The organism is Atlanticothrix silvestris CENA357 (assembly GCF_016056295.1).
Lineage (GTDB): Bacteria > Cyanobacteriota > Cyanobacteriia > Cyanobacteriales > Nostocaceae > Atlanticothrix > Atlanticothrix silvestris.
This window is the reverse complement of record NZ_JAECZB010000094.1, coordinates 57672-115342: the sequence shown is the minus strand read 5'-3', so window position 1 is coordinate 115342 and position 57671 is coordinate 57672. Positions and strand designations below refer to the sequence as shown.

The window sequence follows — 57671 nt, the reverse complement described above, 5'->3', positions numbered from 1 at the left end:
TGCGGCTTGAAATGTTTGACCAGTAGAAGGCAATCCTAATACCAATAACGGCTTGACTCCCCATACCATCTGTAGCTGTCGTGCCACATTTACATGGGGTGTGATTGCCAAAATCGGTGTTTTAGGACGAAACTTAGAAACATTGCGAGCTGTTGCCCCGGTTTGGGTTAGGGTCATAATTGCTGCTGCTCCCAGTTGTTCGGCAATTTGACTTACAGCTTGGCTAATAGCATTGGGAATAGAACGCCTAGCATCTCTTAGTTGACGTACTGTTGAGCGTGCCTCTTCCTGTTCAATGCGCTCGGCAATCCGCGCCATTGTCGCTACAGCTTCTACTGGGTAATCACCGACGGCAGTTTCATTGGAGAGCATTACCGCATCCGTGCCGTCTAAAATCGCGTTAGCCACATCCGACACTTCGGCGCGGGTGGGACGGGGATTGCTCACCATGCTATCTAACATCTGGGTAGCTGTAATGATGGGAATCCCTAAGCGATTTGCTGTTATAATCAATTGCTTTTGGAGTACAGGAACATCTTCCGCTGGTAGTTCTACCCCTAAGTCGCCTCTGGCAACCATCACGCCATCACATAAAGCTAAAATTGCCTCCATTTGTTCAATGGCTTCATGCTTTTCAATTTTGGCAACAACTGGCACTTGTTTGCCTGTACTGAAAATTAGCTCTTTAATTTCGATAATATCTTGAGGATTGCGGACAAAGGAAAGTGCTACCCAATCTACGCCTTGGTCTAAACCAAACATGAGATCTTCACGATCTTTGTCGGTCATGGCTTTAACCGATAGGTAAACCCCTGGGAAGTTCACGCCTTTATTGTTAGACAACTTGCCAGGCACAGTGATGCGACAATGCAAATCACCTTTGTCTCGGTTAATCTCCTCTACGAGCATTTCTACTCGTCCATCATCGAGGAGAATTTTTGCACCTACGGGAACTTCTTCTGCCAAATAATCGTAGGTGACGCAGCTAATATCTTGTGAGCCGATAACTGGGCGATTTGTTAAGGTGAAGTGATCACCTTTTGCTACAACTATAGAACCATTTTCAAACCGTCCCAAACGAATTTTTGGCCCTTGCAAGTCTTGGAGAATTGCCACTGGCTGATTTAGTTCAAAGGCAGTTTGCCGAATTAAGCGAATATTACGCTGATGGTCGGCATGAGTACCGTGGGAAAAGTTTAGCCGCAGTGTCGTTGCACCTGCCTCAATGATCGCTTTGAGCATTTCGGGGCTGCTGGTGGCGGGACCAATCGTAGCGACAATTTTTGTCCGGCGTAGAGAATCTCTTAATTGCATAAGGGCTGATTCGAGGGAGCTATCTGGGAAGTCTACTAAATTAAAGATTTAGTATTCAGTCAATGCTATGTCAATGCTTAAGCAGTTACAAAGTAATTAATAAAGGAATGGGGTTTTTAGAAGTATTTTGGATTGGGAATTATTTATTTTTCCTCCTTATTTTCCTTAGAATCTGTGGGATAGAGTAGTTATCGTACACCAATCTTGGCTCCATCCTCCCTAAGAGAGATTCAGTCACATCAGCTCTTTAGTACTTGATTGACACATCCTAATAAGCAACAAAAACTTGGGTTTCGTCTGGAATCATAGCGTTATTCGTCAGCTTATAAGTAAAGATATAGATAAATATTGCTATACAAAAGTTAATTAAAATTTATTATTCTCTCATATTCGTTGTATATTTGTAATATTTGATCAAAGGAGTTACGAATGCTCACGTTGGAGGCACAGAAGTCACTCAAAGTCCCACCCAAGGAATTCTTAGCGCCTCCTGGTGATTTAAATCCAACATTGCTGCTGTTTTTAGCAGCGGTGTCAATGCTGGTGCTATCTAACTTTGGTTACTGGCTATGGCTATGGCCACATTGGCTATGCTTTAGTATTAACACTCTAGCTTTGCATTGCGCTGGGACGGTAATTCACGATGCATGTCATCAATCTGCCCATCGCAACCGGGTGATTAATGCGATGTTAGGTCACGGTAGCGCTCTTATATTAGCCTTTGCCTTTCCAGTTTTTACGCGGGTGCATTTACAGCATCATGCCCATGTTAACCATCCTGAAGATGACCCAGATCATTACGTCTCTACAGGCGGGCCATTATGGTTGATTGCAGTCCGGTTTTTGTACCACGAAGTGTTTTTCTTTCAGCGGCAACTATGGCGTAAATATGAGCTATTGGAATGGTTCCTTAGCCGCTTAATTGTCGGTGTAATTGTTTATATCTCGGTTCAATATCATTTTTTAGGATATTTGCTCAACTTTTGGTTTATCCCAGCATTTTTGGTGGGCATAGCACTGGGATTATTCTTTGATTATCTACCACATCGTCCCTTTGTAGAGCGCGATCGCTGGAAAAATGCTCGCGTTTACCCTAACCCAATCCTAAATATCCTGATTATGGGGCAAAACTACCACTTAATTCATCATTTGTGGCCTTCTATCCCCTGGTATAACTACCAGCCTGCATATTATGTCATGAAGCCACTTTTAGATGAAAAAGGATGTTATCAAACTTCAGGATTATTGCAAAGAAAGGACTTTTTTGAATTTGTTTATGACATTTTTTTAGGAATTAGATTTCACCACAATCACCCATCTAAAAACTAGCAAAATGTATGTGGCAATAAATTTGCCGCTAGTGAAAAAAGCGGCAAATTTATTATCATTATTACGGTAATTATATTAATTGTGATACATAATACTTCCCTGTACAACTAATAAATATTGCTCAGCATTGTTTTGTAAAAAAATCAAACTTTTTATGGAACCATCAGAATCTAAACTAAACCAACCTAAATCAAAATTAGAAAGTGCTAGCACATTGATTAAACGCTTTAGTGCTGGGGCAGTAATTGGACTGATAATTGCTGTAATACAATGGGGCAGTTATACTTATTTTTTTGATTCGATACCGTTAAATAAAGGCGTTATCTTCTGTTTAGGACTGACAATCATCTGCGGATTGATGACACTCAAATGGGGTTACAAAATATTGGAGTCCTTGTTGCAGTTATTGGAGTAATTTCCTTTTCAGGGCTATACTAACCGTTTGTGCGAGTACACTATCATTTATTTGAGAATAGCTTAACGGGATTTTTTGAATAGTTGAATTTGCCAACTTTCTACTTTAGGAGTAGGAGAAATTACCTGCATAGACCAATAACTCAAAACCATTAGAAATAGTCCAGATACAGCGCCTACCATTAAACCAATTAGTAAAGCAGATTTGCGCGGAAAAATAGTAATAGTAGTATTGTTAGTTTGTTGAACTGCAAGTGATGATGCTTTTTCTTTAAAAACTTTATTAGTATCGTGTTTCAATAAAGGAGTTTGAGGGACTGTCATCACACTTACTGCTGGAGAATTAGAAGATAATTCTTGTTTTGGTGGGTAGAGATTGTTGGGTGGTAACGATTCCTCTGGTAGGGTAATATCACTGTTTTGATTGTCTAGCAGTGGTGCTGATGTCTTACTTCCTAAAATTTCGTTAGTGTCTTGCCCAGGTGAAAGGAGCTGAGACCATAAGATGGTAGGGTCATTAGGGTCTAACTCCTGTACTGGTGGGTAAAGATTAGTAAGTGGCAATAACGCTTCTGAAGCTTCTTTTGCTGAGTGATATCGGTCTTGAAAATGGTATCGCACCATTTTGTTGAGTACCGCAGCTAGCTCAGCACTTACTTGTGCGCGGTCTTGCCAGATAATCTCACCTGTATTAGCATCTTCTGGTAGTTGTGTCGGATGTACTCCTGTTAGAGCTTGAATGCCAATCATGCCTAGAGCATAAATATCACTATTAGGGCGTGGTTTGCCTCGTTGTTGCTCATTAGGCATATAGCCTGGTGTACCAATAGCGATCGTAGTATGTTGCTCTATAGGTAGAAAAATTGAAGTCTCTCCTTGACCTCTGACCAATTCATCCCAAATTGGCTTGACAGCACCAAAGTCAATAAGTATTAACCGATTATCCTGTTTTCGTCTAATAATATTATTTGGTTTGACATCTCTATGGATCAGCCCTTGAGCGTGAACAAAATTCAAGATGCCCAAAATTTCTTGCAGTAGTTGAAAAACTTTACGTTCAGACCAGCAGTAGCCAGGCGAGAGTTCAACACTGAGGGGATGCCCTTCAATAAACTCTTGCACTAAATAAAACTCAAGATTGTCTTCAAAGGAAGCTAAAACATGGGGAACCAAGTCATAATTGGTCAATTTTTTGAGCGCTTCTACTTCTCGCGTGAATAATCGCCTACGTATTTCTACTGGTATACAATATCTACTGCTAGGTAAGAAATGTTTTACTACACGAGTCGGATGAGAGGGAAGATCAGTGTCTTGAACCATGTAGGTTTGACAAAATGCGCCTTGACCCAAGACTTGAACAACCTGATAACGCTCCCCTAGTAACTTGCTGCTTAACATGTTACACCGTCCCTGACGACTGTGTTAAGTAATTTTACTTAAAAAATATTTATTTATAAGAATTAATATATATTTCTTACTAAGGAAACTAACCGTAAATTCCCAGAGGCCTGAATTTGAACTTCATAGAAACTTCATAAAGTCTTTATTTTAGCACTTTGAAAAGTTTGGACATGAGGAGAAATAATCAGTAAATCAGGAATTTACGCTAAGTAATTTTTTTATCTTAATTCAAGACAAAATAAATCACTGGAAGAAATAACAATGACTAATGATACCAGAAGAAGCATACCACTAAGTCATGATGCTAAACAACTGATTAGAGGGCTAATTATTGGTAAAGTACTTACATTGGCAGTCGTAGGCGGGCTGTGGTGGTTATGGCTGAAACCTCGCTTCCAAGTAGCTCAAGACACTTCCTCTGGTCAAAGTGCAACAAACACTTCTACAAACACCTCTTCTGATCTTGCAATCTCAACCTTTCAAACTGTAACAGATGTGCCTAGTGGCTCATTCAATTATGGTGGAAGTACAGCCTGGGCACCCATTAGACAACTCGTAGATTCTCAAATTCAGCTGACTCGTCCAGAGTTTCAGTTGCGCTACGTAAATCCCGTTAATAGTAGCCCTGGTAACGGCTCAGGTATTCGCATGTTGCTCGACGGCAAATTAGACTTTGCTCAGTCTTCCCGTCCCCTAACAGCCGCAGAAAAAGATATAGCTCGGCAGCGAGGTTTTACCCTGGAGCAACGTCAAGTTGGCATTGATGCCATAGCAGTAGTAGTCAACCCAGCACTAAAAGTTCCTGGTTTAACTGTTGAACAGTTACAGCAGATTTATTTAGGGCAAATAACTAACTGGAAACAGGTGGGCGGCCCAGACCTCGCTATTACCGCCTTTTCTCAGCATCCAGAAAATGCAGACGCGCTATTAATTTCTGGCAAAGAGGTTTTAGAGAAGCAAGCCCTTGGCTCTAAGGTGCAATATGTCTACTCGACAACTGAGGCTCTGCGCCGCGTGAACCAAACTCCTGGCGGTCTGTATTACGCTTCTGCTCGTGGAGTAGTGCATCAATGTATGGTCAAGCCTATACCATTGGGTATTACTTCCACACAGCTAATTCCCCCGTATCAAGAGCCTTTCGTACCATCAAATCAGTGTCCGCAAAATCGCAATCAGCTCAACACAGAAGTGATCAAGAATGGTAGTTATCCCATTACTACAAGACTGTTTGTGATTATTAAGCAAAATCAAGGACAGGAGCAGCAAGCTGGAGAAGCTTATGCCAGACTTTTAGAGACTTACCAGGGTCAAAGGGTAATTAAGCAAGTTGGGTTTGTCCCAGAAAGAAGTGAGAAGTCGCTAGCTTCAAGTCAACAGAAATGAACGGGAACTATTAAGAGTTCCCCATTCCTTGTTCTATTAGACGCGATTTATCGCGTCTCTACATGAGCGATAAATTGCATCTCTACATGAGGCTTTTTAGCTTAACTAAACGGAATTGCACTACGTCCTTGTACAAATCCCCTGATTTTAATTATGGGGATTTCCTTGTTGCCTGTTACCTTTTAAATTACTAATATTTTTAGTCAGCACTCTTTACTCTTTCAAACAAAGCGCGATAAACTAATTCACCCTTTTTTTGAGTATTTATCTCACGTTCTGTAGGAACTGGTAAAGGATTTTTATCTAGCCATTCTTGTGTACCAATTTTTTGAAAAGCTGGATTATCAGCAAAGCGATCGCGCATTTCTACTGCGATAAACTCCATATCTGACTGCAAAAGTACAATACCTCCAACTGCCAGATAATTGGCTAATTCTTCTACTAATTCTGGTTGCACTACACGGCGTTTAGCATGGCGGTTTTTAAACCAAGGATCTGGAAATTGAATGGTGACACGCTGTAAAGTTCCTTTAGGAAGTGAAGATAGAAGTGATAGCAATGAGTTATTGACATTGCAAAATAAATAGTGGAGGTTTGTTAAACTTGACTCACCACGTAACTTATTTGCTTCAATTACAAGTGGTTCTCGGATTTCTAAACCAAGAAAATTCCAATTGGTTTCTATCTTAGCCATATTCAACAAAAACTGTCCCTTAGCGCAGCCAATATCTAGATGTAGGGGTTGGTTTGGCTTCGCATAAATTTTTCCCCACTCCAGAGGACTCGCTGGTGTTTGATACTTTTGGGCAAGTGGATTAACATGTTGACGGACTCGGACAGGTGCCAAAGGTGATACTCCTTATAAGTGACAAAAATTAATGGTAATTTTAAGATAATCAGCAAATGATATATCGATAGAAGAACGAATTATATAATAATTTAATATATAATTTAAAGTAGGCTTGCGTATAATAACTACATTCAATAATTAATTATTAACTAATAGTGAGTAACTTCTGATAAGAAAATTACCAATAAATTTGCTTAATCATCTTTTTTAGAGTATTGAAATATAGAGATTCTACTTCATATTTAGAATCAGTATTGAAGTTAATTATCATTGTGCTAGATATATTTATCTTAAATGTATATAAATATTAAGTATAAACATTCCGAGGCAGCTTGACAAAGTAAGGGTTATACTTTGTGGAAAAGAGCTTTTTTAAAATCTGTTTTTAGATTTATCTTGAAAATCAATGTCACTAAATTTCCGTTTTGCTGTAGTCAGCGATTTACACCTCACCCTTCCCCACACAATCTGGGATCATCCCAGTCGTTTTCATTTGGTAGAAGTTAGTATTTCTGCTTTTGAAAGTGTAATAGAGCATTTAACACAACTCGATTTAGATTTTCTCTTAATTCCAGGAGACTTAACTCAGCACGGTGAACCAGATAATCATACTTGGTTACAAAAACGATTAGCACAGCTACCTTTCCCAGTCTATGTTGTTCCTGGAAATCATGATGTTCCTGTTTTGATAGCAAATCAGCAATCAATTGCTTTTGCAGATTTTCCCTACTATTACAGTAAGTTTGGCTATGACGATCCACAGCAAATTTACTATACTCATCAGTTACTGCCGGGAGTCAGACTAATTGGTTTGAATTCTAACTTTTTTAATGAGCAGGGCGAGCAAGTAGGGCGCTTAGATGTCAAACAGCTAAATTGGTTAGAAGAGGTGCTAGCAGAGGCTACTGATGAATTAGTACTAGTAATGGTGCATCACAATGTTGTTGAGCATATACCTCAGCAATCGCGCCATCCTATAGGAAATCGCTATATGTTGGAAAATGCGCCTGAACTTTTGCAATTGCTACAGCATTATGGAGTCAGACTAGTTTTTACAGGACATTTGCACGTTCAGGATGTGGCTTGTTCACAAGGAGTATATGATATTACCACTGGTTCTTTAGTCAGCTATCCTCATCCTTACCGTGTTTTAGAGTTTCATCAAGATAACCACGGTAGAGAATGGTTGCAAATTTTATCTCATCGCGTGGAATCAGTACCTAATTTTCCTAATTTGCAACAGTTATCGCGTCAGTGGATGGGCGATCGCTCTTTCCCTTTTTTAGTCAAGCTATTAACTCAGCACCCTTTAAATCTACCATTGTCCCAGGCAGAAGAATTAGCTCCTAGTTTGCGCGACTTTTGGGCAACTATTGCTGATGGAGATGCTTTAGTTGACTACCCCGAATTTCCCCAAAAAGTGCGCCGTTATATGCAGACTTATGGTGCGATCGCAAATAGTGGCACACCTACTTTGATTGATAACAATAGCACTCTGCTGTTAAACAGGAGTTAGGAGTTATTTCCTAATTCAGCATTAATTTGGCGGCAAATCCCAAATACTGAAGTGTAGCCATGTATAAACGTACTGCCACCCACAGGGCCAATTTCTCCACCACAAAAAAAGCCACCTATGGGGATATCTTGGACATATCGGCTAAATAGCTCAGAATCAAAATTGGGTTTGCCGTACAGTCCTTCACCACGTCCTACACAAGAAAACATTAAAGCAGCGGCGGCAGAAGGTTCAGTGGTTTGTTGATCTTGATACTGTTCTAAAAGTAATTCCAAATCTTCGGCGGAAGCTTGGGCATCGCGCAAGTGGAATTGCAGGCGTTGACCAGGACGAACAACATCGCCAATAGCGATCGCCCCTGCTGTAGGATCTACCCCCAGGATGCTACGAATTAAGAAGTCTCCCTGCTGTAAAGCACGTTTAAATTCATCCATTGCTACACCTACAAACAGAGAATGCTGTGCTAAAACTCGCTCTTGTTCACTCAGGCTAGAGATCAAATCTCGCAACACCATTAGCGGTACTTTCTCATCTAGTTCCAAGATGATATTGCGTTCAGCTTTGGTGATTTGCATGGGTTGACCGATTGGTCGGCATCCTTGAGCCACAATTGTTTCTAAAACAATATTGCCAGTCAAAGCCAAGCCTACTGTTCCCTCACGATGCAAGCGATCGTTACAAAATAAAGCAGTCCGACCACCAAAGCCCCCAGCACTAGCCTGTCCCCCCACAATCACCGAGCCAGGATAAGCAAAATCTAACCCTTGTAATAGTTCATTGATTCCTGAAGAAAAGGCACTAGAAAGCAAAATGAACTGGGGTATCGGTGAGGGTGGTACACCGATTAAATCGATCCAAGCATCTGGCGAACTATCTAAATCAGGTAATTCTTCGGCAACAACATGAAAAACTTGCACATTTACCCCTGGTAGGTGAGCTAAGGTTAGGCTGATGGCCGCTTCTGCTTCCAGTTCTTGAGTTTCTCCTTTAGCTGTAGTACCAATCACACCACCACCACTACATCCAATGATTACAGGTACCGAAAGCTGTTCAGCCAACAAGGGTAAAAGCCGGGAATACTCACTTGCAAAAGCAGACGAAATGAATAGCAGTCCTAGATCCGCAGGTGCTGTTAACGACGAGACAGCCCTTTGTACTACATCTGCTATAGCTGCTTCCAAAGAAGGACGGGTTGACAGGGCATTTGCCCACTGCATTTGGTCTGCCATGAGTTTTGGGCTTTTTTCTATTATTGGCTAGTAGTTTTCGATTTTTTATTTGGGGAAGAGTCAAATCCTCGCAATAGATTGGTGCCAGCCTTATTGTATCTTTCCTCAGTAACTGCTCTATCTTAGGAAGCTAGGGTTGTCATTTGTTACTACATGCACTAAATATAATGTATAGTTACGCTTTCGTAGTATTTACTCTATAAAATCTTAAAAGATCAACAAAAATTACAGTATAGATGCAGCAAGTTGCTGTAATAGTAATCGATACATCAGTCTACGACATTAACTGAATCAGCTAATTGGGTAGAATGGTGAATGACAAAACAAAAAACAGCAATTTTTGTAACTTTTCTATACTGGTATTGACACCACACAACGAGATTTAATCTATGAGCGACATCCAAGAAAAAATCCAAGAAGAAGTTGAACAAGCTCGTACTGTCTGTGATACATCAGGTAGCAATTCACCTGAGTGTGCTGCGGCTTGGGATGCAGTTGAAGAAATGCAAGCTGAAGCCTCCCACCAGCGCCAAAACAAGCCCAAAAACTCCTTAGAACAGTACTGTGATGAAAATCCCGAAGCAGCTGAGTGCCGGGTTTACGATGATTAGAAATTAAATTGGTGAATTTTCTTTTCGCCTGACACGCAAGCAACCAGAATCTAATTACTGATATCTTGTACTTTCACGCTACTCATGTAGCAAATCTCAATTCGCCCCTCCTTTAGATCATCTTTGTTCCTACTCAGAAAAACAAGATGACTAAAATATAGACTGGGTAAGGTCTAGGATGCAGTTTTTGAGGATTTACCCTCCTCAAAAGCAACCCCTAACTCTTAAAAAATTGAGGTTTGTCTAGGCGTGCTAGCTCATAGCTTTTGGGCAAGTTCCGTAACTCTCCCACTTCTGCTATAAGTTTGTGCAAGATTTTTAGCTTAAGGATCTGTGAGTTGCTTGTTTTTTTTTCAATTTAAAGATGAGGTTAACTTTAAAACAAAGGATGAAGTATTACAATTTTCATCCTTGATACTAAATCCTAGACAAGAGCTGTGAATTAGGTATATTGGTGTTAATTTCAGCCAAAACCCTTTTAAAACCACATTGACAGATTCAATCTGAAAATGTAGGCAAAAGCTAGCAGTGCATAATGGGTATTTCCAGTTGAATACTGGGAAAAAGGCAATCTGAATGCAAATTTTGTATTTATTCTTTAGACAAAAGTTATGGAAGTTTGGTTTCGCCCTTATGTTTGGATTGACTACCGACTGGCGGTGTTATTTATGGTGGTTATTCCCCTCATTCTCTTGATTTGGGCATTTGTGCAAAAAGTAGAAAGCATACAACGCTTGTTAACAATTTACTGGCGAGTATCCAGTCTGCTGGCCATTACGATTTACTTGATGATTGCTCAGTATCCAGTTAGCTTTATCTCTGGGTTAATGGCAAATATCTTGATTCCGATTTCACTATGGTTTTGGGTGGATCTCAACGATGAAATTGATTATCAGCCTAGTGGACTTTTGAAGCTGATTTTCACCTCTTGGCGCTGGGCTATGACAGTTTATTGTATTTTGGGGGCGATCGCCTTCGTGCCTTTTGTGGTTTGTGCCTTGTCTGAAACTGCCATAAAAACCCCCTATTGTCGCGTCTGGTTTGAGGCTCCCTTACTCTTTAAAGAGTATTTCCACTACAATAGCAAGCCTGCTTTTCTCGGCTTTCTGGGCATAATTAGTTTAATCATTTATGTTGCTTACTTAAGCTACTTTATCTTAATTAAGCTCGGCAAGCAGGGACGCTCAGCTACACAACAGTAGATGGTAGAGTTCTTCATAATGAACAATTCCATTGGCAAGCGACTGGAACAATACACTACTAAACGCCCACAAGAAGTTTTACTTGTAACGGTAGAAATTGCTGATAAGCAAGACCAAGTTGTAATTTTCAAAGGCTTTTCTAGTTCTTTGATGCACCCAACTGCATTTGACCCAGATGTGCCGGTCATACCAGACGAGGCAATAATTATCAGTGTTGACCGCGTTGCGAGTCCTTACAATCCTGAAGCACCACATTATATTCAACAAGGACTAACTTGGGAAAATATGCAAGCTTTATTGTTAGAAGTGGGAATCTAGTTAATAGACATATCCAGAAATTAGGTATCAGCCCAAACTGTATAAAGGTTTTAGGTTCAACAATGATCCAGCTTTTATTCTCCGTGAAAGGCTAAATCATATAAATTTAGAAAGCATTACTACTTTGGGTTCTCCTTTATTATTTCTCAAGCAAATGTTAGATATTGACTTCTCTGTAGTAAACCATACCTTTGAAAAAAACTATAGAAAAGATTCTGCTATATCATATAGATTAAGGTGGGTAAATGTAATTCATTCATCTGATTTGATAGCTTATCCTCTTAAATTCGCTATAGAAGATGAAATTAGTCCTAAATTACTGTTTTTTGATCAATATGTTTGGCAATATGCCAATGGAACTGAGAAGACATTAAGAAATTTTGGGCAATCAGATTTGGCAATGGTTGTTGCAGCCGAAGATGCTCACTCTTCGTACTTTTGTGACAACCTTGATGGTGCTATTACAGCAAGGATCATTGGATATAATTTATTAGGGGAAATAAAAAAACTTTCAACAAAGATGTGTAAGTCGAACATAAATTGCTACAGTTTACGGCTCACATATCTCGCTATAATTCTTCTTAAACTTTAACTTGCCGTATATTCCTATGACCTCCCAGCAACTTGAAGAACAATCTCAACAATTAGAAGCGCGAGTCGCAACTTTGGAGACAGAACTAGTACAAATGAAAAAAATGTTGTCTGGGTTTCTCCAAAACCAAAACCCTTGGTGGTTGAAAGTTGCGGGTAGCTTTGAAAACGATCCTACCTTTGATGAAGCGGTTCGCCTTGGACAAGAGTGGCGTAAGTCTGCTGAGTAGGTTGCTACTACTTTAAAATGTATATTCTGGACACCGATCATCTCAGCTTTATCCAGCGTAATTCAGAAGAAGGAAAGCGAGTTTTGACAAAGCTGGCAACCGTTGAAGAGCTTGAAGTTGCAGTGACTGTGATTACCTACGAAGAGCAAATCAGAGGTCGGCTCAATGTTCTATCTAGGGCGAAAATGCTAGATGAACAAGTCTTTGCATATCAAGGACTACAACAACTTGCATTGGACTACCAATCAATCAGAATTATCCCGTTTAGCCGTATAGCTGCTCTGGAGCATCAACGCTTACGAAAAGCCTATTCCCGTCTGGGAAATATGGATCTGAAAATTGCTGCAATCTCGTTAACCAACAACACAATCTTACTCACCCGTAATGAATCAGATTTTGGAAAAATCGTAGAATTGCGGACAGAAGACTGGTCGATAGTATAAATAAATTAAATTTATAAAATGTCCCGTTCTGGATACACTCTCCCCGTTTTTGCCTGTGCTTCTGCTGTTGCAGCATTACACTGGTTGCGCCATAGCCAACCCCTAGAAGTTGTATCTGTAGATTTGATTGAACCAGCACAAATAGTAGAAATCCCAATCGAACAGGTAGCGGGACTATCTAAAAATTCAGCTTTGGCAATTACCCGTAGTGATCCAGGTGATAATCTCGACCTGACTAAAAATACACCAATTTGGGCATTGGTGGAATGGAGAAAAGAACCAGGGGAAGCAGTAATTATTCAAGGAGGAGAAGGAATTGGTAAGCAATTAAATGCTGAGGGAAAAGCAGCGATTTATGCTTATGCTCAGAGGTTGCTAAAAGAAAACTTGTGCCTGATGCTAGCAGCAGGAGAAAAAATCACTGTTACGATTATTTTACCAGAAGGGCGATCGCTTGCTGTTCGTACTTCTAATTCTGCCTTTGGCGTTGTGGAAGGACTTTCTTTGTTGGGGACAACGGGTATTTCTCAACCGTTGAGTACACCAGATCAGTTAGACGCTTTTCGTAGCGAATTGCAACACAAAGCCAGCCGTTTTGAGAGTTTAGTCTTCTGTATTGGGGAAAATGGCTTAGATTTAGCGCGGAAACTCGGTATTAATTCTGAGCAATTGGTAAAAACTGCTAACTGGTTAGGGCCAATGTTAGTAGAAGCTGATGCTCTCGACGTTAAGGAAATCTTATTGTTTGGCTATCACGGCAAATTGTTAAAATTAGCTGGAGGAATTTTTCACACCCATCATCACCTGGCTGATGGTCGTCGAGAGATTCTGGCTGCACATTGCGCCTTAGTTAATTTAAATTCAGCAGATATTCAAGCAGTCTTTCATAGTGCCACAGCTGAAGCTGCATTAACATACTTACGATCGCTAGATGCAAAAACTGGCAGTAATTGGGTAAATCAAGTTTATAACGCGATCGCCCAAGCCATCGATACTCGCTCCCAAGAATACATTCAAAGCCATAACACCAGAGGCACAGCAGCGACAATCTGCGGTTCTATTCTCTTTGATCGCGATCGCAAAATTATCGTGAAGAGCAAAACTGCCTGCATCCTGATCGAAAAATTATGTTAACTTATTATGAATAATCATAAATAATCCCAATACATATCTTTTTCGGTAGCCACTTTAATATTAAGTTATTCTTTCTAATACCATGTCAGATTAATTGGCTAAGCAAACGCCCTCTATCCCGCGTTTGTAGGGGATTTCCTTACCATTTACTAGCACAACCAGGCAGCTAAGTGGTATTTATTTAGACCATAGAGCAACTATCTACCTTACATCCAAACTCCCCCGATCATGAATACAGCGGTGACTCTACTAACCGAACAAGCTCCTCAAACACTTGAACCTTTGGGGCGGCTTGATCGTCAAATGATTGTGATTCTAGACTTCGGCTCTCAGTATTCTGAATTGATTGCCCGCCGCATTCGCGAAACTCAAGTATACTCTGAAGTTCTGTCTTATCGCACTACATCTGAGCATTTACGGCAACTAAATCCTAAAGGCATCATCTTCTCCGGTGGGCCAAACTCGGTTTATAGTGATCACGCTCCCCATTGTGACCCAGAAATCTGGAATTTGGGAATACCTATTTTGGGTGTATGCTACGGGATGCAGCTCATGGTCAGCCAACTCGGCGGGGAAGTAGCCAAAGCTGACCGAGGTGAATACGGTAAGGCATCATTGTATATTGATGATCCCACAGACTTGCTGACTAACGTCGAAGATGGCACCACCATGTGGATGAGTCATGGAGACTCTGTAACTCAAATGCCGCCAGGATTTGAATTGCTAGCTCATACAGAGAATACTCCTTGCGCTGCCGTTGCTGACCATGAAAGGAAACTTTACGGCGTGCAGTTTCATCCAGAAGTGGTGCATTCTGTTGGCGGTCTAGCTTTAATCCGCAACTTTGTTTATCATATCTGCGACTGTGAGCCAACTTGGACAACAGCGGCTTTTGTCGAAGAAGCAATTCGGGAAATTCGCGCCAGAGTTGGGGAAAAGCGGGTACTTTTGGCTCTTTCTGGGGGTGTTGATTCTTCTACCCTAGCCTTTTTACTGTATAAAGCGATCGGGGATCAACTGACTTGTGTATTTATCGATCAAGGCTTTATGCGGAAATTAGAGCCAGAAAGATTATTGAAACTTTTCCAAGAACAGTTTCACATTCCGGTAGAGTATGTCAATGCTCGCGATCGCTTCTTAGCTCAGGTTGATGGTATTACAGATCCTGAAGAAAAACGCCGTCGCATTGGTCACGAATTCATTCGCGTCTTTGAAGAAACATCTAAACGCCTTGGCCACTTTGACTATCTCGCTCAAGGTACTCTTTATCCAGATGTGATTGAATCTGCTGACACCAACGTTGATCCCCAAACTGGTGAACGGGTAGCAGTGAAAATCAAGAGTCATCACAATGTTGGTGGATTGCCTAAAGACCTACGTTTTAAATTAGTGGAACCTCTGCGGAAACTTTTTAAAGATGAAGTCCGCAAAGTTGGGCGATCAATTGGTTTGCCAGAAGAAATTGTCCAACGGCAACCTTTCCCTGGCCCTGGTTTGGCGATTCGCATTTTGGGCGAAGTTACAGCTGAACGGTTGAACATTTTACGCGATGCCGATTTGATTGTGCGGCAAGAAATTAATCAACGGGGCTTGTACCACGATTTTTGGCAAGCATTTGCTGTATTACTACCAATTCGCAGTGTCGGCGTTATGGGCGATCAACGTACCTACGCCTATCCAATCGTCTTGCGGATTGTCAAGAGCGAAGATGGTATGACTGCTGATTGGGCGCGAGTTCCCTACGATGTTCTAGAAGCAATTTCTACTCGAATAGTCAATGAAGTCAAAGGTGTTAACCGTGTGGTTTATGACATTACCTCTAAGCCGCCTGGAACCATTGAGTGGGAATAATTAAGTTAGGAGTTATGAGTTAACTTAAAGCTCATAACTCCTTTCTTTGCTTCTTGTAGAATTTGAATTGATGTATCTTGTTTAGCAACGTGCAAAATTTAAGTACTGCTTTCAAGAATTTTCCGCAACTCACGACCGAAAATTTAATTTTGCGGGAAACAAAATTAGCTGATGCACCAGCAGTTTTTCAGGTCTTTGCAGACGATGAAGTAACTAAATATCACGATTTAGAAACCGCTACCCATATAGAGCAAGCTCAGTTTCTGATCGAACGCCGTGCAGAGCGATTTAAGAATCAACAAGGTATCCGTTGGGGAATAGCTACGAAAGAAAATAATGTGATCATCGGTTCCTGTGGCTACAGCATTAAAAGCATTAAAAATTGCTTTCAAGCAGAAATTGGATACGAACTGGCAAGGGAGTATTGGAGAAAGGGCTTAATGACAGAAGCCTTAAGAGCGATTATTCAATGGGGTTTTCAGCAATTGGATTTAAACCGAATTGAAGCATTTGTCATGCTAGAAAATACCGCCTCGATTAAATTATTAGGAAATTTGGGATTTGTAGAGGAAGGACTTTTGAGAGAATATGGATTTTGGAAAGGAAAATTCCATGATTTGAAGATATTTTCTTTATTAAGAAGAGATTATGAGAATTATTTTTAACTGAATTGCTGAGACACTAATAGTAGGGTGGAGATATTACTAAGCTGATGCGCGCCTAAATTGTGTAAACACTCTTTACGGTCGTTAACTGTTAACTGTTGACGGTTAACGGTTAACGGTTATCAGTCATCAGCCTTCATGTAAATGTTCAAGTTAAATGCGTAAGAGTTTACAACGGTATTTTGATAATAAAAGTAGCTCCTTGTCCTTCACCGGGGCTAGTAGCTTGAATAATACCACCATGTAATTCGACTAAATGAAAGGCGATCGCTAAACCTAATCCTAAACCACCTTGTTTGTGAGTACTATTTCCCTGACGATAGCGTTCAAAAACGTATGGCAGAAACTCTGATTTGATGCCTATACCTGTGTCACTCACTGTAATTTGGGCATCAGCACCACTTTGAAATAATCTGACTTCTACTCGTCCCTCTGGTGGGGTAAATTTAATAGCGTTAGAGATTAAATTATCTAAAACTTGCAGTAGGCGATTGATATCGCCAGTAATAGGTGGTATTGACTCGTCAAGGATGGATTCTAAACAAATATTTTTGGCCTTTGCAGATGGATAAGCAGTTTCAATAGCCACCCTCACAATATTAACTAGATTGATTTGGCTGAGTTCTAGCTGTAATTTGCCCTGCAGCATCCGGGAAATATTTAGCAAGTCTTCGAGGAGTTTTCCTTGAGACTTGGCACTGCGTTCAATGGTTTCTAGGGCGCGGGCAGTAGTGGCTGCATCTAATTGCCGAGTCCGCAGCAGCTCTGTCCAGCCGAGAATAGCATGTAGTGGCGATCGCAAATCATGAGATACCATAGCCACAAACTCATCTTTAGTCTGGTTAGCGGCTTCAGCTTCCGCGCGGGCGGCTTGCTCTAACTCCAACAGCCGATTGCGTTCATGCAGTGCAGCTTGCTGTTCGCTAATATCTGTTGTACTGCCAACTACCCTAACCACCCGCCCGTTGATATCGCGCGTCATCACTCCTTGATCTAGTATATACAAATAATGATTATCTTTGTGACGTACTCGATACTCAGCGGCGTAGTGATTTTGATGAGCAGAAAGATTATGGAAGTGATTACCTAAACGCTCTCTATCGTCAGGATGAACTAAATCTTTCCACCATTCATGAGTCGTTTCTGCTTCTTGGAGGGAGTAGCCCAAAATTCTAGTTAGTCCCTCAGTTCTATCAACGATATTTTTTTCTAGATCCCAGTCATAGATAAGACAATTAACCGCCGCTGCTGCTAGTTGAAAACGTTCGTTGCTTAAGCGTAGTTGTTCCTCTATCTGTTTGCGTTGGGTAATATCAAAGGTTGTACCAACAATCTGGTGCGGCGAACCGTCAGCCTTCCTGGTGAATACAGTATCTCGACTACAAAACCAGCGCCACTCACCATTAGCATGTCGCATCCTATACTCATTTTCAAGAATTTCACCATCTCGAAATGAGTCAAATCGTTTGTACATCTCCAAAAATTCTGTTAAGTCGTCAGGATGCATTACATTAAACAGGAACTCTGTTCCCATTTCCTGAATTTGTTGGGGAGTATAGCCAAGCAGTTCAGTAACTTGACTATTAATATAAACATTGCGCTGTTCAACCAAATCGTGAACATATAAAATCCCTGGAGTTGTTTCGGCTATGCGTTCGATAAATTGCTGACTCTCCCGCAATCGCTCCTCGGCTTGCTTTTTTTCAGTCACATCTCGCCAGGAAGCGACTAGGCCATCTCCCATTTTGGTAACGCGAATATCAAAAGCTTTGCTTAACTGCTGCTTGCCACACATACATGTGTAAATGAGGGATTCTTTGATTAATGGTTTGCCTGTTTCTATAACTTGGCAATACTCATCAAACAAACCACTTTCTTGATAAGCAGGTAAAATTTGGCATAATCCTTGACCTAAATGCTTTTCTTTGGTCAATTGATGACATTCGCAAGCAGCAGCATTCACATAATCAATGCGAAAGTCTACTATTTCCCCCGTGTGATTTCGCATAGCTGAGTAAATGCCAAAACAGTCCAGCATATTCTCAATTGAGGTACGGAAACGTTCTTCACTCTTTTGCAGTTCTTGACGTAGCTGAGTATTTTTGATAGCTGAGTGAATAGTAGAAAGCAAACGCTCGGCTGTTGTTTGTCCTTTAACTAAATAGTCTTGGACACCAATTTTCATGGCTTGGACAGCTACGGCTTCGTTGCCATATCCTGTTAACATGATCACCGCTGGCATAGCTACTTGAGACTGCTGTTTTAAGTCTGTCAAAAATTCCAGCCCATCCATATCTGGCAATAAAAAATCTAATAAAATGCCATCAGGCTGAAACTGTCTACATAATGCCAACGCTCCTTCTCCCGATTCTTCTTCGAGAATTGTGTAGCTGTATTCTTGATCTTGCAGCAGATAACGACGATAAACCTGGCGGTCTTCGGGAGAATCATCGATGATTAAAATGGTTAGCGGTTGTGCCATGACTACTTGCTAACAGCATCAGGGAGAATCGCAATATCTAGCCAATAAGTAATGAAGGTTTGAATAGTTTGTATTAATCTATTTATGTCGATTGGTTTTAGGATATAACTAACAGCACAGTGTCGGTAACATATTTCAATATCTTTAGGGTTAGAAGAAGTAGTAAATACAATTACAGGAATGCTTTTCAAGTTTTTATCCTGTTTGATTTGCTCTAAAACTTCCCGTCCATCGGTTCCTGGTAAATTGAGGTCGAGCAAAATAATTGAGGGACGAGGTGCTGTTTGGGGATCTTGATAAGAGCCAGTGCGGTAGAGGAAGTCTAATGCTTCATCGCCATCGGTGCAGCGAAAGACAGCACTGGCAACGTCTTGTCGGTGCATAACTCGACATAAAGCTTCAAAATCTTCATCGCTGTCTTCAATTACCAGCAAAGTTTGGGCGATATTACCAATCATCGGTTTAGTAGACATTGCGGCTACTATTTAACAACTGTAAGAGCATTGAGCATCAGAAAACAAAGTTGAGTTTAATTGTGCCCAATTATTTATCTTTTGTTTATTGGCGGTTAATCATGGTTTTTTTGATATTTTCAATGGAGTCTAGTCTACTTCCTGCAACGTGAAATAGAAGGTACTACCTTCACCGTAGATTGATTCCACCCAAATTTTACCTCCATGTCGCTCCACAATTTTTTTGGTGATGGTCAATCCTGCCCCAGTTCCGCCGCCATATTTGCTTGGCCCATGCAGTCGCTTGAAAATGCGGAAAATCGCCTCAAAGTGCTTTTCCCGAATGCCAATACCATTATCTCGCACGTAGAATATCACTGGTGGATGTGGCTGGTCAAGATAACCAATTTCAATCCATTTTATGGCTTTATCGTTGTATTTAATAGCGTTGGCAATTAGATTGTTGAAGACTTCGCCTACTTGGATGCGATCGCAATAAACTGTTGGTAACGGTCTAGGAATGCGAATTTCTACCTGCATCTCTTCAATTCGGGCGCTCAACAAATCTAAATTGCGATGAACAACACTATTAAGATCAGTATGCTGCATTGAAAGATCCACTCTGCCCAAGCGCGAAAAATACAGCAACGAATCAATTAAATCTTCCATGCGCTGGGTGAGACGAATTAGAGTTTTGAGCTTTTCCTTCCCTTCATTGTTCAAGGTTTGACCATAGTCTTCAATGAGAAAATTGGAATAATTGTGAATACCACGTAGTGGTTCCTTCAAATCGTGAGAAGCAATGTAGGCAAAAGCATCTAATTCGTGATTACTACGTTCGAGTTCAAAATTTAACTGCGCTAGTTCATCTGCTTTCCGCAGTACCACGCCAATAATCGCACTTCTTAATTCCAGTGCTGCATTTACCTCACAGGATTTCCAAGGTCGTGACTTTAGCTGCACCGTTTCTTTCCACAACTCAAACGATTTACGGGGTGATAGGCGCAATCCCCCATTTGCTGTTAGTTCTACAGGTTTATGGGGGTTTCCGCCCCAATTAACAGTTCGCACCACCTCTGGACGAAACCACATAACATAGTTTTTTTGAGTTTTGGAAAAGGGAAACGTCATCAAACCGCTAGCTACATCTCGAAAATTTTCTGCCTGGGGATAAGCTTGTGAGAGTGCATCGGTGTAAAAAATATCTTCATGCTGGTTTTGATGAAGCCAGTCCACTAAATCTTGCATGTCCTGTTTTTCTGGAGTGTTACCAACGGTAAAATATTCTCCTGATAAACAGACTGCTGCTCCTTGAGCGTTCACAAGATTCAGGAGATTAGGTTTGTAGTTAATTAAACCCTCAATAAAGTTTTTTTCTGCCGACATAAATTCAACTAATTTACTATGGGCAGATTTCAATGTAATTTTATATTCGATGTCTTCACTATCTTCTTTAGTACCCAGTTCTAAAGATGTCATTTGTCCCAAAAATTCACAAGCATTGCGAATTTCATAAGGAACATATTTAGGTGATTGATGATGGCAAGCGATAAGCCCCCACAATTTTTTATTTTTAATAATAGAAATTGACATTGATGCCTTTACCCCCATATTATGCATGTACTCAACATGCAAAGGTGAGACACTCCGCAATACCGACATGCTTAAATCTAAAGGCTGCTCGGTCTCAGGGTTATTTGCAGGCACAACTGCCGCTGGTTGGTAACTAGCATCGGGTATTAGCCTCAGCCAATTACGGCTGTAGAGTTGTCGGGCTTGATTAGGAATATCAGAAGCAGGGTAGTGTAAACCTAAATAAGCAGTGAGATATTCTGGCTTTTCTTCAGCAATAACGATGCCATCCCAATTATCATCAAGTCGATAGATCATCACTCGATCAAAGCCAGTTATTTTTTTAACTTCTTTAGCCAGAATCTGACTAAGTTCTATGACAGTAGCCGCACCCTGCAACTTAGACATGGCCTGCTTGACTAGGTGATAAAATCTAAAATATGCGTTATCTTTTTCTGAAAATGCAGGTTCTAATTCTAAAATCAAAATTTGATGGGAGCGATGCACAATTCCATCAAAATGTATAGCTTGATCACCATATTTTATAGTAAACTCAATTGGATTAACAAATGAAAAATTTTCTTGAGATAAACAATCTTGCAAGAAATTAATTTGTTCAGGTTCAATCAACTTGTTTAAAGGTTGATTTAGCAAATTTTCGGGATGAATACCAAGGAGATTAAAGATATTATTACTAATTTGCAGAATAGTTAAATCTGTTTCTTTTAATGCTAAAAGGATACCATGTGGCTGAATTGAGCCAGGAATATGAATCGGCTCTCGATCGCAGTTTGTGAGGTCAACTTGGAAGGGAATGGTAATATCATTGTTACTGTTCACTTTTTAGTACCAATAATTACAAGTATGCCTGAGCTTCAGACAGCCTTTGAATTTATATAATCGTCAGGTTAATATACGTCTACAAGCATGTAACTCTTAGGTAATAAAGATGGACGCAAATAAAATTTTCGCATTAAATTACTATTTTTTGAAGTGAAATTGATAAATGTAATAAAACATAAACATATATAAAATTTACTTCAGACAATAATTAAAATGCGAGGGAATAATTAGCCAAAAAATGAAGTTCGGCTAGACAAACTGAGTTATTTTCTGATGAAAATTGGTGCGATCGCAGTAAAATTACCTTTGGTATAGTTACTGAGGATAAATCAACAGCTTCTTAGTTGTAATTCTCTATTTCCCAATATCAATGGAGACTCTATGCAACCTCATCTCCCTCTGGCAGGCTTAAACATTCTCGTAGTTGATGATGATGATGATAGCCGTTTTTACATCACTACCGTATTAGAAGCAGATGGAGCTACTGTTGTAGCGGTTGCATCAGCAGTAGATGCACTGGAAATATTACCAAAGTTGCAACCTGATGTCTTTATCTGTGATATTGCTATGCCTGGGGAAGATGGCTACACTTTGATTCGCAAAGTACGTTCACTCAAAAACGATAAAATTGGACAAGTCCCCGCAGTTGCTTTAACTGCTTATGGCGATAGTGAAGATCGTATCCGTGCCCTAGAAGCTGGTTTTCACACTCATGTTGCGAAACCAGTTGATCCAGGAGAATTAGTAGTGATTGTAGCAAATTTAGTTTCTTCTTGTGGGGTCTAAACCTTCCCAGAAACAACTACGGCAAGTATTGCCTCAAGTTTGCTGCTCAACTTTTGCTATTTCCAGCATGGTCTTTAAAACTGAATCTGGATTCAGACTAATAGAGTCGATTTCTTGTTCAACCAAAAACTGAGCAAATTCTGGGTAATCACTAGGTGCTTGTCCACAAATGCCAATTTTGCGATTACGCTTTTTCGCAGTTTTGATGACCATTTTCACCATTTGTTTGACTGCTGGACTGCGTTCATCAAATAACCGTGCCACTAATGCCGAATCTCTGTCTACCCCCAGTGTCAATTGAGTTAAGTCGTTGGAACCAATAGAGAATCCATCAAATACATCAGCAAACTCTTCAGCCATAATCACATTGCTGGGCAATTCACACATTACATAAACTTGTAAGTTATTGACACCTTGCTGTAAACCATTTTTTGTCATCTCTGCTAATACCAAACGCCCCTCATCAGGAGTCCGACAAAAGGGAATCATCGGGATAACATTAGTTAAACCCATTTCTTGCCTTACTCGTTTGATAGCCTCGCATTCGAGGGCAAAAGCTTCTCTATAGCCTTCGTCATAATAACGCGCCGCCCCCCGCCAGCCCAGCATCGGGTTTTCTTCGTCGGGTTCAAACTGTCGGCCACCTAGTAAATTCGCATATTCATTACTTTTAAAATCTGACATTCTCACAATCACTGATTTGGGATAAAAGGCCGCAGCAATTCTGCCTATGCCTTGGGCTAATTTATCCACAAAATATTGGGGTTTTTTCTCATAAAGTGCAGTAATATTAGCAACTTTAGCTTTGACAAATTCATCTTTTAATTCATCAAAATGAATCAATGCCATTGGATGAATTTGAATTTGGTTAGCGATAATAAACTCTGTCCGCGCCAAACCTACTCCATCGTTAGGAATGGCAGATAAGCTCAAAGCTTCTTGGGGATTACCAACATTCATTAAAATTTGAGTGCGGGTGCGGGGTAAGTCTTCTAAAGGAACTTCTTGAACTTCAAAGGGCAATAAACCTGCATAAGCCTTGCCTTCTTCCCCTTCAGCACAAGAAATCGTCACCTCTTGACCAGTTTTCAAGACATCCGTCGCATTACCGCATCCCACGATCGCAGGCACACCTAATTCTCGTGCAATAATTGCTGCATGGCAGGTGCGCCCACCAGCATTAGTCACAATTGCACTGGCACGTTTCATAATCGGTTCCCAGTCAGGGTCGGTTCTTTCTGTTACCAACACATCCCCAGGTTGGAACTGTTCAATTTTGCGTATATCTAAAATCAGGTGGACTTTGCCTTGACTAATTGCTTCCCCAATTGCACGTCCCGTCACCAAAGGTTTGGGAGTAGAGAGTGAATGAGATTTTTCCCCATTGCCGATTCCCCATTCCTTATTCCCCAACAACAGGCGATAACTACGCAGTATGTTTCCTGTTTTCTGCGACTGGACGGTTTCAGGACGTGCTTGCACTATAAATAGTTCATTGGTAATGCCATCTTTTGCCCATTCGATATCCATTGGGGTGTAAATACCGTGGGTTTGGGAATAATGGTCTTCAATTAAACATGCCCAATGTGCAAGTTGTAAAATCTCGTCATCATTGAGGGCAAATTTACGTTTATCTGCGGTTGATACAGAGACATTTTTGGTAAATTTCGAGCCATCATCATAGATCATTTTGAGTTCTTTGCTGCCCAATTTTTTATCGATAATTGGGCGAAAACCTGTTTTTAAAGTTGGTTTAAAAACACAGTATTCATCTGGGTTGACGGAACCTTGGACAACGTTTTCTCCTAAACCATAGGCGGCTGTAATCAGTGCAGCATCCTTAAAACCGGTTTCTGTATCGATGGAGAACATCACCCCAGAGGTTGCTAAATCTGAGCGCACCATTTTTTGCACACCTACAGTTAGGGCAATGCTAAAATGATCAAATCCCTTGGTTTGGCGATAAGAAATAGCGCGATCGGTAAATAGGGAAGCAAAACATTTATGACAAGCTGCTAAAACTCCTTCGACACCGACAACGTTGAGATAGGTTTCCTGTTGTCCGGCAAAACTAGCGTCGGGGAGGTCTTCGGCGGTAGCACTGGAGCGCACTGCTACATCTGTGTCTGTGTTGTATTTTTCACATAAACTTTCGTAAGCTGTGGCGATCGCATCTCGCAATTCTACAGGAAATGGCGTATGTATCAACAGCGATCGCGCTTTTTTCCCCCTGAGTCGTAAATTTTTAATATCCTCAACATCCAAATCTCGAAACAGTTCTCGTAACTTTGCTTCTAATCCCGCTGACTTAATGAAATAACGATAAGCATAAGCAGTAGTAGCAAATCCTGTGGGGACTTTCACGCCTTGGGGTGTTAGTTGTTGAATCATTTCCCCTAATGATGCATTTTTACCACCAACTAGGGGTATGTCAGCAATCCCCACTTCATCAAACCAGAGAATGAGCGATCGCTCTTTGGAAGATTGAGCTAAAGTGTTTTGAGATACCGTAACCATCTGTATTACCTCTCAAGTATATGCTCTGGTTATAAATGTGTAATTGCCAGTGAGGATATTGTTTTCCCTGTTCAATTTTAGATTTCAATTTTTGGATTGTGCCATTAAATGCCACGTTTTCGTTAACAACAGTTAACATTTTCCGGGATAATAGCTATATTAAAACCTTGGATGCAATGCAAAATGGCGCAGCTAGAAAGACTACTAAAAATGGCAGAAGATGAGCTAACACAGTACAGCACTGATGCTCGTAAAATCGAAAAACTGCGCCGTAAAATTGGTTTATCAGTATCAGCAGCAGAACAGCGGCAAGCAAAGGAAGAACTATTAGCTACTATGCAATCTAGCACAATTACTCAAATTGTTGAAGAACAAAGGCAAGTAGTAGCCTTACCATTTTGGGGAATTGCTGGATTGGGTTTGTTATTCGGAATTTCGCTAAATCAACCCCTAGCCTTATTAACAGCTATAGGTGGGACTATAGCTGCTTTCAAAATTCAACAATGGGGTTGGCGATTGCAAGCAAAACGTTTATTGTTAAAAACATTTGAAGATATTGAAGCACGTATTGCCCAACCTCATCAATAATATAGCGTTGCTGATTGATGAGGTGATTTTTGTTTCGCACATTCGTCGTTAGACGTTCCCATAGGGTAGGCGCTAAGAATCTACATTTAGCTTTAATCAAAAAGCTCAATTCATCCCACAAATATGCAATACCAGAAACTCTTACTCTCTGCGCCTCTGCGTCTCTGCGTGAGGTAAATTCATAATATCGTGTTCGGGTGAATCGAGAATGCCACTTTGGATGACTAATCGAGGCCAAACTAATAAGAAAAAACCCATCCATACCAATAGAGGAATCGCAATCAGTACTGTTAGCCAAATTGTCTTAAATAGTAACCAACTGCCACTAATCAGAGTCACGCCTGTAAGTAAAATTGACCAAGGCTGACACCACCAAGGTTTGTAGTTCCAAGGACTTAGAGGCTTTTGTTCAGACATCGATTTGATTGGGTAAATTTGTAAATTGTTTTTTCATAAATCTTTTTGATTGTGGCTCAGTGTATAACTAACTCAGCCAAATAATGTCAGGTAATTCTAGCGTTTTAATTGTTCTCTCCACGCTTCCAAGGTAATGTATTTATTCTCTATCACATCTAGGACATCAATAGTACCATTTGTACTCAAGACACGAAACCAATAAACTGTTGAATTATGGTCTGGCTCATCCTCAAAGATTCTAATTTTGTAGTAAGGATCATCAGCAGTAGGAGAACCATAAACGATCGCCGCAACTTTTATACTACCCTTAGAGAGTCGTTCAATTTCTTTTGCTTTGCGTTGCACTTGCGGCAGCTTCCAAACTAAGTTAAGGGCAGTTTTCTCATCAATCTGTTTAATAGCCTGAGAAATTGCCTCATTGGTATATTTTTCTAACTTAGGGAACAGTTGGGAAGAATTTAGCTCCATCTGCTCATGATCTCTAGGAATTTGAGTAAGGTCTGAGTGACCTGTTACTCCTATTAGCAAAGAAGCCATAAGAGGATACCAAATTAATCTTGTCATGAAGCTATTCCTAAACGTTATCTTTTTCTCGGTTAGCCTGCAAAAGGTGTACTGCGTAACATATCTAAAATAGATTTTTAGTATGTTGGCAACGGAGAAACTTTAGTTTAGCAGATTAAACTTGATCCCGCTAATAGTTAACAGGGGAATACATAAGGACAGCTGATGAATTTGGGCACTACGGTATGCGGATCAGTTGTCAGTTGTCAGTTGTCAGTTGTCAGTGGTTTTTGATTCTGTGTAGCATATTTGTGGCGATCGCTCAACAGTATTTTTAAGATTCCAACTGATTATTTACATGTAAATTTGGTATCTTTTCAATATCTTTGATGTTACTAAACTTTTACGCATTTAATTTATACATTTACCTGATGACTTATGACTGATAACTGTTAACCGTCAACAGTCAACATTTAACGACCATCAAGTTAATTATTACTGAAATTTTATATTGGCAAAAAGAACATTTTGCTTAATGGAATGCGATCGCCTCTTGAATGAAAATATACAACAGATTGCAACTTGGTAAGTCCAGATTATCAGGGCACAACATTGTTGTGCCCCTACTTCATTTACCTGAAAAATGCTGTAATATACAGTCGTTGTGAATAATAAAGTGCAAAAATCAGTCTTTGAACTCCAACGTTGTACCTTTAAACCTCAACGTTTTAGCTTTGAACCTCGACGTTTCAGCTTTAAACCTCGACGTTGCACCTTTTAACTTCAACGTTTTAGCTTTGAACCTCAACGTTTCAACTTTGAACCTCGACGTTTTAGCTTTGAACCTCAACGTTGCACCTTTAAACTCCAACGATGAGCCTTTGAACTCCAACGATGAGCCTTTGAACTCCAACAATGAGCCTTTAAACTTCAACGAGCAAGTATATTTTACCGTTTCTGAATTTACAGGCTTAAGCGTGTAGTAGAATTTGCTCAACCCTGTAAAATTACACATGCCTTTAGACTTCTCCGGTCAAAATCTGCGAGGACGCAACTTCAAAGGTAGAAAAGACCTTGCGGGTGCAAACTTTAGCTATGCCGACATCCGAGGGGCAAACTTTAGCGGTGTGAACCTGACAGACGCAAACTTCAGTTATGCCAAAGCTGGACTACAACGCCGTTGGGTAATTGGTTTAGTTCTTGTCATACTCTTATTGTCGGGACTGTCAGGATTTCTCTGGGCTTTCAATGGTTACGTCGTGTCGCTGATATTTAGCTTATCCAGTGAGAACAAGATTGTAGGCTGGGTTGCTTTAATCATATTGATTGCTTTTTTCTTTATCACAATTCGTCAAGGAATAATAGCTGGTTTAGGATTTGTAGCCTTTACTGGAGCCGGAGCTGTAGCTTTACCCTTCGCTGGAGCTTTTGTCTTTACTCGAACCTTTGCCTTTGCCGGAGCCTTTGCCTTTGCCGGAGCCGTAGCTTTCGCCTTTGCTATAACCGTAGCCGTAGCTGGAGTCGGAGCCGTAGCTGTCGCTGGAGCCGTAGCTGTCGCTGGAACTAGAACTGTAGCTGTCTCTGGAGCCATAGCTTTCGTCTTTGCTTTTACCGTAGCTGGAGCTTTTACCATAGCCATAGCTGCAGCCTTTGCCGTAGCTGGAGCCATAGCTGGAATGTTATTTAGTACCTACATCAGCTGGCGAGCTATGAAAGGAGATCAAAAACACTCCTTGGTTCGTAATATCGTGATCGCTTTTGCTGCAACAGGAGGTACAAGTTTTCGTGGCGCTGATTTAACCAATGCTAATTTCACCCAAGCTACACTCAAAAGTACAGATTTCCGAAACACTATCCTTATATGTAGCTGTTGGCATCAAGCCAAAATGCTTGACCGTGTTCGTCCTGGTTTGACTTATCTTAAGAACTCACAAGTACGTCAATTACTAGTTACAGGACAGGGACAGAACAAAAACTTTGACCGTGAAAACCTGCGGGGTATCAACTTACAAAAAGCTAACCTAGCAGATGCCAGCTTTATTGGTGCTGACCTCAGTGAAGCAAATTTGCAAGATGCCGATTTATCCAGAGCCAAACTCAAACAAACCCAACTAGACGCAACTGATTTGACAGGCGCAACCCTCACAGGTGCATTCATTGAAGATTGGGGCATTACCAGTGAAACTAAATTGCATGGGGTGAGGTGTGAGTATGTCTTCATGCGCTTACCCACCAAAGAAGACCCCGACCCCCTCCGCAAACCTGATAATAAACAAGAGGTATTTGCAGACGGCGATTTTGCCGAGTTTATCCAGCCAATTTTTGACACCCTCGACCTTTACCACAATCAAGGCGTTGACCCCCGCGCTGTTGCGATCGCTTTCAAAAACCTTGCCGAAAAACATCCCGAAGCTCAGTTAGAAATCGTGGCAATGGAGAAACGCGGCGAAGATAAAATCTTAATCAGAGCCAAAACTGCCGTAGGTAGTGATAAATCTCAACTGAGTGCAGAATATTTTGATGATTATAATCAACTCAAAGTTTTATCGCAGAGACAGCAATTATTGCTTGTAGAAAGAAGCGATCGCATTCGTAATTTAGAAAATATGATTACAACTGCACTCCAGCAGCCAAAATTTTATACACAAGGAGATACTAACGTGTCTGATATCAGCGGCATCAATATTCAAGGTAGCAGTAATGTCAGCGGTATCGCTGGGAATAGTTCTGTTGCTAATCTGGGAACCATCAGCGGTAATGTGAGTATTGCCCTCAATCAATTACCTGATGCACCAGAACCAGATAAACCAGGAATTAAAGAATTGTTATCGCAGTTGCAGCAAGAAATCACACAGTCTTCATATTTGCCAGAAGAAGAGAAAGCTGAAGCATTAGAACAGGTGAAAGCTTTAGCGCAAGCAGGTCAAGATCCTCAAGAATCAACCAAGCAAAAGACTGCAAAAACAGCAATAACCATGTTGAAAGGGCTATTTACAGGCTTACCTGCTGTTGCTTCATTAGTTGAATCGGCTAACAAATTATTGCCTGCGATCGCCAAATTATTCGGTTTGGGATAACTTATTGTGAGGCGGAATTTTCTTTTTGATTGAATAATGCGATCGCTACTTTTAGCTTAATTTACCAAAATCCCCACACCGCAAAGAGGCGGCGCAGGGATTAATCAGGTAGTTGAAGATTAAATTGATAGCTTCTAGGCAGTAAATCTCAGCAACTAAGATTAATTTTTTCACACACTGTAGAAGCTACAAATGCCTAAATTAATGGTTCTTTTGGTATTCTAAATTGCAACTTCTTCGCGTTTACAATCAAAAACAACCATGAAAGAAGCATTAGGCTTCATTTGCATAAGGTGCTGCATGTAACCATCTGCATCGGAACGGCTACGGAAACGAGCAACGATTTCGCGTTGTGCATCAGGAAGTAAACGAGCGATCGCCCAAGAATTAAGACGCTCTTTGTAAGCGACGGCTTGAGTTTCGGAATTAGCAGCTTGGTAATCAGTATTTTGTGGCATGATTATGTTATCCGTATTAACTTTTTCGAAGGGCGTTACTTAGTCTCTTGGCGGGGATGTACTAACGCCTTTTTTTTATGATGCTGCCACCTTGTTATTCGATTATTAATGGATTGTCAATACTTAGTGCTACATTTGAGACAAACGAAGTTACAATTTGCAGTTTGCTACAAACTTCAAAGCCTTAAGTAGCAAATAAAAAAGTATAAACAAACCCTAATCTAAAACTATGGCAAGTATCTTGTCTTAACTATTTGTATCAACAGATGCAAGTAAAGCTAGTAACAGTAGTTAAAGAGTTATAGCTGTCTTAAAAGATACAAAAAAAAATTGGATTTCAAATAAAAACTAACATATTTCCTTATGGTTAATCAGTGCGTAGGTGCAAAGAGAAGTCCAATGATTGGCTTTTAACTGAGTGGCAGAGCCGCTTGTAGCCAGACATTGCACTGTTAATTTACTTCTCAATACGCTCATGTTTTTTGATATCCGGATAATTCCTGAAGCCAATTAATACTATCATCTTTGTTAAGATATTTTAATACAATTATTTTCTTAGCTTTTGAAAATCTTTTTAAGATTGCTATTAAGCATAGTTCAATAATATAGGCATCAGTTTTTATTATCAAAAACCCAAAATTAACATTAATTTAGCAAAAAATAGTAAATATAAAAATTATTGATGAGGTAATTGCAAAAGATGACTGGAATATTGAATCTTTGCATGAGCGTGAAGAAAAATTGATAGCTTGGGCACAACAGGAATGGAAGTAAACTAGCTTTGCCTTTATGTTTAGCGATCGCCCCACCATCCCCCAATAACTTAGATAAAATCATTACGGTGCTAGTTAACATTCCCTAAGCCTGATGAAAAGCGATCGCTCCCCTTCCCAACCCTCCCTTCAACGTCCTGAACTCCTTGCACCAGCAGGTAATTGGGAATGTGCCAAAGCCGCTGTAGAAAATGGGGCAGATGCGATTTACTTTGGTTTGGATAGGTTCAACGCCAGAATGCGGGCGCAAAATTTTACTGAGTCGGATTTACCTCAATTGATGCAATTTCTGCATCATCGGGGCGTAAAAGGCTATGTCACTGTCAATACATTAATTTTCCCAAAAGAATTACCAGAGGCACAGCGATATCTCCGCACAATTATTGCAGCGGGTGTGGATGCGGTGATTGTTCAGGATGTAGGTATATGTCGTCTTATACGTCACTTGTCGCCCGATTTCCCGATTCATGCTTCAACCCAGATGACCATCACCAGTGCGGCTGGGGTGGAATTTGCTAAGTCTCTAGGCTGTCAGTTGGTAGTACTTGCCCGTGAATGTTCTCTTCAGGAAATTAATAAAATTCACCAGCAGATTGCCCAACAGAATACTTTGCTACCCTTAGAGGTTTTTGTTCACGGTGCCTTGTGCGTAGCGTATTCCGGTCAGTGTTTGACAAGTGAAGCTTTAGGCGGACGTTCGGCGAATCGAGGCGAATGTGCCCAAGCTTGCCGGATGCCCTATGATTTAATTGCTGATGGAGAAGTTGTGGATTTAGGGGAACGCAAATACTTACTTAGTCCTCAAGACTTAGCAGGTTTAGAAGTACTGCCAGATTTGGTCAAGTCAGGAGTAACTTCTCTTAAAATTGAAGGTCGTTTGAAAACTCCAGAATATGTTGCCAATGTCACCCGTGTTTATCGACAAGCTTTGGATCGGGTGATGGAGGAATTAGAAAGACCTAACCCCCTAACCCCCTTCCCTACAAGAGAAGGGGGAATAAAAGCTGTTTCGGGGAGAGGTCAAACAGATCCAGAACGCTACAACCTAGAGATGGCATTCTCTCGCGGACTCTACACAGGTTGGTTTGACGGAATTAATAATCAGGAACTAGTTCACGCCCGCTTTGGTAAAAAGCGCGGGGTTTATCTGGGTGAAGTCACTCGTATTCGCAACGAGGAGGTGACACTCAAATTAGAAGCGCCAGTCAAACCAGGAGACGGAATTGTGTTTGACTGTGGTCATCCAGAGGGTAAGGAAGAAGGCGGTCGAATTTATGGGGTGGTACAGAAAGGTAAGGAAACTGTACTAAATTTTGGCCGGGGCGACCTAAACTTTCGTCGGGTACATGTAGGCGATAAGGTTTGGAAAACCAGCGACCCAGAACTCGATAAACAACTGCGTCAGAGTTTTGTCGGCGAGAACCCCCAATTTCAACGTCCTATTCATTTAGAAGTTCACGGGGAAGTTGGTCAGCCATTAATTGCGATCGCCCGCGATGAGCTTGGTAATATTGTCCAGATAGAATCTGCTATTTTTTTGGTAGAAGCACACACCAAACCCCTAACCACCGAACGTTTACAATCACAGTTAGGTCGTCTTGGTAATACTCCGTTTTGTTTAGGTTCCCTAACAAACCACCTGATTGGTGCTGCGATGTTGCCTGTAAGTGAGTTGAACCGAATGCGGCGGGAAATAGTCATGCAGTTAGAGGAGTTGCGGATTCAACCCAAACGCTGGCAATTGCATTCTGATGTTTCTTTTCAAGATTTACTTCCCTCTTCATCTCCATCATCTACCCTATCCCCTTCACTTATAGTTCTGGTACGAAACCTCAAGCAACTCCAAGCTGCCCTTAAAGCTGGTATTGAAACACTTTATTGTGAATTTGAAGACCCCCGCGCTTACAAAGAAGCAGTGCAGGTAGTACGTCAACGAAATCAAAACTCCACCATTTGGGTTGCACCACCCCGCATTACCAAACCTGGGGAAAACTGGATTTTGCAACAAGTACGCGCTTGTGAGGCAGATGGCTATCTGGTACGGAATTATGATCAACTACAATTTTTTAGGGCAGACCGTTGTATTGGGGATTTTTCACTCAACGTTACCAACCCCTTAACAGCAGATTACTTTCACCAACACTTCGGTTTGGAACGGTTAACAGCATCCTACGACTTGAACATCATCCAACTTGAAGACTTGCTTACCAGTTGTCCTCCCCAGTGGTTTGAAGCGACAATCCACCAACATATACCAATGTTTCACATGGAGCATTGTGTTTTTTGTGCTTTCCTCTCTGAGGGGACAGACTACACTAACTGTGGACGACCCTGTGACAAACATGAAGTGAAGTTGAAAGACCGCGTGGGTAGTGAACACGCCCTCAAAGCAGATGTCGGTTGTCGTAATACTGTATTTAACGGTACTGCCCAAACTGGAGCCGAGTACGTACAGCGTTTGATAGAACTAGGATTGCGTCACTTCCGCATCGAATTTGTGAATGAAACACCAGAGCAAGTGAGCAAAACAATACATTTCTACCGTCAACTGCTACAAGGTGAAATTACAGGTTCCCAACTCTGGCGAGAGTTGAAACTGCAAAATCAATTAGGGGTGACTCGTGGCCCTATGGAAGTGTCTGCAATCCGGTCATAATTACTATCTCTAAAAAGCAGTGTTGATTTCAAGTTTAAGTGATTGCACTGCGCTAAAAACTGTATATTGATCTATGTCAAGGAGCAGAAAAACGAGTTGTGTAATTAATTCTGTTTCATACCGTTTATTTGTGAAGCTGCGCCAAACTTTCTTAAACTCTTAATCTTGGCGTACTTGGTAAAGCAGTCCGGTCTTGGGGGTTTCCACGCCACTTGCTACAAGTCGGGGAACCCGACGACAGTCGCTTCAAGTCGGCAAAGCCGCCCACAGCGCTGTCTCCCCAACGCAGTGGCTCCCCATGAGAGACTGCTGTTAGTGTAGCGGTAGCGAGCTTGCGTTCGCTTTTAGCGTCTCGTAGAGAGCGTCACCCGTAGGGCGGTTCGTTTTTGATTTCTTATCTAAGTCTGAGATAATTGGGCGCATCTTCATACAGAATTGGTATCAACTACGAATTACGAATTACGAATTACGAATTACGAATTACAAAATGAATATTGATGAAAAACCCAAATTTACAATATTAGAAATTCAAGACCTTAATGTTAATTATAGCGGTATTCAAGCTCTCAAAACAATTAATTTAACGATTCAAAAAGGTGAGGTAGTTACTTTAATTGGTGCAAATGGTGCTGGTAAAACTACCACACTAAGAGCTATATCTAAAATAGTTAATCCTAAGAGTGGTGAAATTATTTATAATGGGCATAATATTACTCGCCGCCCAACCCATGAAACAGTAAAAATTGGTATCGCTCACTGTCCAGAAGGACGCAGAGTGTTAGCGAAGCAAACAGTTTTTGATAACTTACTTTTAGGTGCTTATATTCGTTCCAATAAAGCAGAAATAAAAGCAGATATTCAGCACCAGTTTGAACTATTTCCGCGCCTGGCACAACGACGTAATCAACTAGCAGGAACTCTTAGTGGTGGAGAACAACAAATGCTAGCGATCGCTCGTGCTTTAATGAGTAGACCAAAACTATTGCTTTTAGATGAACCTAGCTTGGGTTTAGCACCTGCGATCGTTTTAGAAATTTTCTCGATTATTGAAAATCTGCGTGCTACTGGCGTTACTATTCTGTTAGTTGAACAAAATGCGAATCTAGCTCTACAAATTGCCGATCGCGGATATGTCCTAGAAGCTGGTTCTATAACTTTAACAGGCGTAGCATCGGCATTAATTAGTGATGAGCGAGTCAAAAAAGCTTATTTAGGATAATTAATTAAATGAAGACTTGAGAGGTAACAATAGATGATAAAATCACCAGCTAAATCCCTGACTTTGGAGGAGTTTTTACAACTACCAGAAACAAAGCCAAGCTTAGAATATATCAGTGGAGAAATTATTCAAAAACCAATGCCGCAAGGAAAGCATAGTATTCTTCAAGGTAAGCTAGTTAGTAACATTAATACTTTGACAAAGCCAAATAAAATTGCTCATGCTTTTCCAGAATTGCGGTGTACATTTGGCAGACATTCGATTGTGCCAGATGTAACCGTGTTTGCTCGAATTCCTTTAGACGAACGTGGAGATGTAGCAAACGTTTTTCAGACTTATCCAGACTGGACAATAGAAATTCTTTCACCAGATCAAAATCAAACGAAAGTCACCGGAAATAGTTTGCACTGTCTCAAATATGGTAGTAGTCTCGGATAGCTAATTGATCCAGAAGAGCGCTCAGTTTTAGTCTATCCGCAAAAACAGCAACCGGAGCTTCTAAAAGAGGAACAGGAAGTATTACCAGTTCCTGATTTAGTCAATAGACCTCTTGTACGAATATTTAAACACTGAAATGTAGAACTTGATTTAGCGTTCTCCTTTGCGTCTTTGCGCCTTTGCGCGAGCTTTTAAAGATAGGTTAAAATTATAGGAGTCTATCCGCATGGGTTTTAAACTTGAAAGCGTTATTCCTTGGGGACGTTCGATGGAGGAATACGTGAAGATGTTTGATTTAACTCCTGAAGAACTCAAATTAAATATACTCGATTGTGCTAGTGGCCCTGCTAGTTTTAATGCAGAAATGACACTTCAAGGATACAAAGTTATTTCTTGTGATCCGGTTTATCAATTTACAGCAAATGAAATTAACAAACGGATTCAAGATACTTATGAAACAGTAATTCAAGGTGTTAAAGCCAATCAAGAACATTACATTTGGCAAACTATCCAATCACCGGAACAAATGGGCGTAATTCGCATGGCAGCAATGCGTCACTTTTTAGCAGATTTTTCTATAGGAATCATAGAAAAACGCTATGTACAATATGAATTACCTGTATTACCGTTTGCCAAAAATCAGTTTGATTTAGCTTTGTGTTCCCACTTATTATTTACTTATTCTGATCATCTTTCACAAGAATTTCATTTAGCATCAATCTTGGAAATGTGCCGAGTTGCCAAGGAAGTACGCATTTTTCCACTATTAAATATATCCGGCGAAACATCGCCTTGGCTAAAGCCAGTGATGAATGAACTACAAAAACGAGGATATTCAGTAGAAATTAAACAAGTAGCTTACGAATTTCAGAAAAATGGTAATCAAATTTTGCGTATAATCTAAATATTACTACTAGAATTTATCCATATTTTTAAAATTATTACAATCTATGACAATAATTATCATATATTTGGATTTGCAGCCCACTTTTTGGGGTTTATCTTTGTGTAGTTGCGAATTTTGTTCGCCTGAATATAACAACCCATGAGTCAAATAGTCTGGATCGCAAGACACGCCAACCGTCTCGACTTTGTAAACCCCGATTGGTTTCTCACCGCAGAACGACGCTACGATCCACCATTGTCTGATGACGGCATCATCCAAGCACAGCATTTAGCTAAGCGCCTGCAAAAAGAACGAATTGCCCATATTTTCGCTTCTCCTTTTCTACGAACAGTGCAAACAGCCAATGCAGTCGCGCAAGTGCTAGATTTGCCTATTAAATTGGAAACAGGCTTGAGTGAATGGCTAAACCCGGCTTGGATGACAGATGAACCAGAAAGACTTTCACTTTTGGCACTAGCAGAATTATTCCCCAGAATTGATACTAGCTACACATCACGTATCGCTGCTAAATATCCTGAAACTCACGAAAAAGTGCGGGAACGTTCTGGACAAACTGCTAGATGCTTATCCACCGAGTTCTTTCCCCACGATATTCTACTTGTAGGACATGGTGCTTCCGTATTGGGGGGAGCAATGGGGTTAGTGGGGGAAATTGCCAAAACAGAAGTTAAGGCTTCCCTTTGTTCTTTAGTAAAAGTCGTGCGTCAAGACCCAGAATGGTTGCTAGAACTCAAAGGTGACACTTCCCATTTAACTCATATAGAGCAAGTAATTCGATTTAACTAAATTCTAACTAACTGTAACTGGTATAGCAGGGAACAGGGAGCAGGGAACATAAAGATATGAGGTGTATTGAATTTTTTCAAAAATCAAATAGGAGTCATCTATGACTTTATTATTAGCAGGAGACACTGGCGGCACGAAAACTATTTTACGTTTGGTTGAAACCTCAGACTCACCAGGGTTACATACTATTTGTGAAGAAGTTTATCACAGTGGTGACTTTCCTGATTTAGTACCGATGGTGCAGCAGTTTTTGCTCAAAGCTAACACGCCGACACCACAAAAAGCTTGTTTTGCGATCGCAGGGCCAGTGGTCAATAATACTGCCAAGTTAACTAATTTGGCCTGGTTTTTGGATACCCAACGCTTAGAACAGGAATTAGGCATCGCCTCTATTTCTTTAATCAATGACTTTGCTGCTGTTGGCTATGGCATTTTTGGTTTAAATAAACAAGACTTACTAACTTTGCAAGTTGGCAAACCCAAACCTGATGCCCCTATTGCCATTATCGGTGCTGGTACTGGCTTAGGGCAAGGATTTTTAATGAAGCAGGGAAACCAGCATCAAGTTTTTCCCTCCGAAGGTGGACACGCTGATTTTGCCCCCCGTACCGAGTTAGAGTTTCAACTATTAAAATATCTGTTGGATAAACATGATATCCAACGTGTTTCTGTAGAACGAGTAGTTTCTGGATTGGGAATTGTCGCAATTTACCAATTTCTACGCGATCGCAAAATAGCCACCGAATCACCAGAAATTGCCCAAATTATCAGAACTTGGGAACAAGAAGCGGGACAGCAAGAAAAAAGTGTTGATCCTGGTGCTGCTATTGGTAAAGCTGCATTGCAAAAAAGCGATCGCCTTTCAGAACAAACTTTGCAATTATTTATAGATGCCTACGGCGCAGAAGCTGGAAATCTTGCCCTCAAACTTCTACCTTATGGCGGCTTATACGTTGCCGGTGGCATTGCACCTAAAATACTTCCCTTAATCCAAAATAGCAATTTCCTGCTAAATTTTACCCAAAAAGGTAGGATGCGTCCCATCCTAGAAGAAATACCGGTGTATATTATTCTCAACCCACAAGTGGGGCTAATAGGTGCTGCTTTATGCGCTGCTAGGTTATAACAGCTAGCATCATCAGTAATAATTGCACCTAGAAAGGCAAAAAATATGACAAGAATAAGTCTGTTGCCACTCATCGCCGCCACTTTGATCTGCGGCGGTTCTGTCCTAGTTGAAGCCAAGCAACCCAAGCGTCAGGTTTCGGTCGTCAAACCCGCGTCTGCTCAACCACTACAGCCTCAATGGAAGTTATACACTGCCCCCGACGGACGCTTTACAATTTTGATGCCGGGAAGTCCCCAAACAAATACTCAATCCCAAAAAACTTACATGGGGGAAATCAACTTAGAAACATTTATCGCTCAACCACCAAAGCAGCAAGTAGCATACATAGTTGCTTACAACGACTTTCCTTATAGCTACGGTCAAATGGCCAATCCCCAACTAATACTAAATAATGCACGGGATATGGCTTTAAAGACTACAAAAAGTAATTTAATTAGTCAGCGGAGCATTCGTAGTTCTAATGGGCATCCAGGGAAAGAAATTGTCTATATCAATTCTGGAGGCAAAATTACTAAAAACAGAATGTATGTTGCTGAGGGACGCTTATATCAAGTAATGGCTATAACTACTAAAAAGCAGCAGAAAACATTATCTAAAACCATTACGGGATATTTAAATTCTTTTCATGTAGTTTTGAAGAAATAACTTACACGCCTTGGATTTCAATCCAAGGCTAATACTCAATTAATTTAAAATTGCCGACTAATATCTTATGTGAATAAAGGTGCGATCGCACAACTAAACTCAGGTAATATAGGTGAACTCAATTCATCATCATTGAACAAGGTAGCAACCAACTTTAAAATACCTTGTTCGCGTCGGTAAACTTCCACCTGTTGCTTGCGCCAATCTATAATCCAATATTCCTTAACACCCCGTGATGAATAAAGCTTAAGTTTTAGTTCTCTATCCCGCTTTTCATTCTCATTACCGGGAGATAGCACCTCTATCACTAGTTCGGGTGCAGCAGTTAAATGCCCAGCCTCATCTAACAACAAAGCTAGTCTCTCATTACTAACCCAGACGACATCGGGAATAACATTATCATTATCGCCAAAAATGATGCCAGGGGCTGTTACAACTTCTCCGAATTTAGTAGTCTGTGACCAGTTATCTAAAGCAGTACTAATTCTGACACAAGCTTTTTGATGCTTCCAATGAGGCGCTCTCGCCACAAACAATTCCCCGTCAATAATTTCATAGCGGTTCCCGTTATCTGGAAACAATTCCAAATCGGCAGTGTTCCAGCGCAGTTTCTCGCTTGTCGGCTGGTTCATAAACTATCTTTGTTATGGTATTTCTCAATTTTAACTTGGGCTAGGGGCTAGGGGAGCAGGGGATAAATAACTCTTGCTTATTGCCTATTCCCTTGTTCACAATTACGAATTACGAATTACGAATTGTTTTCATGCCCCATGCCCCTAACTAAACCACTACTTTTTCTAATATCAACTTAGAACGCTTCACCTGCTCAGGAATAGTCACAGGATAATCTCCAGTGAAGCAAGCAGAACAGAAACTATTGGTGTCTTCGCCTGTTGCTTTTAACATTCCGTCCCAGCTGAGATAAGCGAGGCTGTCTACTTGCAATTGCTTGGCAATTTCTTCTACTGATTTGGTAGCAGCAATTAACTGATCCTGAGAATCGGTATCAATGCCATAAAAACAGGGATGAGTAACTGGGGGAGAAGAAATTCGCATGTGTACCTCTATTGCACCAGCTTCACGCAAGGTTTTGACTAGTTTACGGCTGGTAGTACCCCGGACAATCGAGTCATCAACAATAATTACTCGTTTACCTGATAGCACATCTTTAAGGGGGTTAAGTTTCATGCGAATCCCTGACTCGCGCATAGTTTGGGTTGGTTGAATAAAGGTGCGCCCCACGTAGCGGTTTTTAATCAAGCCTTCAGCGTAAGCGACACCAGAAGCTTGAGAAAATCCAATGGCCGCAGGTATACCAGAATCAGGAACGCCAAAAACAATATCAGCATCCACAAGAGATTCTTGGGCTAGTTGCCGTCCTAACCGCATTCGGTAGCTATATAAGCTCTCGTTATGCATGACGCTATCAGGACGGGCAAAGTAAATCATTTCAAAGATACACAACTTACGCTGCGGTTTTTGACTCCAATGGTAAGAAGCCATACCTTCTTCCGTGATCCAAACTAACTCTCCTGGTTCCACATCTCGCAGGTATTCGGCACCAATGATATCTAAACCACATGTTTCGGAAGCTAAGACGTAGCGGACTGGATTACCAGCTAAAGTGCCAATTACTAGTGGGCGAATACCATTAGGGTCGCGGACACCCATCACGCCATCGGGAGTACCAATAACTAAACTAAAGGCTCCTTGGCAGCGGTGAAACGCTTGAATGCAGCCTTCTAACCACTCTGCACCAGCATTGATTGCTTCTGCGATCGCAAAGGCGATCATTTCTGAGTCTGTTGATGTAACTAAGTTAAATTTACTCTCAAGTAATTCTTCTCGTAGTTGCACAGTATTGACTAAATTGCCATTATGTGCAAGAGCTAATGAACCTAGGCGGCTTTCGACCACAGCAGGTTGGGCATTAGCCTTACGGCTAGAACCGGTAGTGGAATAACGAGTATGACCAACCGCTAGGCTACCAGGTAATTCATCCAAGATAGATTCATTGAAAACCTGAGACACCAAGCCCATGTCTTTGTGCAAGTGTACCTGCGTACCCTCAAAAGTAGCAATGCCAGCTGATTCTTGACCCCGATGCTGGAGGGCGTACAATCCAAAATAAGTTAGTTTAGCAACCTTTTCTCCTGGTGCGTAGAGGCCAAAAACACCACAAGCTTCTTCTGGCTTGTCAGGACGATTATCAGAACTATTCATGGAGTCGTTAGTCTTGTGGGAGTGTGCATCCAAAGTGACGGGATGGATGGGAATCATGCTGGCTTTGCTCCTGGTGGTGGGGTCAAGTCACTGGGATTATGTCTATGGATAGTGGCAGAATTCTTAACAAATCTTTAACCATCTATTAAAACATTAGCGTAATTCTGCTCATCAATGCTAACAATCCAGGGGGAGGGGATGGAAAAATTTAGCTAGGAGTGGTGTTATTAATGGTCAAACGTCTGGCGATCGCATGGAAGTAGCGATCTTTCATATCTTCAATACTAACTTTGATTAAGCTTTGGTTATCAGTGGTTAAAACCCCCAAACCCTGATCGGAATTTTCAACTAAACCTAGTTTTTGCCACTCTTCACTTAGATGTTCCTGTAAATAGGATTCCCAAATTTCTTGTTGGTCTGATGATATAGAAACTAAAATTCTCGCCCCCGCTTCGCCAAATAACACCTCATCGAGTCGTTGTAACTGACTTTCTGCTATTTCTACATTAATTTTGGCACCCAGATTACTAGCAAGACAACACTCTGCCAGGGTAATAACTACTCCCCCCTCAGTACAATCATGGGCCGAATGTATCCACCCCCCACGAATTCCCTCGCGGCAAACTTTCTGTACACGACGTTCTAAGTCAAAATCTACCCGTGGTGGCTTTCCAGCAACAGTGCCGTGGATGGTAGCTAAGTATTCAGATGCTCCTAAACTAATTTTCGATGTTAGTGGCAATCCCAGAAGGTAAATTACATGCCCTTCTTGTTGCCAACCTTGACCACAAATTTTGGTTAAATCGGGAATCAACCCTACCATACCTACAACAGGGGTAGGATAAATCGGTTGTGGGTTGCCTTGAGAATCGAGAGTTTCATTGTATAGAGAGACATTCCCGCCAGTTACTGGTGTTGCCAATTCTCGACATCCCTCTGCTAAACCCCGACAAGCTTCTGCCAATTGCCAATAACCAATGGGTTTTTCGGGACTACCAAAATTGAGGTTATCTGTCACCGCCAGAGGTTCTGCACCCACACAGCTAAGATTACGTGCTGCTTCCGCGACTACTGCCTTAGCTCCCTCATAGGGATCAAGGTAAACATAACGGGGATTGCAGTCTACTGTAGCCGCTACCCCTTTATTGCTTCCTATAGTTGTGGATGATTCTAAAGGACGTAGCCGCACTACAGCAGCATCTGCACCACCTGGTAAAATTACAGTATTATTTTGGACTTGATGGTCATACTGACGGTATACCCAATTTTTAGAAGCGATCGTGGGTGTATCAAGCAAAGTCAATAAAATATCATTCCAGGTTTTTAGATTTTCTGAGATTTCAATGCCAGCGATCGCACAAGCAGGTAAAGAATCAGATTGCCATTCCCAAGCTTGACGCGCATACTCTGGTGGTTCTGTCAATAACTCCCGATGATAAAGTGGGGTATTTTCTGCCAAGGCCTCAGCGGGAATTTCTGCTGCGATTCCACCCTCAAAGAGAATCCGCACAATAGGTTCAGCAATCACTGTCCCTGCCACAACAGCATGAAGTCCCCAACGATGAAAAATGCCGATTAACTCCTGTTCACGTCCTTTGTGAGCAACGAACAGCATCCGTTCTTGAGATTCCGAAAGTAAATATTCGTATGGAACCATTCCCAATTCCCGCACAGGAATCTTATCTAAATCCAGTTCAATCCCCACCCCGCCTTTGGCTGCCATCTCTGATGTCGAACAGGTAATACCTGCTGCTCCCATATCTTGTGCGGCGACAACTGCACCTGTTTTAAATGCTTCCAAACAAGCTTCAATCAATGATTTTTCCAAGAATGGATCGCCTACTTGCACAGCGGGACGATCATCTATTGACTGATCACTCAATTCAGCACTGGCAAAACTCGCCCCTCCCATGCCATCGCGTCCAGTAGTAGAACCGACATACAGCACAGGATTATCTAAACCAGATGCCCCAGACTTGACAATTTCTGAAGTTTCCATTAAACCCAGTGCCATGACGTTCACTAGGGGATTACCAGAATAAGCCGGGTCAAAATAAACTTCACCGCCAACTGTGGGTACTCCTACGCAGTTACCATAGTGACTGATACCAGCCACCACGCCACTAAATAGCCTTTGGGTTTTAGCATCTTCTAGGGAACCAAAGCGCAGAGAGTTTAATAAAGCAATGGGACGCGCACCCATTGTAAAAATATCTCTGAGAATACCTCCTACCCCGGTGGCTGCCCCTTGAAAAGGTTCAACAGCTGAAGGGTGGTTATGAGACTCAATTTTAAACGCCAATTGTAGTTCATCGCCTAAGTCGACAACACCCGCATTTTCACCTGGCCCTACAAGAATATGGGGGCCAGTAGTAGGAAACTGTTTAAGTAGGGGTCGTGAATTTTTATAACAGCAATGCTCTGACCACATCACGCCAAACATTCCTAGTTCAGCTTTATTAGGATGGCGACCTAGCCGCCGAACGATTTCTGCGTATTCTTCTAGCTTCAGACCTTCAGCAGCGATTTCTTGGGGTGAAAACGGATCTCTTGAGGTAGCGGTCATGGAAGTAATGCACCAAGGGGACAGAGGATTATTTTATCGATTTACTTGCGCTGTAGATGCAGTTCTAAAAAATGCAGATAATTTTTTTTATGACTGGCTATGATATTGTTGCCTGTAAATACTGTGTTTTTTTTACCCTAGCAAAACCTCAGAATTTACTCAAAAGTATTTCTTAGCTACAAAATGAAAGTGCATTAATGCTGATTTAAAAAGATATTTATGTGTTTTAAACTACTTTATTCAGCAAAATCATCTAAGTGCATGTACTTTTAGAAATAAATTCCTGGAGTAAATACAGGTTATTGGTAGCAGTCCAGTGATAACAATCACATAGATGGATGATTAAGATCGTCTCTTTTGAATGGTCATATTGGCATAATTACTTGTAACTGAACTCTAGCCGAGTCATTAATAGGGAACACACTAATTGCCGACAGCCCGTCAAAGACTGTCGGCTTTTTATTGGCAGGTAAACTGGCAAATAAAATTTCCCCACAGTTGGTTGGTAACTTAACAAAGAATTTGCCGAAGCCACTACCAACGATGGGGAGGTTATGATCAAATTAGAAATCTTATGGATATTGAAGTGCTAAGACCTTGCATTCACTTTATGAGAACGCAGTAGATGCTTAAAACCAGCATAGACTTTGCATTAAGACATCGCTTGAATGATGTAATCAAAGTAGGGTGCTGCTTCGGTAGCATCTTCCGCACTTAGTAAATCAAGGGAGGCTTTTTTCAGGGAACTGATAGCTTCTACCATCCCAGGCACAGGAACACCCAAAGAATTGTACATTTCCCGTACACCAATTAAACCAATTTTTTCAATTGGCCCTTTATCGCCAGCAAGTACACCATAGGTAATCAGGCGTAAGTACCAGCCAAAGTCACGGATACAGAGAGAACGCTGACGTTCACCATAAGCATTACCACCAGGGGCAATAAAGTCAGGACGCTTTTGCCAAAGCTGTTTAGTTGCTTCTTGAACAATCTTTTTTTCGTTTTCAGCTAAGGTGGCCGCAATCCGCGTCCGTTGTTCGCCGGTTTGCAAAAAGTCTTTGATATTCTTGAGTTCGCCACTACTGGGGTAGCGCAGTTCGTCGTCGGCTTTGAGAATAACTTGGCTAATTACAGTCATGATTATTGCAATCACACGAAATATTATTTGTTAGTTTAACGAGTCTGAGGTACACAAGTGAAGGGGTCAGGGAAAGCAAGGGGAGCAGAGAAGCAGGTACATAGAGGGACAATAAGAATAACTACTGACTATTGACAATCGACCAATGACTAATACAGTTTGGCGACAGGGTGAATTGATTGAAATTGCGATCGCAGATCTTAGCGATACAGGCGATGGTGTAGGTCGTTATGATCAGCGCGCGGTATTTGTCCCAGATACTGTCCCAGGCGATCGCGCTATAGTTCGTTTAGTACATGTCAAGCCTAAATACGCCCACGCTAGACTCCAGCAGCTATTGCAACCATCTCCTCACCGGATTCGACCCAATTGCATCGTGGCTGATAAATGTGGTGGTTGCCAGTGGCAGCATATTAGTTATGACTATCAGCTAGCTGCCAAACAAAATCAAGTTATCCAAGCTTTGCAACGTATTGGCGGTTTCGTCGCACCGCCAGTAGATCCGGTGTTGGCTGCTGCCTCATCTTTGGGCTATCGGAATAAAGCCACCTATCCTTTGGATATTTCTGCCACAGGTCAAGTACAGGCTGGTTACTACCAAAAAGGTAGCCATCAATTAGTTAATCTGAATCAATGCCCAGTCCAAGATCTACGATTAAATACTTTACTTGCCGAAGTTAAGCAAGACATCCAAAAGTGCAGTTGGTCAATTTACGATGAACAGCGTCACCAAGGACAAATCCGCCATCTTGGTTTACGCATTGGACGACGCACAGGCGAAATGTTGTTGACTTTAATAGTCAAGGATTGGAATTTACTAGGAATTGAAAACCAAGCCCAGGAATGGTTACAGCGTTATCCTAAGTTGGTGGGAGTATCGTTGAACCGCAATAGCGATCGCACAAATGCTATCTTTGGATCAGAAACCCGTTGTATTGCTGGAGTTCCTTATCTGCAAGAAAAATTTGCTGGACTAGAATTTCAAGTCCGCCCAGATACATTTTTCCAAGTTTATACAGAAACAGCAGAAGCACTGTTGCAGATAATTCAGTCAGAACTAAATCTCCAAGGTCATGAGTTGTTAGTTGATGCTTATTGTGGTATTGGGACTTTAACTTTGCCTTTAGCCAAACAAGTACGTCAAGCAACAGGATTGGAATTACAACCAGAAGCCGTAGAACAAGCAATTTTGAATGCCCATCACAACAGAATTAATAATGTGACATTCCAAGTAGGGGCAGTAGAGAAATTGCTGCCAAAAATGGGAACAATACCAGATGTGGTATTACTCGATCCACCACGTAAAGGATGCGATCGCGCTGTGATCGAATCTTTAATGGAATCGAAACCTGCACGTATTGTTTATGTCAGTTGTAAAGTAGCCACTCTCGCTCGTGACCTGAAATTGCTGTGTCAAGATGGACTGTACACGATCACACGTATCCAACCTGCTGATTTTTTTCCTCAAACAGCTCATGTGGAAGTTGCCGCCTTTCTTGTGTTATCACAGTTAGACAAGGGTCATGAATCTTTTAAAAAAACTGAAATTTCAAATTTGTAGTCTAGTGCATAGTAAAAATGCTAAAATTGAATTAACCTAAAATACAAATGATTTTGTTAAAAAAATTAAAGTTGCATACACTCTAAAAAACATGAATTAGGATTGTCTAAAGTAAAAACGGGTAATGTAAAGAGCATCCTAATACTCTTTCAAATTTACAGCATCTTTATTAAGTTGCTAACTGTACTAGCAAGTTTATCAAAGCCGTTTTATATATCAGCAATCTCACATCATGAACAGAGTAAATGCTCCCTAGCATTTTCAAAATTTAGTATCCAAGACGCAAGTTTGAAGGCAGCATGACCACCTCAAATATTATCAGGGTGCCTATAAAAGCAAACTGATGTCTAGCTAACTGAAAGCTACGGGGTTTCTCTTGTGATTACCATTTCCCTTCGTCCAGTTGGACGTTATTGGGGCACAATTAGTTTCGCCTCAACTCTCTACCTCTGTCCAATCTTAGATTTATTATTGGCAGAAATACCAGCAAAATTGCAAGCAGAACTGCGACTAGGACTTCAAGAAGCCTTAGTCAATGCAGCAAAACATGGAAATAATCTTGATCCTAGTAAAACAGTTGTAGTCCGTTTTTCTCTTATAGATAATCAGTATTGGTGGGTAATTTCAGACCAAGGCCAAGGCTTTACTCCTTCATCGACTAACGATGACGAATCAACAGACTATTTACCACCCGATGAGGCAGAAAGCGGGCGTGGTCTATGTCTTCTCCACCAAATTTTTGATCAAGTAGAGTGGAATCGCAAAGGCACAGAATTAAGACTTTGTAAACAGATGGAAACTCGTTCCCTCTTATCTCTGCGACGGTGAAGAAAACACGGAGATCAGAAAAAGCAGGTTAGCGCCGTGAGCGCCAGCCGAAAGAGGAGCCAAGGGAGAAAAAATTATCTCTTGCCTCCTTTTGTTTTTATTCCTGCTTTTTATTTGTACCGTGGGTTGGACAAGGAGGTGCTGAAATAGAGCGATCTAACCAACCAACTGCTTGTTCTAATCGGGCAAGGGCTTCTTGTGGCTGATCCTTAAGAAGATATAAAACAGCTGCTGCTACTTGTTCACTAGCGCGAGAATTGCGGTTAGACTTGAGGCGATGCCAATCGTTAGGGGAAATGCTGAGCCTTTCCATCAGGGCTTGGGCTAGTTCCAGAGTAGTAAATTCATTCAGTTGGCTGGATTTAGGCAGCTGGGTTGGTTGAGACATAAACTATTGGCAAAGTAGCATTTACTTACTACTGTACTACTTGTAAATGAAGCCGCCTAAAAAATCACAACCGTCAGGGGAAAATCAGGAACCAGATTTTGCACAAGAATTAGAGGAAGTGGAGCGATCGCTTTTATCATTAAAACAACGGTATGCCCAAGTGCAAAGCGATCGCCAACAGCAGGCACAATCGCAACAACGCCGTCACGAATTGCAGCAAAATAAACACCAGACCCCAGAAATTAAAGCAGAGTTACAACAGATTCAACAGCACTTGGAAGTGCTAGAAATAAACTTAGAAAGCCAGTTATTTTCTTGGCGGAGTCTCAAGAAACCTTTCTGGCAAGCCGTCCGCTTTGGTGGAATGGGCGTTATTATAGGCTGGATATTAAAATCCTGTGTTGGGTAAATATGGTAAATCGACGGATTGCAGAAATATTGCGAAGTGGTCAACCTGATGAGTCTCTCGGTATTCAAGGCTGGGTGAGGACAAAACGCGAGTCGAAAGGGTTTGCTTTTATTGAAGTCAATGACGGCTCATCACTAGCTAATTTGCAAGTTGTCATCAATCAGGATTTGCCAGACTACGAAGCTATTTTAAAAAAATTGAATACAGGTGCAGCAGTCGAGGTGACAGGGGTACTGCTAGCGTCTCTGGGGAAAGGACAGCGCATTGAGTTGAAAGCCGAGACGGTGAAAGTCTACGGCGAAGCTGATCCCGAAGTTTACCCCCTGCAAAAGAAACGCCATTCTTTTGAATTTTTGCGAACTATTGGACATTTGCGATCGCGTACTAATTCTTTGGGTGCAGTTTTTCGGGTGAGAAATGCTTGTTCTGCGGCTATTCACCAATTTTTTCAAGAACGAGGCTTTTTGTGGGTACATACACCCATCATTACCGCTAGTGACTGCGAAGGTGCGGGTGAATTATTTAGTGTTACTAGTTTGGATTTAAAGAACATTCCCCGCACAGAAAATCAAGGTGTAGATTACACGCAAGACTTTTTTGGTAAACCTACATATCTCACAGTTAGCGGCCAGTTGGAAGCGGAAGTGATGGCGATGGCGTTTAGTAACGTCTACACCTTTGGCCCTACCTTCCGTGCAGAAAATTCCAATACCTCGCGCCACTTGGCAGAGTTTTGGATGGTTGAGCCAGAAATGGCTTTTTGTGATTTAGAAGGCGATATGGATTTAGCTGAGGCGTTTCTTAAGCATATTTTTAAGCATGTGTTGGAAACTTGTCCAGAAGACATGGAATTTTTCAATCAGCGCATTGATAATTCTGTGTTGGCAACAGCTGAAAATATTATTAACAATCAATTTGAGCGTCTAACTTACACAGATGCGATCAAACTTTTAGAAAAAGCCGATGTCAAGTTTGAATATCCAGTTAGTTGGGGTTTAGATTTGCAATCAGAACACGAACGTTACCTAGCTGAACAACTATTTAAAAAGCCTGCGATCGTTACAGACTACCCAGCACAAATTAAAGCATTTTATATGCGCTTGAATGATGATGAAAAAACCGTTCGTGCAATGGATATTCTTGCACCCAAAATCGGCGAAATAGTTGGCGGCTCCCAGCGGGAAGAACGTTTGGAAGTCTTAGAACGTCGAGTGCAGGCCCAAGGTTTAAACCCAGAAGAATTGTGGTGGTATCTTGATTTGCGCCGTTATGGTACAGTTCCCCACGCTGGTTTTGGCTTGGGTTTTGAAAGACTTGTGCAATTTATGACAGGTATGGCGAATATCCGTGACGTGATTCCCTTCCCTCGTACACCACAAAGTGCCGAGTTTTAGTACCAGCCTTATGTGATTTCTTATTCCCAGGTTTTACTCTGGGAATGCAATATAAATATATTTGCTAACTTTAAATGTGGTGCTGAGTTAGCTATTAGTTCTATTTTTGGTGATTAAGGAATTTAAATATGCATCGTCGTTGGATATTATCTGCTCTAGCAATTTTATTAAGTCTAGTTTTAGCATCTTGTGCTAATGCACCTACTCAACAGTCACAAACGAAAGTATCAGCGAATACGGAAGCACCTAATAGTAACTCTCAACAATCTGCCAAAAGAGTTGTAACTCTTTCCTCTCTTTCTACAGATATCATTTATCAACTTGATAAATCAAAGTTGGTAGGTATTACTGGTAGCACATTATTTAATAATGATTCCCGATTCCAAAATATTCCTCGTGTGAGTGAAGGGCAAAGTCCTCCTAACTTAGAGAAAATTGTTGCCCTCAAACCAGATTTAGTAATTGGTGCTGAAGGTTTTTCTAATCAAGCGATTCAAAGACTCCAGCAACTAGGAATTGCCAATTTTCTCACTCAAGTTAAAAATTGGGAATCTTTAGAAGAACTGACTAAAAAACTTGCTCAGTTAATTGGTGCTGATCCGCAGCCTTTATTAAATCGCTACCAAACTTTTTTACCAGACAAATCGACCCAAAGCCTTTCAACTCTGGTACTAGTTAGTCGTCAACCAATTTTAGCACCAAATAAAAATAGTTGGGCTGGAGATGTACTGACAAAATTTCAGGCAAAAAATTTGGCAGCAGAATTACAAGGTAACAGTCCAATTGGTGGGTATGTGACACTATCGGCTGAGAAAGTTTTAGAAGCCAACCCCGAAGTAATTATTGTAGTTAATCCTCCACAAGGCGGTTCAGAAACAGCTGTTTTAGCATCTTTTAAAAAGGAAGCGTTTTGGCAGAAATTACAAGCTACTCAAAATAATCGAGTCTACACTTTCGACTATTACGGGTTAGTCAATCCTGGCAGTATAGATGCCATTGAAAAAGCCTGTCAGCAACTTAAGAAAAATTTATTGGCTGTAGAGAGTACATAACCATAAAAATTTTTTCTATTCTTTCGCAGCATTAATTGGTTTTTGAGTTATGGTAACATCCTTTTTTGGTTGAGAAGAACCACCATTTAGACTACGGAAATATAGGCCTCCGATAGTCAATAAAAATAAAATATAGCCGACTGCTTGCACTATATAAAGATGATCTCGATAACCAAATAAAGCTTTGAGAACAATTCCTGGAAATTGTCCATCAGGCAAAATATTAGAAGTATTCCAAACTATTGGCCCCAAAATACAAGAGTGGACTTTGGTAAAGCGTTCGTAATAAAAACAAAGACTTTCTGAAGCGCGGCTGCTAAGAGCAAGGTTACTCACTGCTTCATCGAAATTTTTCAACCCAGAAACCACCAATCCGGCAACAATCAACACTAATAAAACGCCCATTACCTGAAAAAACTGGCGGATATTAATTTTGATGCCCCATTTAAATAACAGTACTCCAATCCCAGCAGCTGCTGCTAAACCACCAATAGCACCCAAAGCTGGTACTAATCCCTGTTGAAAATTAGCAGAGACAAACAGCACAGTTTCAAAGCCTTCGCGGACAACAGCGACCAAAATTAAACTAAAAACGCCCCAACCAGCGTTGGAATTTTGTGTCAAGGCTTCGGTAACTGCTCCCTCAACTTGCGCTTTCATAAATCTGGCTTGTTTAGTCATCCAGATTAGCATCCAGCTGAGCATAGCGATCGCTAACACACTAAACACACCTTCTAGCATTGGTTCAACTACGGAGGTGTATTGAGGATTAACTGCCCCTAATGCTTGAATTCCCCAACCAAATAGCACACCAATCAGCGCACTAACAGCAATACCAACCCCGACCCCAGCGTATACCCAAATGTTGAGTCGGGATTGTTTAGCTTTTTTCAGCAAAGCCAGTACAATCCCAACCACAAGGGCAGCCTCGACTCCTTCTCGGAGTGTAATTACAAAAGTAGGTAGAGCAACACTAAAATTCATCAATAGTCCTTTGTCTTTTGTCCTTTGTCATTAGTGATTAGCCAATTACTAATCACTAACGACTATTGCCTATTAGCTGAAATCGCGTAACATCTTTTTCAGTTCGAGATTATGCATCTCTTCTTGCCCAATCATGCCACGAGCAAATTCTTCGAGATAAATGCTAGCATTGGTGACAGTTTCCAGCAGATTTTTATACAGTTCAAGTGCCTTCTTTTCATGGGATAAGCTTTCTGCCAGAATATCCTTGACTGTATGTTGATAAGTTTCTTCCATTTGGGCAATTTTGAGCGAGGGATGCCCATCTAAGCCCGTAAGAATCTCTCCTACTTGTTGGGCATGAAGCAAAGATTCACTAGCCTGGGCTTTGAAAAAATCTACAATCGGAATCCGATTTGGGCCAGTTACCATCAAGGAATAATGTGTATAACGCACTACTCCCGCTAGTTCAAATTCCATGATGGCGTTTAATAGGTCGATGGTTTTATTTTGGTCAAGCTCTTGCATCAGTTGTTAATTCAAGTTACGAATGGAGCGTCATGGGTAATGAGTTAGGAGCTATACTCCTTAAAGTTGTTCAAAGCTCAGACTATCTACGCTCTTTACTTCGTAACTCCTAACTATTTCCTCACTTATTACTTATTTTAATCTTCTTAATCTAAGCTTCCCATTAAGTTCAAAATACTATCCTTGGGCTTGGGTGTTAGATTTATCAATCACTTTTTGAGAGTTCTGTTCAATTGTTGTCACCAGTTTAGTCACCTCACTAGGAGTCTGTACAGGTTTAGCTGGTGGGGTAACGCTGGGCCAAGCTTTTTTGAGTTCAGCTAGACTTGTCACAATTGCTTTGTTTGCTTCCGGATTTTCTTGAGCTACTTGGCTAGAAATACCTTGATATAATTCGTTGGCATAAACTACAAAGCCACGAGAGTCTTGATATTCAATCGCTGCGGTTATTTTGCCGTCTGCGATCGCAGCTCCATATTCTGAGTTGGCTGCATCCAATAACTCATTAATTACCTGTAGCACAAATCCCGGCTTGGAGCGTTGTTCTGCGCTGAGAGTTGCGATCGCTCCGTCAACGGCTTGTAATGAAGAGGTAAGATCAGTTTTTACTTTGGCATTCTTGGGATTAGATTTTACCAAATCTTCCAAGCTGATCAAAGTTGTCTTAAATTCTTTAACTTTGCGCTCATTTAGTTGCTCTTCTACATCCACATAAATTTCCTCAACTGGGTGTCCAATATGAGGTTCGGCTTCTTTTGGCAAGTTTTTATCTAGCAGTTCTTGTGCTACCAAAAGATGTCCTTTCATCAACCCCAACTTAGTCATGTAATCAACATCTTTTGCTTCGCCAGTCAGTACTACTTCTTGAACAGTTACCATATCTTTGATTTGGTCAAATTGTTCTTGATTTATTACTTTTTTAGTAACTAAATCTTCCGAACTAGCATAAGGACGACTTGCTTGAATTTTGTTCGATAAGGCTGGGACACCTAACTTAGCTTCAAACTTATCCAACTCGGACAAAATAGCATTATTAATATTAATTTTTGCTTTACCGCTATGACTACTATGAGTGGTGGTTTCAGTAACTTGTGCAGTGGAATTTACTGCGGGCGCAGATGTATTTTCTGCATTTGGTGTGCTGTTACATGCACTTAAAGTAACTATGGCAGCAGTAGCGACGGTTAGACAAACATAACGAAATTTGATCATAATTTATGCTTGGCGATATTTAGAAGGTAGTAATTAAAACATTTCCAACTACTAGCAGCAGTTGAATTTGACAAAATATCATAGATTTAACTTTTGCATAATAATGAAACTTTTTATCAACTAGTTACTAATTTTTACTAAAAATTTAATTATGAAAGTAACCCAGCCTTCAAAATACTGGCAGGGCTTATAAGCCTTACTAGCTATGGAAATATAAGTTAACGTGAGTTCGACGGATTTTAGAGGCTAGAAGCCTTGTCAACAAAGGATTACTGAGCTATGGCTAAAATAAACTATCAACCATTAGTTGAGAATAAAGTCAATAATTGACTGATATAGAAGTTACTGATTTTATTCTCAATAAGCTCAACTATTTTTAGGAACAGCTATTTACTGGATACTATGCTAGTCAAAGGTTTTAGAGTTTAAAGTTCATCGAACTCACGTTAAGTTAAAAAAATGTTGACGTATTTAAAAATACTCTTGAGAAATTCTTAAGATTAACTAGCAGCAATAACTTCAAATTGACCCATGCAACCATTTTCTGCGATCGCATCTTGATGAGGATGAAACATATACTTACCTGGATAGCGAAATGCAAATTCCAAGATGTGTCTTTCTGCTACACCCATCGTAATTACGTCGGTTTTCTCACTAGGAGTCATCGTCATCCCAGAACGATAGACATCAAAAAAGTTGGCATGGAGATGAAACGTTACCGCCGGATCATATTCAATGATGTTGAGAACATACAGACGAATCAACTGATTTTGGTAAATACGGATGGGATTATGCATGTAATGGTGAGGCAGTCCGTTAAAGGCGTAATATTCATTATGACTATCATCATTCACGTCATAACCAGCCATCACTAGTACAATCTCATCAGCTGAAGGACGCGGCGTTGGAGGATCGATGATAAACATGCCGTACAGCCCTTTAGCAATATGACGGGTAACTGGTTCAATATGACAGTGGTACAGGTGAACGCCATAAGGCTCTGCATCAAATTCATAAATAGTCGCTTTGCCGTTACTGACTGGTCGGACACCATCCATTTCGGCGGGATGAACACCATGAAAATGTAGAGAATGAGAATGTCCTGCTTTATTGAGAAACAGTACCCGCACGCGATCGCCTTGTTTAGCCCGTAACGTTGGCCCCGGTATACTACCGTTTAAATCCCAGATGTTGTAAGATACAGCACTATTGAGTTGAATGATGGAAGTACCAGCAGTTAACTCAAATTCTCGGATGGTGCGTCCATTTTCTTGCTTCACTGTTCCATAATCAAAGTTCCTAAGCATCTTCATTGGGTTAGCAACGCCCTCAGATGCTTCTATTTCGATAGGTGGTATTCTTACCCTTGAGTGAGTTTGTAAATGCAAAATTTGCCAAAGCGCTGCCGCACCAGTCACGCCAGCACCCGCTAATCCTAGTTGCAACAGTTGACGGCGACTCCAAAGTTTCTCTTTCCCCAAAATAAAGTGCTTGGGCATGGCATGATTAACTGTTTTGCAGCAGAAAAAATTGCGAATTTTTTGCAATTAATTTGGATAGTATCGGAATTAAGAATTATTGTCAATAATTCTTAATTATTTCGGAACAAAAGCTATCTTGAAAGCAACTTAGAGACATCAAGGCAAAAAGTAAAACTGTGTTATGATTCAACGCACTTTTATATTTTAACTTTGAGCGACCCCATAATAATGATAATCATCATAAATTTATCAAACTTGCTAATACAAAATAAGTCCTAAAAATACATTTACGAGGTATAGAACTTGTCAAAAATTATTTTCAAATCAAAGCGTATATCACTAATCTTGATGGGTGTTCTCAGCTTTTACCTAGTTGTGGGAGCAACTACACCAGCCTATGCCATGCACATTATGGAAGGCTACTTACCAGCTAGTTGGGCAATTTTTTGGTGGATAGTAGCGTTACCATTTTTTGTTTTAGGATTGCGATCGCTAACTAAAATTACCCAAGCGAATCCGGAACTAAAATTACTTTTGGCATTAGCTGGAGCCTTTACCTTTGTGTTATCGGCATTAAAAATGCCTTCAGTTACAGGTAGTTGTTCCCATCCTACAGGGACAGGATTAGGAGCAGTGCTGTTTGGGCCTTTGGCAATGTCGGTGCTAGGAACTTTAGTTTTGTTGTTTCAAGCGTTGCTACTAGCGCATGGCGGTTTGACAACATTGGGAGCAAATGCTTTTTCAATGGCGATCGCTGGGCCATTTGCTGCTTACTGGATATATCAGCTAATGATGTGGTTAAGCGGTAAGCAAAGAATCGCTATTTTTTTAGCAGCAGCTTTGGCAGATTTACTCACTTACGTTATTACTTCAGTACAACTTGCTCTAGCTTTCCCTGCACCAGTGGGTGGATTTATCGCCTCATTCGCCAAATTTGCCGGAATTTTTGCAATTACTCAAGTTCCTTTGGCAATTAGCGAAGGATTACTGACTGTACTAGTGTGGAACTGGCTACAATCATATACTCCTCAAGAATTAGAACTATTAAAATTAATTAAAGGGGAACCTCAAAGCAATGAATCAGTCTAAAAAAGGATTGAATAACTGGCTATTGGTATTAGCAGTGATCACTTTAGCAGTCGCGCCTTTAATATTTGTACGTGGGGCAGAATTTGGTGGTGCAGATGGTCAAGCCGAAGAAGCAATTGATGAAGTCCACCCTGGATATAAACCTTGGTTTAAACCTTTATTTGAACCGCCTAGTGGTGAAGTAGAAAGCTTATTATTTTCTTCTCAAGCAGCTTTGGGTGCTGGAGTAATTGGTTACGCGATCGGATTATATAAAGGGCGTTCCCAGCAGCAAAGGAATAAGGAATGACTCTGCAAATAGATACTCTGGCTTATACAAATCGCTTGCGGTGGTTAGCGCCAGAGCAAAAATTATTGTTTGCGATCGCTTTGTTAATTATCACTGCTTTTTCTCATCCTTTAATTCAGATTTTAATTGCAATCTGGATTAGTACTTGGACGGTTGTTTATGCGGGCATCCCCGCTAAAATTTATCTGAAACTAGTTTATGTTGCTACTTTATTTTGGTTAACAAGTTTACCTGCTTTAGTGATTAATGGCGTAAACATTGCTCATCTGCGTTTGATACAAAGCGACTCAATAGCTGGGATGACTATTGGCTCTTACTATTTATACATCAGTAATCATGGAATTGAGCAGGGATTAACGATTTTTACACGGGCGATCGCTTCTCTTGCCTGCTTATATTTTATTATGTTAACTATTCCATTTACGGAACTTTTACAAACCTTGCGCCGCATCGGATTTCCTGTAATTTTAACAGACCTTTTATTATTGATGTACCGTTTTATTTTCGTTTTGTTAAACGCATCTGTCGAATTATGGACTGCTCAACAATCTCGTGGTGGCTATCGCACTTTTAACATCGGCATTAAAAGTTTATCTCTATTAATTGGACAATTACTCAAACGCACTTTAGAAAACTATCGTCAAGTGTCTTTAAGCTTAGCTTCACGGGGTTTTAAGGGCGAATTTCAGTTTTGGCATTCTCATCGTTATTATTTATCTAAGCGATATGCTATGGAAGCGATTATGGGATGTGCAATCTTATTAGGATTAGAATGGAATATTTCTATTTTTTAACTATTAAATATTAAATAATTATAATTTTATATGAAATCAGGGCTTGAGCCAGTAAGTTTTTGTAAAAATGATATGATAATGCAGCAATCATTACTCGAATTTCAACAAGTACATTATACTTACCCAGGCGCAAGACAATCAGCTTTAAATGGTTTAACGCTACGAATTCCAGCCCAGAAAAAATGTGCTTTAATTGGTCAGAATGGTTGCGGTAAAACCACACTATTTTTATTAGCTAATGGTTTATACAAACCTCATAGTGGTAATCTCCATTGGCAAAGCAAGCCTTTGCAATACGACCGCAAATCTCTGATAGAATTGCGCCAAAAAGTTGGGTTGATATTTCAAGATCCAGAGCAACAATTAGTTGCCTCTACTGTTGAGGAAGATATTTCTTATGGCTTGTGTAATTTGGGATTACCTCAAGTAGAAATTCAACAGCGAGTTGAGCAAGCTTTAGTTGAGTTTGGACTCACCGAATTAGCCGAAAGACCAGTACATCATCTCAGCTTGGGTCAAAAGAAACGAGTTTCCATTGCTGATGTAATGGTATTAAAACCGCAACTATTGTTACTAGATGAGCCAACAGCTTATCTAGATAGATTACATACTCGTAACTTAATGGCAACCCTAAAAAAGATTCATGCGTCTGGAACCACAATACTTATGGCAACCCATGACCTAGATTTAGTTTATCGTTGGGCAGACTGGCTTTTTGTTATGGACAGGGGAAAACTTATCTTAGAGGGTCAACCTCAAGATGTATTCGCTCAACGAGAGATTCTCGAAGAATTACAGTTAGGAGTACCATTGATATATGACATGTTATTTGCTGAGGGGTTAGCCGACGAAGGGCCAGTTTTAGAAAAGTTACGACAGAGGATATTGAAACTGTTCCGTTATTTTTAGGTAGTAACAGTGGCAACTCTGGTACTCTTTTACTTTTAGAATTTCTAGAAAATTATTAATATTTTTATTGAGTAAATAGATAAGGGTCTATTTCAATAGGAGACTAACTGAAAAAAT

General features: G+C 40.8%; 51 protein-coding genes and 1 pseudogene (1 of these 52 only partly in view). 32 read left to right on the top strand and 20 right to left on the bottom strand.

Going from position 1 to position 57671, the window contains the following annotated elements; all coding sequences use genetic code 11:
* A protein-coding gene (pyk, locus tag I8751_RS24475; protein ID WP_214441689.1) for a pyruvate kinase crosses the window boundary here: on the bottom strand, window positions 1–1314 show its 5' portion. Its footprint begins 453 nt before the window's first position; the window shows 1314 of its 1767 coding nt (coding positions 1–1314); it begins with the start codon at window positions 1312–1314; its stop codon lies beyond the left edge, outside the window.
* Between the two features lie 429 nt (window positions 1315–1743).
* On the opposite strand from pyk, the gene crtR reads away from it, so the two are divergent.
* Window positions 1744–2643, top strand: a complete 900-nt coding sequence (crtR, locus tag I8751_RS24470) for a beta-carotene hydroxylase (RefSeq protein ID WP_214441688.1) — start codon at window positions 1744–1746, stop codon at window positions 2641–2643.
* A 477-nt stretch (window positions 2644–3120) separates the two neighbouring features.
* Here the strand turns inward: crtR and I8751_RS24465 are convergent, their stop codons facing one another.
* On the bottom strand, window positions 3121–4455 hold the full coding sequence (locus tag I8751_RS24465; RefSeq protein WP_214441687.1) for a serine/threonine-protein kinase: 1335 nt from the start codon (window positions 4453–4455) through the stop codon (window positions 3121–3123).
* Between the two features lie 264 nt (window positions 4456–4719).
* Between I8751_RS24465 and I8751_RS24460 the strand changes: the two genes are divergently transcribed.
* A complete protein-coding gene (locus I8751_RS24460) occupies window positions 4720–5841 on the top strand; it encodes a PstS family phosphate ABC transporter substrate-binding protein (protein ID WP_214441686.1) in 1122 nt (373 codons plus the stop codon).
* A gap of 199 nt (window positions 5842–6040) precedes the next feature.
* Here the strand turns inward: I8751_RS24460 and trmB are convergent, their stop codons facing one another.
* Window positions 6041–6688, bottom strand: coding sequence for a tRNA (guanosine(46)-N7)-methyltransferase TrmB (gene trmB, locus I8751_RS24455; protein ID WP_214441685.1), 648 nt, complete (start codon window positions 6686–6688; stop codon window positions 6041–6043).
* Window positions 6689–7097: 409 nt separating this feature from the next.
* Here trmB and I8751_RS24450 point away from each other — a divergent pair, with 409 nt between their 5' ends.
* Window positions 7098–8207: a metallophosphoesterase family protein gene (locus tag I8751_RS24450; RefSeq protein ID WP_214441684.1), complete on the top strand. Its 1110-nt coding sequence runs from the start codon at window positions 7098–7100 to the stop codon at window positions 8205–8207.
* Here the strand turns inward: I8751_RS24450 and I8751_RS24445 are convergent.
* Complete coding sequence (locus tag I8751_RS24445) at window positions 8204–9436, bottom strand: FIST signal transduction protein (protein ID WP_214441683.1); 1233 nt, start codon at window positions 9434–9436, stop codon at window positions 8204–8206. The genes I8751_RS24450 and I8751_RS24445 overlap by 4 nt on opposite strands.
* 389 nt (window positions 9437–9825) lie before the next feature.
* On the opposite strand from I8751_RS24445, the gene I8751_RS24440 reads away from it, so the two are divergent.
* The 9 genes from I8751_RS24440 (at window position 9826) to I8751_RS24400 (ending at window position 16481) form a co-directional block, all read left to right on the top strand.
* Entirely contained in the window at window positions 9826–10047 is a 222-nt protein-coding gene (locus tag I8751_RS24440; protein WP_214441682.1) for a Calvin cycle protein CP12, read from the top strand.
* A 611-nt stretch (window positions 10048–10658) separates the two neighbouring features.
* Window positions 10659–11249 (top strand): DUF3177 family protein, encoded by a 591-nt coding sequence (locus I8751_RS24435; RefSeq protein ID WP_214441681.1) that lies wholly within the window; start codon window positions 10659–10661, stop codon window positions 11247–11249.
* Between the two features lie 18 nt (window positions 11250–11267).
* A complete protein-coding gene (locus I8751_RS24430; RefSeq protein WP_214441680.1) occupies window positions 11268–11567 on the top strand; it encodes a DUF7734 family protein in 300 nt (99 codons plus the stop codon).
* A gap of 124 nt (window positions 11568–11691) precedes the next feature.
* Window positions 11692–12159 carry a hypothetical protein gene (locus tag I8751_RS24425; protein ID WP_214441679.1) on the top strand — a complete coding sequence of 156 codons (468 nt, stop codon included), beginning with the start codon at window positions 11692–11694 and terminating at the stop codon, window positions 12157–12159.
* A 16-nt stretch (window positions 12160–12175) separates the two neighbouring features.
* A complete protein-coding gene (locus I8751_RS24420) occupies window positions 12176–12388 on the top strand; it encodes a hypothetical protein (protein WP_214441678.1) in 213 nt (70 codons plus the stop codon).
* A 17-nt stretch (window positions 12389–12405) separates the two neighbouring features.
* On the top strand, window positions 12406–12831 hold the full coding sequence (locus tag I8751_RS24415) for a type II toxin-antitoxin system VapC family toxin (protein WP_214441677.1): 426 nt from the start codon (window positions 12406–12408) through the stop codon (window positions 12829–12831).
* A gap of 18 nt (window positions 12832–12849) precedes the next feature.
* Complete coding sequence (gene cbiD, locus I8751_RS24410) at window positions 12850–13965, top strand: cobalt-precorrin-5B (C(1))-methyltransferase CbiD (RefSeq protein WP_214441676.1); 1116 nt, start codon at window positions 12850–12852, stop codon at window positions 13963–13965.
* Window positions 13966–14193: 228 nt separating this feature from the next.
* Window positions 14194–15816 carry a glutamine-hydrolyzing GMP synthase gene (gene guaA, locus I8751_RS24405; protein ID WP_214441675.1) on the top strand — a complete coding sequence of 541 codons (1623 nt, stop codon included), beginning with the start codon at window positions 14194–14196 and terminating at the stop codon, window positions 15814–15816.
* Between the two features lie 89 nt (window positions 15817–15905).
* Window positions 15906–16481, top strand: coding sequence for a GNAT family N-acetyltransferase (locus I8751_RS24400; RefSeq protein WP_214441674.1), 576 nt, complete (start codon window positions 15906–15908; stop codon window positions 16479–16481).
* A 169-nt stretch (window positions 16482–16650) separates the two neighbouring features.
* On the opposite strand, the gene I8751_RS24395 is transcribed toward I8751_RS24400, so the two are convergent.
* The 3 genes from I8751_RS24395 to I8751_RS24385 form a co-directional block, all read right to left on the bottom strand.
* Window positions 16651–18963, bottom strand: a complete 2313-nt coding sequence (locus I8751_RS24395) for a PAS domain-containing protein (protein ID WP_214441673.1) — start codon at window positions 18961–18963, stop codon at window positions 16651–16653.
* A 2-nt stretch (window positions 18964–18965) separates the two neighbouring features.
* Window positions 18966–19421, bottom strand: a complete 456-nt coding sequence (locus I8751_RS24390; RefSeq protein ID WP_214441695.1) for a response regulator — start codon at window positions 19419–19421, stop codon at window positions 18966–18968.
* Window positions 19422–19565: 144 nt separating this feature from the next.
* Window positions 19566–21827, bottom strand: a complete 2262-nt coding sequence (locus I8751_RS24385) for an ATP-binding protein (RefSeq protein WP_318780365.1) — start codon at window positions 21825–21827, stop codon at window positions 19566–19568.
* A 384-nt stretch (window positions 21828–22211) separates the two neighbouring features.
* On the opposite strand from I8751_RS24385, the gene I8751_RS24380 reads away from it, so the two are divergent.
* Complete coding sequence (locus I8751_RS24380) at window positions 22212–22616, top strand: response regulator (RefSeq protein ID WP_214441672.1); 405 nt, start codon at window positions 22212–22214, stop codon at window positions 22614–22616.
* Window positions 22617–22649: 33 nt separating this feature from the next.
* Here I8751_RS24380 and ppsA read toward each other — a convergent pair whose 3' ends face one another.
* Entirely contained in the window at window positions 22650–25133 is a 2484-nt protein-coding gene (ppsA, locus tag I8751_RS24375; RefSeq protein WP_214441671.1) for a phosphoenolpyruvate synthase, read from the bottom strand.
* A gap of 183 nt (window positions 25134–25316) precedes the next feature.
* Between ppsA and I8751_RS24370 the strand changes: the two genes are divergently transcribed.
* The gene (locus tag I8751_RS24370; protein ID WP_214441670.1) at window positions 25317–25721 is read left to right on the top strand and encodes a hypothetical protein; all 405 of its coding nucleotides are present in this window, start codon (window positions 25317–25319) and stop codon (window positions 25719–25721) included.
* A 141-nt stretch (window positions 25722–25862) separates the two neighbouring features.
* On the opposite strand, the gene I8751_RS24365 is transcribed toward I8751_RS24370, so the two are convergent.
* Together I8751_RS24365 and I8751_RS24360 are read right to left on the bottom strand one after the other, a co-directional pair.
* Complete coding sequence (locus I8751_RS24365; RefSeq protein ID WP_214441669.1) at window positions 25863–26138, bottom strand: DUF6737 family protein; 276 nt, start codon at window positions 26136–26138, stop codon at window positions 25863–25865.
* Between the two features lie 96 nt (window positions 26139–26234).
* On the bottom strand, window positions 26235–26702 hold the full coding sequence (locus I8751_RS24360) for a hypothetical protein (RefSeq protein ID WP_214441668.1): 468 nt from the start codon (window positions 26700–26702) through the stop codon (window positions 26235–26237).
* 632 nt (window positions 26703–27334) lie between these two features.
* Here I8751_RS24360 and I8751_RS24355 point away from each other — a divergent pair.
* The gene (locus tag I8751_RS24355) at window positions 27335–27625 is read left to right on the top strand and encodes a hypothetical protein (RefSeq protein WP_214441667.1); all 291 of its coding nucleotides are present in this window, start codon (window positions 27335–27337) and stop codon (window positions 27623–27625) included.
* Between the two features lie 30 nt (window positions 27626–27655).
* On the top strand, window positions 27656–29719 hold the full coding sequence (locus I8751_RS24350; protein WP_214441666.1) for a pentapeptide repeat-containing protein: 2064 nt from the start codon (window positions 27656–27658) through the stop codon (window positions 29717–29719).
* A gap of 221 nt (window positions 29720–29940) precedes the next feature.
* On the opposite strand, the gene I8751_RS24345 is transcribed toward I8751_RS24350, so the two are convergent.
* Entirely contained in the window at window positions 29941–30177 is a 237-nt protein-coding gene (locus tag I8751_RS24345; protein ID WP_214441665.1) for a hypothetical protein, read from the bottom strand.
* An 867-nt stretch (window positions 30178–31044) separates the two neighbouring features.
* On the opposite strand from I8751_RS24345, the gene I8751_RS24340 reads away from it, so the two are divergent.
* From I8751_RS24340 to I8751_RS24310, 7 genes and pseudogenes are all read left to right on the top strand, one after another.
* Window positions 31045–33606, top strand: a complete 2562-nt coding sequence (locus I8751_RS24340; RefSeq protein ID WP_214441664.1) for a U32 family peptidase — start codon at window positions 31045–31047, stop codon at window positions 33604–33606.
* A 487-nt stretch (window positions 33607–34093) separates the two neighbouring features.
* Entirely contained in the window at window positions 34094–34825 is a 732-nt protein-coding gene (locus tag I8751_RS24335; RefSeq protein WP_214441663.1) for an ABC transporter ATP-binding protein, read from the top strand.
* 33 nt (window positions 34826–34858) lie between these two features.
* Window positions 34859–35398: pseudogene (locus I8751_RS24330) on the top strand (Uma2 family endonuclease).
* A 91-nt stretch (window positions 35399–35489) separates the two neighbouring features.
* A complete protein-coding gene (locus tag I8751_RS24325; protein ID WP_214441662.1) occupies window positions 35490–36167 on the top strand; it encodes an SAM-dependent methyltransferase in 678 nt (225 codons plus the stop codon).
* A 141-nt stretch (window positions 36168–36308) separates the two neighbouring features.
* The gene (locus tag I8751_RS24320; protein WP_214441661.1) at window positions 36309–36956 is read left to right on the top strand and encodes a histidine phosphatase family protein; all 648 of its coding nucleotides are present in this window, start codon (window positions 36309–36311) and stop codon (window positions 36954–36956) included.
* A 100-nt stretch (window positions 36957–37056) separates the two neighbouring features.
* Entirely contained in the window at window positions 37057–38082 is a 1026-nt protein-coding gene (locus I8751_RS24315; protein WP_214441660.1) for a glucokinase, read from the top strand.
* Between the two features lie 45 nt (window positions 38083–38127).
* Entirely contained in the window at window positions 38128–38730 is a 603-nt protein-coding gene (locus I8751_RS24310; RefSeq protein ID WP_214441659.1) for a hypothetical protein, read from the top strand.
* A 65-nt stretch (window positions 38731–38795) separates the two neighbouring features.
* On the opposite strand, the gene I8751_RS24305 is transcribed toward I8751_RS24310, so the two are convergent.
* From I8751_RS24305 to I8751_RS24290, 4 genes are all read right to left on the bottom strand, one after another.
* Window positions 38796–39362 (bottom strand): Uma2 family endonuclease, encoded by a 567-nt coding sequence (locus I8751_RS24305; protein ID WP_214441658.1) that lies wholly within the window; start codon window positions 39360–39362, stop codon window positions 38796–38798.
* 148 nt (window positions 39363–39510) lie between these two features.
* The gene (gene purF / locus I8751_RS24300; protein WP_214441657.1) at window positions 39511–41010 is read right to left on the bottom strand and encodes an amidophosphoribosyltransferase; all 1500 of its coding nucleotides are present in this window, start codon (window positions 41008–41010) and stop codon (window positions 39511–39513) included.
* Between the two features lie 151 nt (window positions 41011–41161).
* Window positions 41162–43519 (bottom strand): phosphoribosylformylglycinamidine synthase subunit PurL, encoded by a 2358-nt coding sequence (purL, locus tag I8751_RS24295; protein WP_214441656.1) that lies wholly within the window; start codon window positions 43517–43519, stop codon window positions 41162–41164.
* A 652-nt stretch (window positions 43520–44171) separates the two neighbouring features.
* On the bottom strand, window positions 44172–44657 hold the full coding sequence (locus I8751_RS24290; protein ID WP_214441655.1) for an allophycocyanin subunit alpha-B: 486 nt from the start codon (window positions 44655–44657) through the stop codon (window positions 44172–44174).
* A gap of 145 nt (window positions 44658–44802) precedes the next feature.
* Between I8751_RS24290 and rlmD the strand changes: the two genes are divergently transcribed.
* Together rlmD and I8751_RS24280 are read left to right on the top strand one after the other, a co-directional pair.
* Complete coding sequence (gene rlmD / locus I8751_RS24285) at window positions 44803–46218, top strand: 23S rRNA (uracil(1939)-C(5))-methyltransferase RlmD (protein WP_214441654.1); 1416 nt, start codon at window positions 44803–44805, stop codon at window positions 46216–46218.
* 378 nt (window positions 46219–46596) lie between these two features.
* Window positions 46597–47046, top strand: coding sequence for an ATP-binding protein (locus I8751_RS24280; RefSeq protein ID WP_214441653.1), 450 nt, complete (start codon window positions 46597–46599; stop codon window positions 47044–47046).
* A gap of 97 nt (window positions 47047–47143) precedes the next feature.
* Here I8751_RS24280 and I8751_RS24275 read toward each other — a convergent pair whose 3' ends face one another.
* Window positions 47144–47434, bottom strand: a complete 291-nt coding sequence (locus I8751_RS24275) for a DUF6439 family protein (protein ID WP_214441652.1) — start codon at window positions 47432–47434, stop codon at window positions 47144–47146.
* A 46-nt stretch (window positions 47435–47480) separates the two neighbouring features.
* Here I8751_RS24275 and I8751_RS24270 point away from each other — a divergent pair, with 46 nt between their 5' ends.
* From I8751_RS24270 to I8751_RS24260, 3 genes are all read left to right on the top strand, one after another.
* On the top strand, window positions 47481–47843 hold the full coding sequence (locus tag I8751_RS24270; protein WP_214441651.1) for a hypothetical protein: 363 nt from the start codon (window positions 47481–47483) through the stop codon (window positions 47841–47843).
* A 2-nt stretch (window positions 47844–47845) separates the two neighbouring features.
* The gene (gene asnS, locus I8751_RS24265; protein ID WP_214441650.1) at window positions 47846–49237 is read left to right on the top strand and encodes an asparagine--tRNA ligase; all 1392 of its coding nucleotides are present in this window, start codon (window positions 47846–47848) and stop codon (window positions 49235–49237) included.
* Window positions 49238–49365: 128 nt separating this feature from the next.
* Entirely contained in the window at window positions 49366–50289 is a 924-nt protein-coding gene (locus I8751_RS24260; RefSeq protein ID WP_214441649.1) for an ABC transporter substrate-binding protein, read from the top strand.
* Window positions 50290–50304: 15 nt separating this feature from the next.
* Here I8751_RS24260 and I8751_RS24255 read toward each other — a convergent pair whose 3' ends face one another.
* From I8751_RS24255 to I8751_RS24240, 4 genes are all read right to left on the bottom strand, one after another.
* A complete protein-coding gene (locus I8751_RS24255) occupies window positions 50305–51273 on the bottom strand; it encodes an FTR1 family iron permease (protein WP_214441648.1) in 969 nt (322 codons plus the stop codon).
* 72 nt (window positions 51274–51345) lie between these two features.
* The gene (locus I8751_RS24250; RefSeq protein ID WP_214441647.1) at window positions 51346–51780 is read right to left on the bottom strand and encodes a ferritin-like domain-containing protein; all 435 of its coding nucleotides are present in this window, start codon (window positions 51778–51780) and stop codon (window positions 51346–51348) included.
* 177 nt (window positions 51781–51957) lie between these two features.
* Window positions 51958–52992 carry a helix-hairpin-helix domain-containing protein gene (locus tag I8751_RS24245; RefSeq protein WP_214441646.1) on the bottom strand — a complete coding sequence of 345 codons (1035 nt, stop codon included), beginning with the start codon at window positions 52990–52992 and terminating at the stop codon, window positions 51958–51960.
* Between the two features lie 500 nt (window positions 52993–53492).
* Entirely contained in the window at window positions 53493–54491 is a 999-nt protein-coding gene (locus tag I8751_RS24240) for a multicopper oxidase domain-containing protein (protein WP_214441645.1), read from the bottom strand.
* Window positions 54492–54821: 330 nt separating this feature from the next.
* Here I8751_RS24240 and I8751_RS24235 point away from each other — a divergent pair, with 330 nt between their 5' ends.
* The 4 genes from I8751_RS24235 (at window position 54822) to I8751_RS24220 (ending at window position 57554) form a co-directional block, all read left to right on the top strand.
* Window positions 54822–55562, top strand: a complete 741-nt coding sequence (locus I8751_RS24235; RefSeq protein WP_214441644.1) for an energy-coupling factor ABC transporter permease — start codon at window positions 54822–54824, stop codon at window positions 55560–55562.
* Window positions 55549–55851: an energy-coupling factor ABC transporter substrate-binding protein gene (locus I8751_RS24230; RefSeq protein ID WP_214441643.1), complete on the top strand. Its 303-nt coding sequence runs from the start codon at window positions 55549–55551 to the stop codon at window positions 55849–55851. Before I8751_RS24235 ends, I8751_RS24230 begins: the two co-directional genes overlap by 14 nt.
* Window positions 55848–56645 (top strand): cobalt ECF transporter T component CbiQ, encoded by a 798-nt coding sequence (cbiQ, locus tag I8751_RS24225; protein WP_214441642.1) that lies wholly within the window; start codon window positions 55848–55850, stop codon window positions 56643–56645. Before I8751_RS24230 ends, cbiQ begins: the two co-directional genes overlap by 4 nt.
* Before the next feature lie 78 nt (window positions 56646–56723).
* Window positions 56724–57554 (top strand): energy-coupling factor ABC transporter ATP-binding protein, encoded by an 831-nt coding sequence (locus tag I8751_RS24220; RefSeq protein ID WP_214441641.1) that lies wholly within the window; start codon window positions 56724–56726, stop codon window positions 57552–57554.
* The last annotated feature ends 117 nt before the right edge of the window (window positions 57555–57671 follow it).

Bases quoted from the DNA above. Each gene is read 5' to 3' on its own strand.
- crtR (WP_214441688.1), top strand. From the start codon at position 1,744: ATGCTCACGTTGGAGGCACAGAAGTCACTCAAAGTCCCACCCAAGGAA.
- I8751_RS24465 (WP_214441687.1), bottom strand. From the start codon at position 4,455: ATGTTAAGCAGCAAGTTACTAGGGGAGCGTTATCAGGTTGTTCAAGTC.
- I8751_RS24460 (WP_214441686.1), top strand. From the start codon at position 4,720: ATGACTAATGATACCAGAAGAAGCATACCACTAAGTCATGATGCTAAA.
- I8751_RS24450 (WP_214441684.1), top strand. From the start codon at position 7,098: ATGTCACTAAATTTCCGTTTTGCTGTAGTCAGCGATTTACACCTCACC.
- I8751_RS24445 (WP_214441683.1), bottom strand. From the start codon at position 9,436: ATGGCAGACCAAATGCAGTGGGCAAATGCCCTGTCAACCCGTCCTTCT.
- I8751_RS24440 (WP_214441682.1), top strand. From the start codon at position 9,826: ATGAGCGACATCCAAGAAAAAATCCAAGAAGAAGTTGAACAAGCTCGT.
- I8751_RS24435 (WP_214441681.1), top strand. From the start codon at position 10,659: ATGGAAGTTTGGTTTCGCCCTTATGTTTGGATTGACTACCGACTGGCG.
- I8751_RS24430 (WP_214441680.1), top strand. From the start codon at position 11,268: ATGAACAATTCCATTGGCAAGCGACTGGAACAATACACTACTAAACGC.
- I8751_RS24420 (WP_214441678.1), top strand. From the start codon at position 12,176: ATGACCTCCCAGCAACTTGAAGAACAATCTCAACAATTAGAAGCGCGA.
- I8751_RS24415 (WP_214441677.1), top strand. From the start codon at position 12,406: ATGTATATTCTGGACACCGATCATCTCAGCTTTATCCAGCGTAATTCA.
- cbiD (WP_214441676.1), top strand. From the start codon at position 12,850: ATGTCCCGTTCTGGATACACTCTCCCCGTTTTTGCCTGTGCTTCTGCT.
- guaA (WP_214441675.1), top strand. From the start codon at position 14,194: ATGAATACAGCGGTGACTCTACTAACCGAACAAGCTCCTCAAACACTT.
- I8751_RS24395 (WP_214441673.1), bottom strand. From the start codon at position 18,963: ATGGCACAACCGCTAACCATTTTAATCATCGATGATTCTCCCGAAGAC.
- I8751_RS24390 (WP_214441695.1), bottom strand. From the start codon at position 19,421: ATGATTGGTAATATCGCCCAAACTTTGCTGGTAATTGAAGACAGCGAT.
- I8751_RS24380 (WP_214441672.1), top strand. From the start codon at position 22,212: ATGCAACCTCATCTCCCTCTGGCAGGCTTAAACATTCTCGTAGTTGAT.
- ppsA (WP_214441671.1), bottom strand. From the start codon at position 25,133: ATGGTTACGGTATCTCAAAACACTTTAGCTCAATCTTCCAAAGAGCGA.
- I8751_RS24370 (WP_214441670.1), top strand. From the start codon at position 25,317: ATGGCGCAGCTAGAAAGACTACTAAAAATGGCAGAAGATGAGCTAACA.
- I8751_RS24365 (WP_214441669.1), bottom strand. From the start codon at position 26,138: ATGTCTGAACAAAAGCCTCTAAGTCCTTGGAACTACAAACCTTGGTGG.
- I8751_RS24360 (WP_214441668.1), bottom strand. From the start codon at position 26,702: ATGACAAGATTAATTTGGTATCCTCTTATGGCTTCTTTGCTAATAGGA.
- I8751_RS24350 (WP_214441666.1), top strand. From the start codon at position 27,656: ATGCCTTTAGACTTCTCCGGTCAAAATCTGCGAGGACGCAACTTCAAA.
- I8751_RS24345 (WP_214441665.1), bottom strand. From the start codon at position 30,177: ATGCCACAAAATACTGATTACCAAGCTGCTAATTCCGAAACTCAAGCC.
- I8751_RS24340 (WP_214441664.1), top strand. From the start codon at position 31,045: ATGAAAAGCGATCGCTCCCCTTCCCAACCCTCCCTTCAACGTCCTGAA.
- I8751_RS24335 (WP_214441663.1), top strand. From the start codon at position 34,094: ATGAATATTGATGAAAAACCCAAATTTACAATATTAGAAATTCAAGAC.
- I8751_RS24325 (WP_214441662.1), top strand. From the start codon at position 35,490: ATGGGTTTTAAACTTGAAAGCGTTATTCCTTGGGGACGTTCGATGGAG.
- I8751_RS24320 (WP_214441661.1), top strand. From the start codon at position 36,309: ATGAGTCAAATAGTCTGGATCGCAAGACACGCCAACCGTCTCGACTTT.
- I8751_RS24315 (WP_214441660.1), top strand. From the start codon at position 37,057: ATGACTTTATTATTAGCAGGAGACACTGGCGGCACGAAAACTATTTTA.
- I8751_RS24310 (WP_214441659.1), top strand. From the start codon at position 38,128: ATGACAAGAATAAGTCTGTTGCCACTCATCGCCGCCACTTTGATCTGC.
- I8751_RS24305 (WP_214441658.1), bottom strand. From the start codon at position 39,362: ATGAACCAGCCGACAAGCGAGAAACTGCGCTGGAACACTGCCGATTTG.
- purF (WP_214441657.1), bottom strand. From the start codon at position 41,010: ATGATTCCCATCCATCCCGTCACTTTGGATGCACACTCCCACAAGACT.
- purL (WP_214441656.1), bottom strand. From the start codon at position 43,519: ATGACCGCTACCTCAAGAGATCCGTTTTCACCCCAAGAAATCGCTGCT.
- I8751_RS24290 (WP_214441655.1), bottom strand. From the start codon at position 44,657: ATGACTGTAATTAGCCAAGTTATTCTCAAAGCCGACGACGAACTGCGC.
- rlmD (WP_214441654.1), top strand. From the start codon at position 44,803: ATGACTAATACAGTTTGGCGACAGGGTGAATTGATTGAAATTGCGATC.
- I8751_RS24275 (WP_214441652.1), bottom strand. From the start codon at position 47,434: ATGTCTCAACCAACCCAGCTGCCTAAATCCAGCCAACTGAATGAATTT.
- I8751_RS24270 (WP_214441651.1), top strand. From the start codon at position 47,481: ATGAAGCCGCCTAAAAAATCACAACCGTCAGGGGAAAATCAGGAACCA.
- asnS (WP_214441650.1), top strand. From the start codon at position 47,846: ATGGTAAATCGACGGATTGCAGAAATATTGCGAAGTGGTCAACCTGAT.
- I8751_RS24260 (WP_214441649.1), top strand. From the start codon at position 49,366: ATGCATCGTCGTTGGATATTATCTGCTCTAGCAATTTTATTAAGTCTA.
- I8751_RS24255 (WP_214441648.1), bottom strand. From the start codon at position 51,273: ATGAATTTTAGTGTTGCTCTACCTACTTTTGTAATTACACTCCGAGAA.
- I8751_RS24250 (WP_214441647.1), bottom strand. From the start codon at position 51,780: ATGCAAGAGCTTGACCAAAATAAAACCATCGACCTATTAAACGCCATC.
- I8751_RS24245 (WP_214441646.1), bottom strand. From the start codon at position 52,992: ATGATCAAATTTCGTTATGTTTGTCTAACCGTCGCTACTGCTGCCATA.
- I8751_RS24240 (WP_214441645.1), bottom strand. From the start codon at position 54,491: ATGCCCAAGCACTTTATTTTGGGGAAAGAGAAACTTTGGAGTCGCCGT.
- I8751_RS24235 (WP_214441644.1), top strand. From the start codon at position 54,822: ATGGGTGTTCTCAGCTTTTACCTAGTTGTGGGAGCAACTACACCAGCC.
- I8751_RS24230 (WP_214441643.1), top strand. From the start codon at position 55,549: ATGAATCAGTCTAAAAAAGGATTGAATAACTGGCTATTGGTATTAGCA.
- cbiQ (WP_214441642.1), top strand. From the start codon at position 55,848: ATGACTCTGCAAATAGATACTCTGGCTTATACAAATCGCTTGCGGTGG.
- I8751_RS24220 (WP_214441641.1), top strand. From the start codon at position 56,724: ATGCAGCAATCATTACTCGAATTTCAACAAGTACATTATACTTACCCA.